Source organism: Pseudoalteromonas sp. S8-8, from assembly GCF_000497875.1.
GTDB classification, from domain to species: Bacteria; Pseudomonadota; Gammaproteobacteria; order Enterobacterales; family Alteromonadaceae; genus Pseudoalteromonas; species Pseudoalteromonas arctica.
The window spans coordinates 1-57,671 of the sequence record NZ_AUTR01000033.1; the positions used below are offsets into that span (position 1 = coordinate 1).

A 57,671-nucleotide genomic window follows, 5' to 3' on the forward strand; every position below is an offset into this window, starting at 1 on the left:
TGAAAGAGGAGTAAATGAGAAAACACAAGCGATGGTTTATTAGCGGAGCTTTTTCAATTTAGCTTTATTGTTACCTCTAAAAGCGCAGCGTCTTTTAACCTCTTTGTGAACAAATTACTTTTTACGGGCTTTGCCCGTCACGCCAACAAGTTGTGCGTCTACTCGTTAATCTTATTCACGGTGTTAAATTTCGGCTGTAGGCGTGAAGCTTGCTTACGCGAGAAGCAACGCTTCTGTTTATTTAATTTATTTGCTAGCAAAGCCACTAAAAGATCTATTTCACAAAGAGAAGTGAAAGAGGAGTAAATGAGAAAACACAAGCGATGGTTTATTAGCGGAGCTTTTTCAATTTAGCTTTATTGTTACCTCTAAAAGCGCAGCGTCTTTTAACCTCTTTGTGAACAAATTACTTTTTACGGGCTTTGCCCGTCACGCCAACAAGTTGTGCGTCTACTCGTTAATCTTATTCACGGTGTTAAATTTCGGCTGTAGGCGTGAAGCTTGCTTACGCGAGAAGCAACGCTTCTGTTTATTTAATTTATTTGCTAGCAAAGCCACTAAAAGATCTATTTCACAAAGAGAAGTGAAAGAGGAGTAAATGAGAAAACACAAGCGATGGTTTATTAGCGGAGCTTTTTCAATTTAGCTTTATTGTTAACTCTAAAAGCGCAGCGTCTCTTAATCTCTTTGTGAATAAATCGCTTATTATGGGCGTGAAGAAACTTTAATAATTATTCAAAGTATGTAAACAAAAAAGCCCCGCTATTTATTAAATAGCGGGGCTTTTAAATAAGTGTTAGTAATTAATCAACACTCAATGTTTTAGTCATTGCAGAACTTGCACGACCAGCAGGTTTGATAGAACCCGCACGTAAACCACTGTCTGGTACTAGTTCACGTTTATCGTGAGCCATTGCTACAGATGTATGTTTTACTTCGCTATCAGCTACAGGAGTAGGCTGTGCCATTGGCGCACTTGCAGACCCTTGAGTAACCGCTGTTTTAACATGCGGTGCTTTAGTCACAACAGGAGTTTCAGTTTTTGCTGGAGCTTCAGTTACGACTGGCGTTTCAACTTTAGCTGGCTCTTCAGTTACTACTGGCGTTTCAACTTTAGCTGGCTCTTCAGTTGCTACTGGCGCTTCAACTTTAGCTGGCTCTTCAGTTACTACAGGAGTTTCAACTTTAGCTGGCTCTTCAGTTGCTACTGGAGTTTCAACTTTAGCTGGCTCTTCAGTTGCTACTGGAGTTTCAACTTTAGCTGGCTCTTCAGTTGCTACTGGAGTTTCAACTTTAGCTGGCTCTTCAGTTACTACAGGCGCTCCAACTTTAGCTGGCTCTTCTACAGCTTCAACTTTTGCTAAGTCTTCAACTGCAACGGCTTGTTCAATTTGCTGCGCTGCATCCACAGGTGTTTCTTCAGATTTAGCTTTAAGTTCTGCTTCATATTCTGCAGCAGCTTGATCAGCTACTGGAACAAATGCAGGGGCTTCGTCAGATTTAACTTCTGCTTCACCTTCAGGACGTCGACGACGTTGACCTGATGCACGAAGATGACGAGGAGAACGGCGTGAACGCGTACGTGTTTGCTCTTGCTCGTCTTCAGTAGTTGCTGCTTCATCGTTAGAATCAACAACGTCAACTTTCTCTTCTTTAATGTGAGCTGTTTTTTCTGCCGGAGCTTGTGTTTGCTTTTCTACAACAGGTGCTTGCTCTTGAACTTGTGGAGTGTCAGTAACTACCGCTTGTTCAGGTGTTTGCTCTGTTGAGTTAGCTTGCTCAGCGTTTTCATCTTGCAGACGTACTTTTTTACGTATGTTACGACGTTGACGGCGAACTTTAGGCTTTTGCTCTTTAGGCTCTACAGCTTGAGCTGGCTTAGAATCAGTTTCTACTTCTACTTCTGCTTTTACAGGGGCTTCAGTTTTAACTTGATCTTTTTCTTCGCTTTTATGCTCTGGGCGCTTACGAGAGTTAGGGTTACGACGACGCTTATTGCGGTTCTCGTTTCTCTCTTGAGTCTCGGTACTTGTTGCTGCTGAGTCTGTTTTAACTTCCTCTTCAGCTGCAGGGCGCTCATTGCGTGGTTTATTAGTGCGCGGGTTATTATTACGACGACGTTGGTTGTTATTACGACGACGATTATCGTTACCACGGCGAGCGTTATTACGCGCTTCTTGCTGCTCTTTTTCTACAGCTTCTTTTTTCTCTTCTACTGTTTCGCTTGCAAATAACGATTTAAACCATTTAGTGATTGCTTCAAACAAGCCACCTTCAGTTTTAGTCTCTGTTACTACAGGCTGAGCTACTGGTGTAGGCGCTGCTTGTGGAGCCGGTGTAGAAGGCATTACAACACCTTTTAGCATTGGCTCTTCACGTACTGGTGCACTTGGTGATTTTGACATCTCAAATGCTTCAGGTTCTGGCGCAACAACTTGTCCGTAACTTACCGTTTCAAGTGTTTCGTCTTTACGTAAACGCATAACTTCGTAATGTGGTGTTTCCATATGTTGATTAGGAATAATCACTACGTCACATTTGTGATGCTTTTCAATACGGTGAACACTTCGACGTTGCTCATTTAATAAATAAGCAGCAACGGCAACAGGCACTTGTGCATTTACTTGTGCTGTGTTGTCTTTAATTGCTTCTTCTTCAATTAAACGAAGAATAGAAAGCGCAATTGATTCGTTTGAACGAATAGTACCTTGGCCACTACAACGTGGACATGGGCCTTGGCTTGCTTCACCTAATGAAGGACGCAAACGCTGACGCGACATTTCAAGTAAACCAAAGCGTGAGATTTTACCAATTTGAACACGAGCACGATCTGGGCGAGCAGCATCTTTTAAACGATTCTCTACTTCACGTTGATGGCGTGGAGGCGTCATATCGATAAAGTCGATAACAATTAAACCACCTAAGTCACGAAGACGTAATTGACGTGCAATTTCATCGGCCGCTTCTAAGTTAGTATTAAGTGCTGTTTCTTCAATATCGCCGCCTTTAGTTGCTTTAGACGAGTTGATATCGATAGACGTTAGTGCTTCAGTTGGGTCAATTACAATTGAACCACCAGAAGGCAAGCGTACTTCACGCTGGAACGCAGACTCAATTTGGCTTTCAATTTGGTAATGCGTAAATAAAGGAGTGTCACCTTGATAAAGCTTAACACGGCTCATAAAGTCAGGACGAAAACGCTCAATGTGCGCTTTAGCTTCTTCAAAAACACGTGGTTTATCAATTAAAATTTCGCCAATATCACGACGTAAATAATCGCGTATCGCACGGAATATTACATTGCTTTCTTGGTGTATTAAAAATGGCGCTTTAGCACTATCGGCTGCTTGTCTAATTGCTTCCCAATGTACTAATAATGCTTTTAAATCGTAGTTTAATTCTTCAAACGATTTACCAACACCCGCTGTACGAACAATTAAGCCCATACCTTTAGGAAGTTCTAAACGACCCAATGCTTCTTTAAGTTCAGTACGTTCATCACCTTCAATGCGACGAGAAATACCGCCAGCACGAGGGTTGTTAGGCATAAGCACTAAGTAGCTACCAGCAACACTGATAAAAGTAGTTAACGCAGCGCCTTTTTGGCCACGCTCTTCTTTATCAACTTGTACTATAACTTCTTGACCTTCTTTTATTACGTCGCGGATGTTAGGGCGACCATGAAAAGTGTAACCTGCAGGGAAGTAAGTACGGGCAATTTCTTTTAAAGGAAGGAAACCATGGCGGTCAGCACCGTAATCAACAAATGCTGCTTCAAGAGATGGTTCAATGCGAGTGATTTTGCCTTTATAAATATTGGCTTTTTTCTGTTCGTGACCTGGGCTTTCGATATCTAAATCATAAAGGCGCTGGCCATCAACCAGTGCTACGCGCATTTCTTCTTGCTGCGTTGCATTGATTAGCATACGTTTCATATTGTTACTCTACTTATTTATGTCGCTGACATGACGATGTTTTTCTCGCCTGTTCAGTTGTCCCTATTTTTAGAATGTGCAGCCTCACGACTGGGTCTTTAACGGAACGGCTCTGTTTCTCGTATGCAGTATTTTAAATGCTGGCAAACAATAGCAATTATTATCGCTATTAAATTCTTAATGGTGCTAAAACTGTCGGCTTTTCAGCTACGTTTACAAGTTTTACCCAGAAGTCGGCCTGTCATATTAATCTTACTAAATATCATTCATATTAGGCGCGTAGGGCTCATTAAGTTGGTGAGCAATACATACTGATGTATCGCTAATATCCGTTTTAAGAGCAAAAATCGCTGCCGATGTTAATGAACGCTTATTTATTAGATTTTTTTAGTTCTAAATAAGCTGCTATACGGTACTACAATAATTGAGCTAGTGCTGAACGACGTTTTTTACGTCGTCACTATCAGACAAATTATCTGTTCATTGCTTTCTCTAGCACGTTAAAAATCGCTTCATGTTCAAACTTAACCAGCAATATATTACGCGCATTGCCGTTAATTGATCGCACGTGTTAACTGAGGAGGCATAAAAGCTTTGGAAAACTTAACTCGGATCTGTATGATCGGCTACCCAGAATGTGCATCACGAATGTTTTAATGTGTTAAAAAGCACCGTTGTTATTTGCAAATACTAAATATTTGCGCTGCTGATTATCCCACTATTATTACAGTGTTAGCAACTAAATTATTTTACTTAAATTAGTGATTAGGCAATGTCAGAAAAAAACGACTTACAAGTAACTTATGTCACGATCAACGAAGACCATTTAGGTCAGCGTATTGATAACTTTCTTATTACCCATTTAAAAGGGGTGCCTAAAAGCGCTATTTATAAACTTTTGCGCAAAGGTGAGGTACGCGTTAATAAAAAGCGTATTAAGCCTGTATATAAACTACAGCTTGAAGATGTACTTCGTATTGCACCTATCAGAGTTGCTGAGCGTGAAGAATTTGTTCCATCAAAATTAGACAAAGTAACTCGCCTTGAAAACGATATTTTATTTGAAGATAAATACCTTATCGTAATAAATAAACCATCAGGTATGGCTGTTCATGGCGGCAGTGGTTTAAGTTATGGCTTAATTGAAGCTTTGCGAGCACTTCGCCCAGAGGAACGTAGCCTTGAGCTAGTTCATAGGCTTGACCGTGATACATCGGGTTGTTTACTTATAGCGAAGCGTCGTTCGGTGTTAACAGCGTTGCATGAACAACTTCGTGAAAAAACAATGGAAAAAAATTACTGGGCACTTGTAGAAGGGCAGTGGGACTCTAAAACTAAAAACGTTACTGAAGGGCTGCGTAAAAATACACTTAAATCGGGCGAGCGCGTAGTACGCGTAGATAACGCTGAGGGAAAACCTTCACATACTCGTTTTAAAGTACTTGAACGTTTTAACGATTGCTCACTTGTACAAGCATCGCCTGTTACAGGGCGTACGCACCAAATTCGTGTGCATACGCAATGTAAAGGTCACCCAATAGCGTGCGACGATAAATATGGCGATCAGGGTTTTGACGATTCTATGCGTAAAGTTGGGTTAAACCGATTGTTTTTACACGCACATGATTTAAGTTTTTATCACCCTAAAAACGAAACAACCATGCGTATTGAAGCACCGCTGGATAAAACGCTTAAAAATACATTACTAAAATTACGAGATGCAAAACTGTGATTGCAGTGACTCCAATTAAAAAATATAAGCTCGTCATTTTTGATTGGGATGGCACTGTTATGGATTCAGTCACTAAAATAGTTAACTGTATTCGTAGTAGCGCCGAGTCACTTAATTTAGTGCCACCTAGTGACGAAGCCATTAAAAACATTATTGGTATGTCGCTTGAAAAAGCAATTGACGTTTTATTTCCTGATAATGTAGCGCAGCACCAAGCGTTAATTTCAGGTTATAAATATCAATACAGTGTGGATACTACTCCCACGCCTGTATTTGCTAATGTTGTCAGCGTTTTAAATGCCTTAAAAGAGCAGGGCATTGTTTTAGCGGTTGCAACAGGTAAAGGTAGGGGTGGGTTAGAGCGTTTGCTTGATCAAAGCCAACTTAGACATTTTTTTAGTGCAACACGTATTAGGGCCTGTTGACCTTTCAGGATTAAAATTTGCTCAATCTAGGGGCGATTTAATCGCGGCGTGAGGTTTGTAACCTAGTGGGCTAAGTAAAAACCGAGCAACAAAGAGTAAATCGCCCCTAGGCAGAACCCTTCGGGCAGCGCATGTTTGGCATTTATGCTGCGTTATCGCCTATTTATGGGGAATAACCACACTACATAGGCTCTGCCTTGCCTAAATACCAAACAGTCTGCTGCAAATTTAACCTCGAAAGATAAACAGGCCCTAGCGACGACGCACTGTCCAAACCGTCTCCAGATATGTTGTATCAATTACTTGAAGAACTTGGCATAAGCGCTCAAGACGCTGTAATGATTGGTGACACTCAAATAGACATGACAATGGCAAAAGCTGCAGGCATGGATAGAATTGGCGTAACAATGGGTGTACATAACGCACAGCAGCTAAACAAGCTTAGCCCTGTTGCAACGGTAGATAATTATCTGCAATTGCAACAGGTTTTGCTTGGTTAATTTATTTAGCCTGAGCAGTAAGTACATCAATACCAAACTCAGCCAGTAGCTGGCTGAGTTTAATTAATGGTAATCCAATTAAGCTATTAGGATCGTCGCCGCTTAGTTTTTCAAATAAACATATACCCAACCCTTCACTTTTAAAGCTGCCAGCACAGTTATAAGGCTGCTCAGCATCGCAATAAGCGCTAATTTGTGCATCACTGAGTGTTTTAAACGACACATTAAAAGGTTCTACGCAGGTTTTTTTAGTGCCAGTTACGATATCGTAAACACAAAGCCCTGTTAAAAATGTTACAGTATTACCGCTAAATAAATTTAGTTGTTTTACGGCATTTTGTTTATTATGTGGTTTACCTAAAATTTGATTATTAAACACAGCGACTTGGTCTGATCCAATAGCTAACCCTTTGTTAAAGTGTTTATTAGCCGCTGAGGCTTTTAATTCACTTAAGCGCTTAACCAGTTCGGTAGGTGTTTCGCATTCAAGTGCTGATTCGTCAACATCTGGTGAAAACGTATCAAATGGTAAATTAAATTTTTGTAATAAAGACTGCCTAAAAGGCGAGCTTGACGCTAAAATGAGTGGATGCTTCACGGACTGTTTTCCTACGATAATTCAGATTGAGTTAGGATAAATCAGATCCGAGAGTAAAACACGTTAAAAACCAAGTAAAAATGGTTTTTTACTTTGACTAACAAACTAACTATCTATATGATGCAGCCCCTATGCAAAAGGTGAAAATTCCCATCACTCTTCATCCAGGCAAAGCAGCGCAGCACCGTTTAAAGTATGACGGAATTGTACCGCTTGAAAAACTTACTCGTTTAGAGAAAGTTGTGCAGGAAGAAGTAGGTGAAATAGCGGTAAAAATACATTGCAAAAACGATGATCAAGGTTTCGCTGTGATTAGAGGCAATTTGTCCACACACGTTACTGTCATTTGTCAACGTTGTAATGGTGATTTAGGGTTGGATTTGGTTCAAGACTTTGCATATTCACCAGTAGGTGAAGATACAGAGTTAGATATTTTTCCAGAAGACTACGATGAAGTAGCGCTTGATGAAAATGGTGAAGTTAACGTTTTTAATTTAATTGAAGACGAACTAATTTTAGCAATTCCATTAGTGGCTACCCACAACGAAGCTTCATGCAGTTATTCAGCAAAGCCTGCCAGCTTTGGTGTATTAAAGGCGGAAGATGATAAACCTAATCCATTTGATATTTTGAAACAACTTAAGAAAGATTCTTAGGAGAAGACTATGGCTGTACAAAAAAGCAAAAAGTCTCGTGCAAGACGCGGCATGCGCCGTTCACACGATGCGATCAGTGGTCCAACTTTAACTGTAGATCAAACATCTGGTGAGACTCATCGTCGTCACCATGTGACTGCAGATGGTTACTACAAAGGCGTTCAAGTAATTTCTAAATAAGAGATTACTTATATGCTGAAAGATCTAACCATAGCGTTAGATATGATGGGGGGCGATTACGGCCCCCGTTCATCTATTCCTGCTGCCGTTTGTGCAGTAAATGCTCATGCCAATTTAACTCTCATTTTATGTGGCAATGAACATGTTATATCTAAAGAACTCGAATCCCTCGATTCTCTACCTCATCCTAGACTCATAATTCGTCACTGTAGTGAAATAGTCACCAATGCCTGTGAACCTGCAATTGCTGTGCGTTCAAAAAAAGATTCATCTATGCGTGTTGCCCTAGATTTAGTTAAATCGGGCGAGGCTCAAGCATGTGTTAGCTCAGGTAATACCGGCGCTCTATTTTTTATGGCTCACTATGTATTAAAAATGCTGCCAGGTGTTAAACGTGCCGCACTCATTTCATCTGTTCCTACAGAGCTTAAAAACCCAGTATATTTACTCGACTTAGGTGCTAATGTGCATTGTGATGCGCAAATGCTCTATCAGTTTGGCATTATGGGCTCTATTGTTGCTGGACAAGCACTTGGTTTGGATAATCCTCGCGTTAGTCTATTAAATATTGGCGCTGAGGACATTAAAGGCCACGACGACATTAAACAAGCTGCACAATTAATGCAGCAAAGCCCACATATAAATTATATTGGTTACAGCGAAGGAAGTGATATTTTTTCGGGTAAGGCTGATGTCATAGTATGCGAAGGATTTGTGGGTAACGTGGCACTTAAAACATGTGAAGGCATTGCCAAGCTTATTATGAATAAGTTTACAACCGCGCTCGAAAAGCACCTTTTATATAAATGTATGGCGTTTATATTGCGCCCAATAATAAAAAAACTCTATAAAAGGGTGAACCCCGACCAGTATAACGGTGCTTCTCTGGTAGGATTGCGCGGTATTGTCGTTAAAAGTCATGGAAATGCGTCAGCTAAAGCATTTCAAGCAGCAATTGATGAAGCGGTAAAAGAGGTTGAACGTCAACTTCCTGATAAAATAGCCGCTATTTTCGAAAAAACACATTCTAAAGACACGGCGGTTAATCAATAATTGATGTGCCGTGTATTTCATTATTTATTTGTTTAATTAAAAAGAGCAAAGTATGGCACAAAAAATTGCACTTCTATTCCCAGGTCAAGGCTCGCAAAGCGTTGGTATGTTACAAGAACTACTAGAGAGTTCTGACATTGTTAAAGCAACATTTGCAGAAGCGTCAAATGCACTGGGTTACGACTTAGCAGAGCTAGTTCTTAATGGCCCAGAAGAAAAATTAAATCAAACCCACCGCACACAACCTGCATTACTAACTGCAAGTGTTGCTATTTACCGTGATTGGTTAGCAGCTAACCCTGATGCAGACGTTATTATGGCGGGTCACAGCTTAGGTGAATACTCAGCGTTAGTATGTAGCGATGTATTAAGTTTGAGCGAAGCCGTAAAGCTTGTTGAAAACCGTGGTTTATACATGCAAGAAGCCGTGCCAGCAGGCGTAGGTTCAATGGCTGCTATTATTGGCTTAGGCGATGAAGAAATTAAAGCGGCTTGTGCTGCCTCAGCGCAAGGTGAGGTTGTATCTCCAGTTAACTACAACTCTCCTGGTCAAGTTGTTATCGCAGGCCATAAAGCGGCAGTAGATAGAGCATCGCAAGCATGTAAAGATGCCGGTGCTAAACGTGCATTACCACTTTCTGTTAGCGTACCTTCACATTGTGAGTTAATGAAGCCAGCAGCTGACAAGCTAGCAGCAGACTTAGCCGCTTTAACATTTAATACACCTAAGTGTGATGTAATTAATAATGTTGATGTAAAAGCTGAAACGTCAGCTGATGCAATTAAAGACGCACTAGTACGTCAGCTATACAGCCCAGTTCGCTGGACAGAAACAGTACAAGCCTTGGTTGCGCAAGATGTAACACAAAGCTACGAATTTGGTCCTGGTAAAGTATTAACAGGACTTGCTAAACGAATTGATAAAGCAATGATCTGTGGCTCAGTAAACGACGCCGCTTCAATTGATGCAGCTAAATAAGAGTATATAAAATGTCTAATTTATTTTCATTAGAGGGCAAAATTGTCCTAATTACTGGCGCCAGCCGTGGTATTGGTAAAGCAATTGCAACAACATTAGTTGCACAAGGTGCAAAAGTTGCAGGTACTGCGACAAGTGAGTCAGGCGCTGCTAAAATCAGTGAATACCTAGGTGACAATGGTAAAGGTTATGCATTAAACGTAACCGATCCTGCATCTATTGAAGCAACACTTGCTGCAATAAAAGCTGATTTAGGCGATATTGACGTACTTGTAAATAACGCAGGTATTACACGCGATAACTTATTAATGCGTATGAAAGAAACTGAGTGGGACGATATTATCGACACTAATTTAAGCTCAGTTTTCCGTTTATCTAAAGCGGTACTTCGTCCAATGATGAAGAAAAAGAAAGGCCGTATTATTAACATTGGCTCAGTAGTGGGTACTATGGGTAATGCAGGTCAAGCTAATTATGCAGCGGCTAAAGCAGGTGTAATTGGTTTTTCTAAGTCACTTGCGCGCGAAGTTGCATCACGTGGTATTACCGTTAACGTAATCGCTCCTGGTTTTATTCAAACAGACATGACTGATAATTTAACTGATGAGCAAAAAGCAGCAACACTTGCAAATGTTCCAGCAGGGCGTTTAGGCCAACCAGACGAAATTGCTGCTGCAGTATGTTATTTAGCATCTGACGCGGCTGCGTATGTATCAGGCGAAACTTTGCATGTAAATGGCGCGATGTACATGGTTTAATCGCCATTGTACCTAGATTACTACTTAATAAAGTTAAGTAAGTTACCTCAAAAACATTGAATTATTTGTGAACTTGCTTTAAACATACTTGAAATCGCTGCGAAAATAAGCGATAAAAGACAAAACACACACTCAGAGGTTTGACCAGATAATTATTTATGGTCAAATCATTGAATCAGAGAATTATGCGGCGTAAACTACGCCGCAATCTGAAAATAACGCATTGGCGTTTTTAATAAAGGAAAGAAGAATGAGCGATATCCAAGAACGCGTAAAGAAAATTATCATTGAACAACTAGGTGTTAAAGAAGAAGAAGTTAAAAATGAATCTTCTTTCGTAGATGACCTAGGTGCAGATTCTCTTGATACTGTTGAACTAGTAATGGCTCTTGAAGAAGAGTTTGATACTGAGATCCCAGATGAAGAAGCTGAGAAGATCACTACAGTACAAACTGCTATCGATTACGTTACAGCACACGCTGAGTAATTAATCGCACGTTAAAGGCAGCATCCGCTGCCTTTAATTTTTTATATCCAAACCACCTCAAAGTTCGTGATTCAAAACTTAAATCTCTATGCTCAATTTTAGCTAAAAATTAATTTTGATTGTGTTATGCGTTTTTAATCTATTTTGGGACTAGCACTTTGAGGTAGCTTGGGTATGATCATCCCCTTGTAAAATATCCCTTATTGGAGGCAAACCGTGGCTAAACGTCGAGTCGTCGTAACTGGCTTAGGAATGTTGACGCCGCTAGGTAATGATGTTCAATCAACCTGGCAAGGCTTATTAGATGGTAAAAGTGGCATTCAAACAATAACGCACTTTGATACATCAAAATTTGGTACTAAATTCGCTGGTTTAATAAATGATTTTGATGCAACTGCATACATGTCAGCGAAAGATACTAAAAAAATGGACTTGTTTATTCAGTACGGCATTGCAGCGGGTGTTCAAGCCTTTAAAGATTCAGGCCTTGAAATCACTGAGCAAAACGCAGCACGCATTGGTGTAGCTGTAGGCTCAGGTATTGGTGGGCTTACGTTAATTGAAGAAAACCACATTAAGCTATTAAATAGTGGTCCGCGCAAGTTGTCGCCATTTTATGTGCCGTCTACCATTATTAATATGATCTCAGGTCATTTATCAATGATGCATGGACTTCGTGGTCCAAATATTTCAATTGTAACTGCCTGTACTACTGGTTTGCATAATATTGGCCATGCAGCGCGCATGATTGCCTACGGTGATGCAGATGCAATGGTTGCTGGCGGTGCAGAAAAAGCGTGTACCCCAATTGGTATGGGTGGCTTTAATGCCGCACGTGCACTTTCAACACGTAACGACGATCCACAAGCGGCTTCTCGCCCTTGGGATAAAGACCGCGATGGCTTTGTGCTTTCTGACGGCGCTGGTGTTGTTGTAGTTGAAGAGTACGAACATGCTAAAGCACGTGGCGCTAAAATTTATGCTGAGCTAGTAGGCTTTGGTATGAGCGGCGACGCGTATCACATGACGTCACCACCAGAAGATGGTGCGGGTGCTGCCCTTGCAATGCAAAACGCACTAAACGATGCGCAAGTAAACGCTGAGCAAATTGGTTACATTAACGCACACGGCACATCTACAAATGCAGGCGATAAAGCAGAAACTGCCGCTGTTAAGTCAATTTTTGGTAATGCAGCTAAAGATGTAATGGTAGGCTCGTCTAAATCGATGATGGGTCACTTGTTAGGTGCTGCAGGTTCGGTTGAATCGATTATTTCGATTTTATCGCTGACAGATCAAAAAGTGTCGCCAACTATCAACCTTGATAACCCAGACGAAGGGTGCGACTTAGATTATATTGCACACACTGCACGTGATGCAAAGTTAGACTTTGCACTGTGTAACTCGTTCGGTTTTGGTGGTACTAATGGCTCGTTGCTATTTAAAAAGGTATAATCTTTTTTAACAACGAATCAAATTATAAGAGCTCAGTTGTTTAACTGGGCTTTTTTTATATGCCAAACAAAATGCAAACAATAATAGCAGCAGATCAAAACAGCACTTTAAGCACGCGTGACAGGGGCTTAAATTATGGTGATGGCTTTTTTACAACCGCTAAGGTTGTTGATGGGCAAGTACAGTATTGGGCTCATCATAAAGCGCGTTTGATTGAATGCGCACAGCGTTTGGGTTTTCCTGAGTTAGACTTTAATAGCCTTGAAAATCAAATTGCTTTGCATATAAACGCTGCACCACTAAACGTGCTTAAAATACTTGTAACGCGAGGCGAAGGCGGACGTGGTTATGGGCTGCCAAGTGAGTGTAATGTCACTATTTTATTGAGTGTGTTGGACTACCCTAGTAATTACGAAGCGCTTACTAAAAAAGGTGTAAATCTCGAAATAAGCCCGATTAAATTAGCAGCACAGCCATATTTAGCGGGCCTTAAAACATTAAACCGACTTGAACAAGTGCTAATTAAAAAAGCGATGCAAACGCAAAACTGCGACGATGTGTTAGTGCTTGATTACAATAACAATGTAATTGAAGCTTCTGCAGCTAATATTTTTGCGATTAAAAATAAGCGTGTGTTTACGCCATTGCTTGATGAGTGCGGAATAAAGGGCGTTTATCTACAATCGTTATGTGATAAATTGCCTGTTGAATTTAAACGCGTGAAAGTAGAAGATTTAATCCAAGCAGACGCCGTATTTGTGTGTAATAGCTTAATGGGAGCAGTACCTGTTAAAAGTATTGAGCAACAGATATTTAATACAGACGACAGCCACGCATTACTAACTAAATTATTAGCCAAGGAGGCTGAGTGTTAAAAGTTATTTTATCGGTACTTTTTTTAGCTGTTATAACCACTGCTATTGGTTACCAGCAATTACAAGCAACAATAAATAGCCCGCTAAAAGTAACTGAAAACACACAATTTGAAGTTAAGCATGGCACTGGCTTTAATAAGTTATGTCAACAGTGGCAAGCTAATAACTGGGTGGAAGGCTGCTGGCGTTATCAAGTAATTGCCAAATTAGATCCCACACTTACCGACTTAAAAGCGGGCCTTTACGAGCTAACAGCCGATAGCGTTATCAACAACGTAAAAAAAATTAATCAAGGCCAGCAAATCAACTTTAGTTTTACCATAATTGAAGGGCAAAACTTACGTGAAGTACTAAGTGCTATTAAAAAAGCCGATAATTTACAAAACGATTTAAAAAGTGATGAGCTAAGTACACAAATACTGGACAATAATACGCACTTAGAAGGCTGGTTATTTCCCGACACTTACCATTATCATAATAACGATACTGCAAGTAGTGTATTAAAACGTGCAGCGCAAAAAATGCAGCAAACGTTAGACGATGCATGGCAGCAACGCGCTGTTAATCTACCTTACAAAACAGCATACGAAGCACTTATAATGGCTTCAATTATTGAAAAAGAAACAGGCCTTGCCAGCGAGCGTCCGTTAATTGCATCAGCGTTTGTTAATCGATTAAACACCAATATGCGCCTGCAAACCGATCCAACCGTAATATATGGGCTAGGTGCTGATTTTGATGGCGATATTAAACGCAAAGATTTACGCGATTATACGCCTTACAATACGTACCGTATTAATGGTTTACCACCAACACCGATTGCAATGCCATCAAAAGCCGCTATTTTAGCTGCAGTTAATCCGCCACAAAGTGAATACGTTTACTTTGTATCAAAAGGCGATGGTAGCCACCAATTTTCAACCACGTTAAAGCAGCATAACGCGGCAGTTAAAACGTATATATTAAATAAAAAGAATTAATATTTTATGAAATCAAAATTTATAGTAATAGAAGGGCTAGAAGGCGCAGGTAAATCAACCGCGATTTCGTTATGCCAAGACTTTTTAAACAAACAAAAAATAGACTTCATTAACGTCCGCGAACCTGGCGGCACGCCATTGGCTGAATCGCTTCGTACGCTTGTAAAAGCAGAGCACGAAGAAGAAATTGCCTTTGAAACCGAGTTGCTTATTATGTACGCAGCACGCTCGCAGTTAATGCACAATGTTATTACCCCAGCGCTTGATAAAGGCCAGTGGGTACTTGCCGATCGTCATGATTTATCGTCTCAGGCGTATCAAGGTGGCGGGCGTGGTATTAGCTCAAATACATTAGCTTCACTTTCGTCAATGGTATTAAAGGGCTTAAAGCCTGATTTAACTATTTACCTTGATATTGATCCAGTGATAGGCCTTGAACGTGCAAAAGGACGTGGTGAGCTTGACCGTATTGAACAAGAAGCCATTGAGTTTTTTCAGCGTACACGTATGCGTTATGTTGAACTTGCTAATGACGACAACACAATTAAAACGGTCGATGCAAACCAAAGTATTGATAAAGTACATCGCGATATAACCAATGTACTGCATTCATTTTTTGAAGGCCTAAAATAATATGCCATTGCCGTGGCTACATGATACCCAAGCACGTTTAGCGCAAAGTTATCGTGCAGAGCGTTTTCATCATGCGCAATTATTTTGTGGGCCTGTTGGCGTAGGTAAGTTTGAGTTAAGTGATGAGCTTGGTAATGCTTTGTTATGCCAAAATATAGCTAAGCAGGTAGCTGCGCAAAACAGTATGCTAAAACCTTGCGGACACTGTAAAAGCTGCTTACTTACTCTTGCGGGTACTCATCCCGACAAGCGCTTAACGCAAGTTGATGGGCAAAGCATAGGCGTAGATGATATACGCGGCATTAGTGATTTTATGAACCACTCAGCAGCGCAAAATGGCAATAAAGTCGCGATAATCGAAAATTGCGAAAAAATGACCACAGCAGCAGCTAACGCATTATTAAAAACACTTGAAGAGCCAACTAATAGCCGCTTTTTAATATTAACTACAAGTCAACCAGCACAGCTCCCTGCAACTATTTTAAGTCGATGCGCTAAAAGTGACGTAAAAATAACAAATACAGCACTTGCTCAGCAATGGCTAGAAACATTAGATATTCCTAACTATAGTTGGCTAGCACTTTTTTATAACCAACCGCTGCAAGTAAAGCATTGGCAACAGCAAGACCAGCTAAAAAATATTGATACACTTTATAAGTTTGCAACTGAGTTTAAACAAAGCCATAATTTCAAAGCGTTAGTCGATATAATAAATAAACAGCCTGAACTTGTTCGCATATTTACTTTGTTTTTAAGCGTGCAACTAAAGCAGCAATTACTGCAAGGTATGAGTTTTGACGCTTATCAAAGTGCGCAAAATGCATTAGGCGAGTTTTTACAAAATAACACACAAGTACTTGGCCTTAATTTACCGCTTGCTGTATCACGATTAGCATACACATTGCGAAATTCTTAAAAGGATTAATCATGCAAGAACTACTAGTAGACATAGACGATTTAGACGAGTTATACCGTTGTTATATGCCTTACTTAAAAAAAGGTGGCTTATTTGTACGCACTAATATGCGTTACGAAGCAGGGCATTCATTAGCGCTTAGAGTTACCTTGCCCGATGCCTTAGAAGATGATGTAGTAACAGGTAAAGTGTCGTGGATCACGCCACAAGGGGCACAAAGCTCTAACCCTCCAGGTATTGGTATTAGCTTTTTAGACGATAAAACAAACCTAAACGCTAAAATCGAAAAGCTACTTGGGACTATGTTAAACTCAGGCGATCAAACATATACCATGTAGTTATAGGGTCGGTTTTTCATTGAGATTAACGCCGCCCTATATTGGGTTCTTTTAATTTCTAACATAATAAATTAAACGAACAAATTTAAACCCTGAACATAATACAGGCCTTATAGTGATTGTAGATTCTCATTGCCATTTAGATCGTCTTGATTTTGATAAATTAGACTTAAACCTTGACCAAGTTCTTGATAAAGCGCGTGAAAAGCAAATAGAGCACTTTTTATGTGTAAGCGTAACGCTTGATCAGTTTCCAAGCATGCTCGATAAAATTAAGCACTACGACGATGTTTCAGCCTCATGCGGTGTACATCCACTTGATCAAAAAGACGCCCTTAATAAACAGCAACTAATCGACTTAGCCTCACACGAAAAAGTCGTCGCTATTGGCGAAACGGGCCTTGATTACTACTATTCAAAAGATACTCACGCAGTGCAGCAAGCAAGTTTTGTTGGACATATTGAAGTAGCTAACGAATTACAAAAACCGTTAATTATTCATACTCGTGATGCTCGCGCCGACACCATTAATTTAATGCGTGAGCACAAGGCCGAAAACTGCGGTGGTGTACTACATTGTTTTACTGAAGACTGGGATATGGCTAAAAAAGCGATAGACATGGGTTTTTATATTTCTATTTCGGGCATTGTGACCTTTAAAAATGCTATTGAGCTAAAAGAAGTAGTAAAACAAATACCGCTAGATAGATTACTAATAGAAACCGACTCGCCTTATTTAGCACCGGTACCGTATCGTGGGCAAACAAATCAGCCAGCGTACGTAGAAGATGTTGCTTATTACATTAGCGAGCTTAAAGGCATTAGCTTTAATGAACTGGCTAAAGCCACTACCGAGAACTTTTATTCTTTATTTAAATTAGCAGCTAAAGGCTAAATACATGATTTCTCACACGGCAAACCTTCCTATTTTACTAATGGGGCCAATGGTGCGCCGTGCAGATCAAACTGGAGTCTGCATTCAGTTTGCTACCTCCAAGCCTGCAAATTGCCAAATTACACTTATAAATCATGAATGTTATAGCGATCAACACACTGTTTCTTTAGGCGAACATTTATACCTGCATTTCGTCATTATAAAGCCAATAGACAACAAACTCCCTGTCGATAGCTTATTAAGCTATAAGCTTGTAATTGACGATACAGCAATGGATTTATCGCCTTGGTGCTATAGCAATCAAACAACGCCTGCATTTGTAATCCCTAATAAACTCAGCGATATTTTGCATGGCTCGTGCCGTAATGCACATCATCCAGCAAAAGACAGCTTAGTGTCTGCAAGTCACTGGCAAAATACTCAGCGCGGTAATAATAACCAAGGCGCACAGTTATTATTACTGAGCGGTGATCAGGTTTATGCCGATGATGTAGCAGGGCCCATGTTATTAGCTATTCATCAGTTAATTAAAGCGTTAGGTATCTATAAAGAGCAACCACTTGCCATTGAGCTACCCGCCAACATAAATGAGCAACTTTATAATCGCCATTTGTTCTTACCAAAAACGCCGTGGCAAAAACGCTCAAAGTTAGGTATAGGTTATTGGCTAAAAAAAGACGAACCTCACTTTTCAAGTGTTAAAGCGTATAACCACCTCATCCATTTTGAAGAATATATAGCACTTTATTTATTAAATTTTAGTGCTGCTGCTTGGCAATGCGTCGATATACAAAAAACAACGTATTTAGGTCAAAGCGAGCAAAACAAAACTATTTTTAACGCTGAAAAAACAGCATTGATTGATTATGCAAAAGGCTTAAGTGAAGTAGAGCGGTTGTTTGCCAATGTATCGACGCTAATGATGTTTGACGATCACGATGTAACCGATGATTGGAACCTCACCGCTGGGTGGGAGCAAGCTATAAATGAAAACCCAAGTAGTAAACGAATCATTAATAACGGTTTAATTAGTTATTGGCTTTTTCAGGGAATGGGGAACGATGCACTAAATAAAACAGGCGAGCTACTGACACCTTTTAAGCAAAGCCGTACTGCTAATAATTTATGGCAGTTTAAAGCATTTGATAAACCATTAAACGACTTTAGCTTTTGGCATTACGAACTTACTACAATACCCAAAGTAGTGGTGCTTGATACGCGCACGCATCGCTGGCGAAATGAGCAAAACTTTAATGAGCCGTCAGGTCTACTTGATTGGGAACGCCTCACAGAGCTTGAGGAAAGCCTATTAAGCCACGACCAAGTTATTATTGTATCGCCAGCTCCTGTATTTGGTGTTAAATCAATAGAAGCCATTCAAGCCATGTTTAACATATGTGGCCAACCACTCATGGTAGACGTAGAAAACTGGATGGCGCACGAAGGTTCAGCCAAAAAGCTACTCGATACTTTTAGACGAACCGACACCCCAAACGAAACCCTTATTTTATCGGGAGACGTGCATTACTCATTTTGCTTTTCGGTGCAAAAGCGTTTTGGCGATCATCCCAATCGAATTTGGCAACTTACCGCCAGCGGTATTAAAAACGAGTTTCCGCGTAAGTTAATAAACATACTCGATAAACTAGATTCAATTCTATACGGCCCAAAAAGTCCCTTAAACTTTTTTACCAAACGCTGGCATATGGAAGTAGATAAGCATCAAACCATAGGTGAAGGGCAAAAATACTTAGTAAGCGACTCAGCTATTAGTTTAATAATACTAGAACAAGGAAATTTAGCCCGCTACCAGCTTATACACGGCGATGGTCATTTAACTGAGTTTGATTTAGAAGAACAGTAATTTTTAATCAATAATTAAAGGCCTATTTGCACAAAGAGAAGCGAAAGAGGAGTTAATGAGAAGACACAATGCCAATCAGAATACAGTTTAGGTGTTTATTTTCTTCTCTAAAAGCGCATCGCCTCATAACCTCTTTGTGAATAAATTACTAATTACGGAGTAAGGTTGTTAAGAAAGCAACGCTTAATTTATTTAAAAACCAGCTAAAAACCTATTTGCACAAAGAGAAGCGAAAGAGGAGTAAATGAGAAGACATAATGCCAATCAGGATATATTATCGGTTTTATTTCTTCTCTAAAAGCGCAGCGCCTCATACCCTCTTAGTGAATAAATTACTTACACGGGGTAAGGTTGTTACGAAAGCAACGCTTAATTTATTTAAAAATCAGCTAAAAATCTATTTGCACAAAGAGAAGCGAAAGAGGAGTAAATGAGAAGACACAATGCCAATCAGAATACAGTTTCGGTGTTTATTTTCTTCTCTAAAAGCGCAGCGCCTCATAATCTCTTTGTGAATAAATCGCTTAAAAATTTAATGTACAGTTACTTATAGCCCTTTGGATAACGACTTAAAACCTAAGTAAATAATTTTTATGAATTAAAGCGCTTTATGCCATCGACTAGCTTTAGAACATTGAAGTTTATTAGTAAACCAGTACTTATTTCTGAAAGTTTCATATAAGTTATTAATTGTGCAGAGTGAATTGGAAGAAGCTTATCAACCGCCTTTAGTTCAATTATTAATTTATTAGGCAATAAAATATCTAACCGGTAACCTGTATTTATATATTGATCTTTATAATATATCGGTAGCTCAACTTGGTTTTTAGCAGATAAGCCAATTTTACTTAATTCATATATTAAGCAAGCTTCGTAACTTGATTCTAATAAGCCAGGCCCTAAATTCCTGTGTACTTCTATAGCGCAACCTATTACCGTTTTTGTTAATGTATCAGTATCCATAGGTATCCTTTTGCTTAATCTACAAGCATTTAATTAACTAAGAAACAGTTTTAAAATAAGAATTAAGTGTAGTACAAATAAAATAGCAAAATTGAAGACTATATGAAGCAATCTATTAAGTTGTCACTCGTTTGTTGATCTATTTACTAATAAAATCAATCAAAGGTCTATTTGCACAAAGAGGGGGTAGATGAAAAGGCATAATACCAGCAAAACTGCATTTTGTGTTCATTCCCTTCTCTAAAAGCGCAGCGCCTCTTAACCTCTTAGTGCATAAATTACTTATTACAGGCTTTGCTTGTCACGCTAACAAGTTAACCGTAAATTGAACCTCGGCGGTAGAAGCAGAGCTTGCTCGCGTGAGAAGCGCAGCCTCTAATCACTATATTAGGTAATTACTTAGCTTTGTATTTAACCATGCTCTTTTCGGCTTCGTTTAGACGCGGGTAATTTACTACTTAATATTGCCAAGCATAAAATAGTCATAAACAACATAGAGTTTGCACCCGCTTGTAAAGAGTAATCTACCAACGAATGCAGCAGCATATCTATAATTGCAATGGCACAACCAAAAGCAACGCCCTGAAACAACGCTGTTTTACGCTTTCTAATAGTCGCTATACATAACCATAAACAATAAAGTATAAGTGAGCCCAGTGTCGCTGTAGTGGGTATACCCAGCTCTACTGCAAACTGTATGTAATCGTTATGAGCATTATCGTAATAACCCGAATAAGGCTCAGACTGATACGCCGGAAACGCAGTATAAAATGTACCACCACCAGAGCCCAACAAAGGTTTATCTAAAATGAGCTGTATTGAATCACGTACAACCTCGTCGCGGGTTTCTGATGAAATACTGGTTTCGCTAATACGCTGTTTAACTTTTTCTACATCAAATATAGCGCCAATAATAATTAAATCGATTATAAAAAAACTAACTATAAGTAGCTTAAACGCTTTAGGTTTTTGCCTGTAAATAAAAAACGCGAGTAAGCTAACAACCATTAATGCAATAAAAAATGCAGAGTTACCCATACGGCTACGCGTTAAAATTAACGCAACAATAATAATAATTAACGAAATACGTAAAATTATTTTTGAGCTTAAAAGTATTTCTGTCCACGCACGAAGCGTTTGTTTTAATGTTTGTTTGTAATCGCTAGTAGAGCGTTTTAGCTCACTAACTAAAACACCAATACCCAAACATAAACATAAAGCTAAAAAATTTGCTAAAAAGTTAGAATAAGTAAACGTACCAATAGCACGTTCGGTATGTTTATAGCCAAATAACGGGCTAATTATATCTGGCGATAAATTTAAATAAGTGGCATACAAAGCCTGAAACACACCGGCACTTATAATTGCATATATTAAATTTTTAATACGCTTTTCAGTATTACAATAAATAAATAATAGCCAGCAAAATAAAATCATAAAACTTGTTTTAATAAGCATTTGTTTAGTTTGAAACGGGTCAACACTTACGGTAAATATTTGTACTGCGCATACGCCCGCCACTATACTGAGTACAGTAAATAAGGGCCAAGAATATAAAGGTGGGTATAAAGGCTGATCGTTATTAATACTGCTGTAAACTAAATGGATGAAAAAGGTAGCACTAATTAAGATCCCCATTGCTAAAATTGCCCAAGGGCGGTAACTCCCTAATGGTAAGGGCAGCAAAAATAAAATAGCGCATAGTAAAAAAAATATAAAACGATTCACAGGATTCTCAAACAAGGAGCTAAAAGGTAGGAGCTTAAAGTAATGGGTCTAAAATAAAAACGCAGCCCAAAGGCCGCGTTATTATTATTTAGATAACTGTTAGTTGCCGACTTCAGATATACCTGCATCGCCACCAGTACCGCCAGCACCTTGCGGTAGTGGGATTGTTGGTAGGTTTACAATTACAGGGCCAGTTGGTGCTGTAGGCTCAGTTGGGCCAGCTGCAGTGGCCTCCGAAGCTATTGTGGCATCAACTCCAGCAGTAATCGCGGCAAGCGTTACTGCATCGCTATCAACACCTGCAGTTACTAACGCAGCTAAAAAGTCTGAAATAAATGGACTATCTACGCCAATTGCGGCAATTACTGCATTCATTATTATATCAAGTTGTTCAGGCGAGCAAGTTCCATTAGCTATTGGGGAGTCTAAATCCAATGGAGCAGTGTTCTGACATAGTTGTTCAATAGCAGCAACTAATTTTTTTTGTAGTTCTTCAGAAGGTATATCTGCAGATGCATTATTTAAAATATTAATTAACGTATTAAGGTTATCAGTCTGTACTATTACATCATTGTCTGATTGTGCATAAACTGGAAACGTTGCAAATGCAGATACGCTAACAAATAAACTAGCAAATAAAAGTGATTTCATCTTGTGTCCCTTTAAGAAATTATCTAATTACAAAATTTTAGCGTATCGGTGCAAAAAGTAAACTCTTTATTTACGCCATTATTATTAGTTTTTAGTATTTTAGAGGGGGGCATTATTAAATTGCCCTGTACGCCATCGCAACCTAAACCTTCAAGTACCTTTAAAGTTTCAGGTTTTTCAATTAAACAAGCTAAAACTTTAATACCAAAGCCATGACAAATATTATTAACTGTTTGAATAAAAAATTGGCTTTGGGTGTTATCTAACAAATCTTGAATATAGCTACCATCTATTTTTATATATTCTATATCTAACCCTTGCAAGTATCTAAACGAGGTTAAACTAGTGCCAAAGTGTTCAACACACACACTTATGCCAATATCTTTTATTGTATCTATATGTAAAGAGGCAACATGCACGTTATAAAGTAAGCTAATTTCATGCAATTCAAAAACCAAGTTTGTTTTAATAATTGGTTTAGTGTGAGCATAAAGAGTAAGCCATTCAATAAAGTCAGTTGAATACAACGAAGCTTTACTAATATTTAACGCAAATGTATCGTCTGGGTGTTGCTCTTTAACATTTACAAAGTTACGAATTATTTTTTTGTCTAACTCTTCGGTTAAGTTAAGCTTTTCGGCCATAGCAAATAAATGGCCATTATTAACCTTTTCGCCTTCATGTGTAAAATGAGCAAACACCTCAAAGTAGCACTGCTTGTTTTCTGATTTAGTGCGTTTAACTGGCTGCACCGAAAAACTAACTTCACCAGTAGCAATAATTGATTTAATAAGCGAACGCCACTCTTTAACACTAAACAAAGTATCTTTATCTACTTTATTTACAGCCGAATCGCCAATAGTACAGCCAGTATCAAGCGCTGAAAGTACACTCCCAATAGACGAGCCTTTATCAACAATTACTAACGCTAAGTTAGCAAAACCATTTACGTGTAAGCTATTTTTTTGTTTACTAAAAGCATCATTTATATCGAGGCGTGTTCTATTTAAAAATTGCATATCGAATGGTGCTAAAGCAATAAAAGTACTACCGTTAAGTCTAAATATTTTAGAATTAGTTAAAGCACCAATTACATTTTGCAAAGTAACGCTTACATCATGTACGTGCTCGTCACCATCTTGGTAACTTACAGTTTGGTTAATATTAGCAAGTGAGGGGAGAGTAATCATCATTGCAGTGATTGGAGTGTCGCTAGTAATGGTGTCAACCACTGAATTAAAGTGGTTCTCAAACGAACGGCGGTTACCCAGCCCTGTGAGTGAGTCTACATATACTTCATCGGTAAGTGCTTGTGTTTGCTTTGTTAAAGAGTCAAAGGTGCTTTGTAGGTTCATTACCATATTATTTATGGCTTTAGTTACAGTACGCAGCTCGCGCGCAACAGGTATTTCGTCGTTTAATGTAAAGCGTTTACGCGTTACCAGGTGAGCTTGGTTCTCTACTGCTTTTAAAGGTTTGAATACAGCACGTAATATCAAATATGCTACAGCAAGCGACGCTACTAATAATAATAAAGAACCATAAAAGCTGCGTTTAGTATGTTCCCATAGCGTTAAATACGATTGCCCAACATGGCTTGTTACTTCAAGCACTCCAGCCATAATCCAGCCATTGTTTAATTCTGATTGCATAGTAGGGGCTTTGAGCTTTACTGCTGTAATAAACCAATTAGGTACAGACTCAACGCGTTTTGGGCTTGTTAGGTTAAATACCACGTTACTATCGGCGTTAGTAAATTTTATTTGTTTGTAATAACCTGAGTCGAAAATAGCGGTTGCCATGGTTTGGGCAATCATTAAGCTATCTTCTTCAAGGTAGGGTGAAATAGAGAGCCCTAAGCTTGTTGCTGTATCTTGCGCGTGGCTACCCATTTGCGTTTGTAAGTATTGGCGAGTGGTATCAACGTCAGTAATTACGCGTACAAAAAACGAAAGTACCGAAATCAATATAATAAGGCCATATACTTGGGTTTTTAAACTCAATCCATTTTTAAAAAGTCGAGACATAACTCGGTGTTCCTTTATCACTTTTGGCGGGCGCAAGCTCACCTTGTTCAATTCGCTCTAGCATAGTGTTCCAGGCAGAAACACCACGGCTATTTTTTACTTTATTGCCTAACCCTTTTGATTTGGCTAACCATAAACCTTGGCCATTAAAACTATATATAGGTGTTAAATCAGGGCGTTTATTAGCGGGCAGTAGTTTAGTATTAAAGTTACCTAAAACAAAGGGGATTTGATTAGGAGTTTCAATATATATTAGCACCATGTGAGGTTGATTAACTGTTTTTTGACGTACATACATTAAACGTACTTTATCTTCGGGAATCCCAAGTGCTATTAACGTAAAGTATTTGGCAATTACGTAATCTTCACAATCACCCATACCCACGCCTAAGCTTTCAAGCGGGGTGGCCCAATAATCTTTTTGGTGCCAAAGCTCATCATCGGTTTTGTATTTAATGTGCTTATTAAAAAAGTCATTCACCAAATGGATTTTTTGCCATTCACTTTTGTCAGCCGATTCATCAATAAAACTTAACCAGTTTTTAATGCGTTTATGGCCCTCATCACCATACTGTTTTTGAGCGCGCGCAATTATATCGCTATTGCGTAAATGCAAAAGCATATCTTGTGCACATACAAACAAAGACACTAATAATAAAATGCAAAACCCTAAACGCACAAATGTTCCTTTAAGTCTGTTTTTCCAAATAACCAAACAAGCTAAGCCTAGTATAGTATTGCTAGCTTTGAAAAGGTAGATCACCAAAAAGTATGAGAGTACTGAAATAGTGTGATGAAATTGAATTTGATGCAACATAAATTTAACAAAAAAACAATCAAAAAGTACTCTTTAATTATTGAGTGCATTATTGTGTTGTGTATAATAGCAATCTCACAAGGCTTGTGAAGCGCTTAAAAGGGATTCAGCTTTAGTTATCCCTTTTTTGCTGTTAGCAAAATAATGAAAGGAATTAAAGTGAAAGTTTTAAAAGCAGTATTACCTGTAGCAGGCCTTGGTACGCGTATGTTACCAGCCACAAAAGCCATCCCTAAAGAAATGCTCCCTCTGGTAGACAAACCTTTAATTCAATATGTAGTTAACGAAGCTGTAGCCGCTGGCATAAAAGAAATAGTATTGGTTACACACGCTTCAAAAAACTCGATAGAAAATCACTTTGATACTAGCTTTGAGCTAGAAGCCACGCTAGAAGCACGTGTAAAACGTAGCCTACTAGAAGAGGTTCGCTCAATAGTGCCAACAGATGTAACGGTAATTTCTGTGCGCCAATCAGCACCACTAGGCTTAGGCCACGCGGTATTAGCAGCGCGTCCAATTGTTGGTAATAACCCATTTGCGATAATGCTACCCGATGTAATTATCGATAAATATAAATCAAATTCAAAAACTGACAATTTAAGCCAAATGATCGACCGATTCGATAAAACAGGCTTCAACCAAGTAATGGTAGAGCCAGTGCCTCAAGAGCAAGTGCATCAATATGGTGTGGTTGATTTAGCCGGTAAAAAAATAAATGCAGGCGAAAATACTGCTATTAAAAACATGGTCGAAAAACCTAATAACGACGAAGCGCCAAGTAATTTAGCTATTACAGGGCGCTATGTTGTATCTACCGCTATTTGGGATTTGCTTGAGTACACCCCACCAGGTGCGGGCGGTGAAATACAGCTTACTGATGCATTATTACAATTACGCCATTTGGAAACTCTAGAAGCATACCATCTAAGAGGTAAGTCACATGATTGTGGTTCTAAGTTAGGTTATATGCTTGCTAATGTCGAATATGCAATGCAATCGAGTCAAATGGGTCAGGAATTTACCCAACAAGTTAAAAAGCTATTTGCTGTAAGCAACTAATAGATTGAATTATTCAAATTAAGGAAAGTAATGGCTATTAAGATATTGAGCATATTTGGTACGCGTCCTGAGGCTATTAAAATGGCACCATTAGTCAAAGCATTGAATTTAACTGATGGTTTCGAGGCTAAAGTATGCGTTACCGCGCAGCATAGAGAAATGCTAGATCAAGTTTTAGACCTGTTCGAAATTGTACCAGAATACGACTTAAACATAATGAAACCAGGCCAAAGCTTATACGATGTAACTACAAACATCCTTTTAGGTTTAAAACCTATTTTAGAAGAGTTTAAGCCAGACCTAATACTTGTTCATGGCGATACAAGTACAACACTTTCAGCAAGCCTGGCTGCTTTTTATCAGCAAATTCCGGTTGGGCATGTAGAAGCTGGCTTACGCACAGGTAATTTAGGGTCTCCTTGGCCAGAAGAAGGTAATCGTAAATTAACAGGTGCAATTACAAAACTTCACTTTGCGCCAACAGATACTTCACAGCAAAACTTACTTAACGAAGGCGTTAATTCTAACGACATAGTTATAACGGGTAACACCGTAATAGATGCACTATTACAAGTTGTTGATAAAGTAAAAACAGATAAAGTATTAATAAGTACACTAAAAGCAAAGTTTCCAGAATTAGACGAAAGTAAAAAGTTAATTTTAGTAACAGGCCACAGACGAGAAAGTTTTGGCGGCGGTTTTGAACGTATTTGCGAAGCACTAGCAGAAATAGCACTTGCACATCCAGAGGCGCAAGTACTTTACCCTATGCATTTAAACCCAAATGTACGCGAACCTGTAAATCGTATTTTAAAAGACGTTAAAAACGTACAGCTTATAGAACCTCAAGACTACTTGCCATTTGTATACCTGATGAGTAAAGCCCACATAATAGTAACCGATTCAGGCGGCGTACAAGAAGAAGCACCAAGCTTAGGTAAACCTGTTTTAGTAATGCGCGATACAACTGAACGTCCAGAAGCAGTTGCTGCAGGTACAGTTAAATTAGTAGGCACCGATAAAAATCGAATTATAGCTGAAGTTAAAAACCTACTAACAAATCAAGCTGATTACCAAACAATGAGCCGAGCACATAATCCATATGGTGATGGGAAAGCGTGTGAGCGTATTATTTCAAAAATTAAACAACACTTTAACGTGCAATAAAAAGTTTTTTAAAGGATTTTGTAATGACAATTAAAACAGTATCAGTAGTAGGTTTAGGCTACATAGGACTACCAACAGCAGCTGTAATAGCCTCAAGAGGGATCAACGTTATTGGTTTAGATGTAAATCAAAAAGCGGTTGATACAATTAACGCTGGTGAAATACATATTGTAGAGCCTGATCTAGATATTATTGTACGTGGTGTTGTTTCTACAGGTAATTTACGGGCTACAACTGTTCCTGAAAAAGCGGATGTATTTATGGTTGCAGTACCAACACCATTTATCCATAGCGAAAGCGGTGATCATAAAGCAGATTTAAGCTACATAGAATCTGCAGCTAAAACTATTGCCCCAGTACTCGAAAAAGGCAATTTAGTCATTTTAGAATCAACCTCACCAGTAGGTGCAACAGAGCAACTAGCACAATGGTTAAGCGAAGCTCGCCCTGATTTATCGTTCCCGCAAGATAAAGGCGATGCAGCCGACATTAACGTCGCACATTGCCCTGAACGCGTATTACCAGGTTATGTACTACAAGAACTGGTATCTAACGACCGTGTTATAGGTGGTATGAGTAAAACGTGTAGCGAAAAAGCAGTAAAATTATATGAAACATTTGTGCGTGGTGAATGCATCGTAACAAACGCACGTACAGCTGAAATGGCAAAACTAACAGAAAACTCATTTCGTGATGTAAACATAGCATTTGCTAATGAATTATCTGTAATTTGTGACAAGCTTAAAATTAACGTATGGGAATTAGTTAAATTAGCTAATCGCCACCCTCGCGTAAATATACTTAACCCAGGCCCGGGCGTTGGTGGACACTGTATTGCTGTTGATCCTTGGTTTATTGTTGCTAGCTGCCCAGACGAAGCAAAAATAATTAAACAAGCGCGTTTAACAAATGATGCAAAACCGCATTACGTAATAAGTAAAATAGCTAAAGCCGCTGACGAATTTAAACGCCCAGTTATAGCGTGTTTAGGGCTTGCATTTAAAGCTGATATTGACGACTTGCGTGAAAGCCCTGCACTACAAATAGTACAAGAGCTAGCCACACAAAACGTAGGTAAAATTTTAGCGGTAGAACCTAATATACAAGAATTACCTGAAAAGCTTTCGTCAAAAGGTGTCGAGCTTACAACATTAGAAACCGCACTAGAGCAAGCTAATATTATAGTAGTGCTAGTAGATCACAAACAATTTAAAGCAGCAGATAAAACAGAATTTGCCTCAAAAGTTGTTATTGATACACGCGGGATAATCTAAGAAGCCAAGATGATTACCTGTAAATTAATTAAAAGTAATTTATGTGGAGATTCTGCATGCAACGTAGATCTTTTGTTAATAAGAAATTTAGTAGTATGTTTTATAAAGAAGAGCTATGCCTAAACAACATGTAGTATTGATTATGCCCCTCTCAACTTATGAGTGGGGTACAGAAAACTGTGGTGGAGTCGATAGTGTTTGCCAAATGTTTGCCGAATATTTGGTTAATCATTCTGACACTAGCTTTAAGTTTACTATCATTGGGCTTGATCCGCAGAGTAAAACATCCTACACAGGTGAAGTTATTAACTTAGCCGATAACGTGGATTTTATTTGGTTGCCAGCATCTAGTAAGCAAACTGGCTTAAAAATTCCAGGTATTCTTTGGCAAAATTGGCATATTCGTAAATTATTAAAATTACTCGAGCCAGATTTAGTTCATACGCATTTTTGGAGTTTATTAATTGGAAGCGGCTTTACAGGTAAAACAGTAGTTACAGTTCATAGTTATAAAAAAATAGCTCGTCGTAATGTTGGTTTTTTTAATAACTTTTTATATGAGAAAGTCATCCCACTAATTTTAAAAACAAGAAAAGACTTTGTAGTTGTCGTAGGTCAGCAGTTAGAGCAAGCACTATTTGCGGATGGCTTCAAACCGAAAATAATCCACAATCCAATTGATAAGGAATATTTTAAAGCTGACTATATAAAGCATCAGCGTAAAGAAATAAAGCTTGTGACCTGTGCATTATTAACACCAAGAAAGAAGATTGAAGATTCTATCGTTTTATTTAATAAATTAGTCAAAAGTGGTTTAGGGTCCTCTCTAACTATTATCGGGCCTGCTTCCGACAGATTATATACTGAGCAGCTTAAAAAACAGGTGACTTCTTTACGCTTACAAGGAAAAGTGAACTTTTTAGGTAAGCTAAACAAAAACCAAATTGTTGAGCAATACCTTGATGCTGATTTAGGTGTTTTTACTTCTAGCGAAGAGACTTTTGGCTTAGCCCCTTTAGAAATGCTAGCCGTTGGTTTGCCTCTAGTTGCTACTGAGGTTGGCATACTTGAAGATGAGAAAGCTTTCTTTGAAAAAATGGGGGTCTTATATTTCTCAGACTCGCTGAGCCCCGACAGAATTAATAATCTTGTTGTAAAGCATAACGTTGACTACTCGAAACGTGCTCTCGAAACTAAATTCAACATTAAATCGATTTTTAGCCAATATAGTAATTTATATGTAAGAATTTTAGATGAAGTACAATAATGCTTAAATCATTACTTAAATATGCGCCAGTACAAATTTTTGCAGCGAGCAGTGTTTTCGCCTTAATTAGCATACATACAAAGTTATTAACGACGACGGAATACGGTATGTTGGCACTAATGCTGCTCACTGTAGAAGTTGTTAGGGCAGTGGCTGCCCAGTGGGTTAATTCTAGTATGCTGCGTTTACTCCCTAGTAAAAAAGAAGAAGAGTATGAGCACTTTGCCGCTATAGCGACTTCAATCATTTTTTGCTGTACGTTACCTGCACTAGCATTAGTCATTTTAGGTTTGTATTTAACCGATTTATTAACGTTTTACACTTTTATAGCTACATTTTTACTATTTTTAACGAAAGCTTTTTATCTGTTCTATTTAGAATTAGCACGAGTTATGGAACGTTTAAATCAATATAGGATGGCTGTACTAACTCAGTCCATAATGTCTATTGTATTTACAGGAGGGTTGTTGTTTTTTTATCCTGATACATTGTCTGCACTGTGTGCCTTATTTTTAAGTTATATTGCTGCTGGTTCAATCGTATTTAAACCTTTAAAGCTTAGTATAAGTAAACTTAGAACTGCTGACGCTCAGGCTATTTTTTCATATGGTTTACCATTAATGGCAAGTGGGTTGGTAGCAGCCATATCAAGTCGGTTAGATCGTTACTTTATTGCAGATCATCTTAACTTAGCACAAACAGGTATTTACGCCGCTATTTCAAATATTTTACTTGGTATTGGTGCACTTATTTTTATGGTTGTAGCTTTACCTAGTTACCCTGAACTAACAAAAAAAATTAATAATAAGGCTGAATTATATAAAGCTCATGGCGAGTACTTAACTTTATTATGTTTAATTGCATTACCAGCATTAGTTGGTTTTTGTCTATTAGCAGAACCGATAATGCAACTATTACTTAGTGAAGAATACTTATCGCAAGGTTCAACAATCATTTATATTTTATGTGCAGGAGTGTTTGTTGTAAATTTAAAAGCACATTATATAGACCATGGTTTACAGTTTTCCTTAAATACCAAGTACCTCCCAAAAATTAGTGTTTTTTCTTTAGTCGTTAACCTTACTTTATTAATTACCTTAATACCTCTTTACGGTTTAATCGGCGCTGCAAGTGCTTTTTTAATCGCGAGTCTGATCTCATTTAGCGTGGCTTTATTTTTATCTATTAAAAAAGGATATAGGTACTCTGTACCACTGCAGGTATATAAAATTATTATTTCAACGATATGCATGGCGATCTTTTTACCTGAGCTTCGTGTCTATAATTTTTTAGTAATGGATATACCGATTTTAAATATTATTTTTGATGTAATTATTGGTATATGTATATTTTCACTTATACTCATGCTGCTTAACTACAAAAAATGCAAAATATGGATGTTAAATAAATGAGTAGCCAAACTATATATAGGGCAATATTTTTTGTTTTTATAGCTTCTTTTATATTAGGCGGGTATTTGTTAGAAAATCTAGGTATAAAATATGTGTCGGAAGGTGGGAATCCTTTAGTTAAAATACATATATCAACATATATTTTAATACTAACCTTCACTTTTTTTACTTTAAGAAAGGGTTTTTTTTCACCTTTAAAAAATCTTAAAGAACTTAGAAGTGCCTGGCTTATAAGTGTATTAAGTATTGTTATGGTTATAATCTATGGTTTATTTAGGTTTGGTACATCAGGTATGGCTTATTTAGTTGACACTATGGCTGCCCCGCTGTTAGCTATTTATTTATTAAGTCAGTTAAGTCATATTTATAAAAATAAGCTATTAAGATTGCTGGCATATCTACTCTTTGTAAATTCATTAATAGCTATTTTAGAATTTATATTAGGTAGTACACTACTATCAGTTGAATTCTCAAATTTTAGCTATTTTAGATCTTCGGCTTTGCTTACTCATCCTCTTAATAATGCTCTAATTACTGCTGCGCTTGCGCCCGTACTGATGCGTCACACTCGTATCCCTTATTTAATTTACTTTACGGTTGTTATTATGGCTCTATTTGCCTTTGGTGGAAGAGGAGCAACTGGAATGTTTCTGTTAGGTATGTTTTTACTTTTAATACCAAAGGTCCCGTCCTTTATTTCAAACGGTATTAAAATCTCTAGGATACGTTTTGCTGTAATTCAGGCTCTCGCTTTTTTTGTATCCATTTTTACAATATTAGTAATCACTTTCACTCCAATTGGATCCCGTATACTTAGTAAGCTTCATATCGATGGCAGTGCTCAGGCTCGGTTTGATGTGTTTATTATCCTTGAGCAATTAAATTTGGCAGAGTGGCTTTTTGGTGCTTCACTTTCAATAATGGAAAATATTAAATTTTATATTGGTATTAATACCATAGAAAATTACATTATTGGTTGGATATTAAGCTTTGGATTAATTGCAACTATTTTACTCCTAATTACTTGTTATAGTACCTCAGTTAAAATAGCACTCAGAGGCAACAGTCAATCAAAAGTGGCACTGTTCGTTTTACTTGGGGCTTCGGTTACCAATAATGCGCTAACAACAAAAACCCCAGTACTTCTATTCTTTATTTCTTGTTTATACTTGATTTATTCCATGGAAAAAAACGATGATAAGAACATAGAAGATGAGTGATTTATGTATTGTATATTGCGTTGCTAGAATTAGTTTTTATAAAGTTATTTATCATCATTTAAGAATAAGTCGAGGTTAGTTGTGGGTGCAATAATTTTAGGGTCGGGGCCTCAAGCTCTTTATGTTCTCAGGCTGTTAGTAAGAGAAGGTAAAAACGTAATGTTAATTTCTTTGGATGAGAAAATTGCTTTTCATTCGAAGTTCGGTAAAAAGCTATGTATAAAAGAGCCCCTTGAGCTAGTAAAAAAGCTCAAGTCGATTAGTTGTGAGTTTAGCGAAATTCACATCTGCGGTGGTAAAGAGTTACAAGCTATTGTTGATAATGGGCAAGAGTTAGTTCCATTATATGATATTTATCCTAAGCCACTTGATTTAATAACGGTATTTTCAAAAAAAGATACAACGTACAATTTTTTTGAAGAAATAAGCATCAAATATCCAAAGAGTTATGAGCCTACTTCTCTATATGACAGTGGGAAGTTACCAAATGCAATATTAGTTAAGTGGAATCAGGACATCCTTCATATCACTAGTGATGCAAATTTTAAAACAAAAATTTTTGATAGATTCAGTGATTTTGAAAAATTTTATAGAAGTGTAAGTAAAGAAACTCTTAGTTATTTGATTTTTCAAGACTATATTAGTGGTGAAGAAGACTCTAATATTTCATTACAGCTTTCCACCTCAAAAGATCAGGTTGCATATCTTCTAACTAGAAAATGTAGAATATCAAAAAATGGTTTTGGTTCCTATGCGGAAGAATTTGAACCAGGTTCTAAATTTACCGACAATATATTTAACCCAATAATTGAGCTTCTAAAAAAATTCAATTATGTCGGTTTAATCGAAATAGAGTTTAAAGAATGTGATCAAACAGGAACATACTTTTTGATTGAAGCAAATTCAAGGCCATGCGGCTTAATGAGTGCTTTAGGTAGCAAATATACTAACCCAGTAAAGTTACTATACGGGCAAGCAGAGGAAGGTGAGCGTTTAAATACAATTATAAAATGGTCATCGCTCTTAAGAGACATTCAATCATGTATGATCTTATTCACTAAAAGTAAATCATTTAAAAAGTATTTTAAGGATAACTTGTCAATTTTTAGATCAAATAGTACCGACATATTCGATTTGAAAGATTTAAAACCATTTTTTATGCAGGTAAAAAAATGATTATTAGAGCTTTGAAACGATGTAAGAGTGATGGTTTTTATAATGTTGTTATATTATTTTTGAAAAAGGTAACAGGCTTTTTTTATAGAAAAACAAGTACATTAGGTTTTGAATTAAATATCAGAGAATTTGAAATTGAAAAATTTGAAACCGTGGATATAAACGAAATAGACAAACCAATTGACATCTTACATTTATCAAAGACTGATATTACAAATGCTTTAGTAAATGAAAGTGAGTGTTTCATCGCAAAAATGAACGATGAAATTGCAGGCTTTACTTTTTTAACTTTTGGTAGAAAGGAAATAGCTGGTTTTGGAGAAGTTTTACTTAGTGCTAATAACTCTGCTTGGATTGGTCCTGTTTTTGTTGATAAAAAATACAGAGGCAAAGGCATAAATAAAGCAATGATATTTTTTGCAATTGTTAAATGTAAAACAAAGGGAGTTTCTAAAATTGTTACTTCTATAAATGCACAGAATTCATCATCAATAGCCTCTTTTACTAAAACGGGGTTTAAACAGGTATCAGAGGTTAAAACTTTAATGATACTTGGTAAAAGATTTGAGCTTTCAAGGGAAATTAATGACTAATATTGTAACAATTGACTACGAGTTATTTGGAAGTGGCAAGGGATGTGTATTTAAGCATCTAGTTAATCCTACTTATAAAATGCTGGAGGCATTCGATAAGCAGGGGACTAAGGCTACTTTTTTTATTGAAATACTAGAAGTTGAAAAAATTATAGGATTAAAAGAATTATTTCCAGAATATAGTAAGGAATATCTAGGTGCAGTTGCAATTGAAAAGCAAATTTCTGAACTAATAAAGTATGGTCATGATATTCAGCTCCACTTACATCCGCAATGGTACAATGCAGAGTACTTTAATGGTGAGTGGAAATTAAATCATCAATGGTGGAGCTTTTCTGACCTACCTGAACGTTCAAGGGCTGATTCTCCAGGGAAATATGAACTTTTAGCTTTAGGTAAAAAAATGCTAGAAAAGCGTGTTAGGTACGTTGACCCAAGCTATTCTTGCACAATATTCCGTGCCGGTGGTTACAATGTTGGCAATTCACACGAAAGTGTAAATGCATTATTAGAGAATAATATCTATTGCGATTCCTCTGTTTGTCCTGGTTTTTTTTCTAATAGCCTCTCAAATTATGATTTTACAATGGCACCTAGTGACCTGCCTTATTGGTATTGCGATGAATCAATAGTTGTACCTAGTAATAAAGGCTCAAGGAAGAGATTGCTAGAGCTACCATTACTGACAATCAGTGTAAATAAACTACAAAGATTCAGCATTGCTAGGGTATTTTCTACTATAAAAAACCGCCACTATAAAGGTGTACCATACTGTCATAATAGAGAAGATAAGGGTGCGAAAAACATTTTACAGCTTAAAAATAGTAATTTTGATATGTGTTTATCTAGTTCAATGGAACTTTCTCGTTTCAAAATCGAAATTAAACAAAGACGTATCAAAGACTCTAATTACCCGTTAGTACTCATTGCCCATCCTAAGGATTTGAACTTCTTTAGCCCCTTATCTAAAGTACTTTCGCAATTTAATAGTTTTATGACGCTTAAAGAATACACTGAAAAAATGGACTTAGTGGAATGTTAAACAGCAAAATATATAAAATGACACCAATATTTATCCAAAATTGTATTTTAACAATACGTGGATTTATTCGTGTTAAATTAAAGAAAAATACCTTTTCAGAAGAGACTCTATGCATTATTCATGAAAATGAACGATCAGCTGATAAATTACAATCTTATTCCGGTGCGATGCTTAAATCTTGCATTGATAATGCTCTAAATAATGTTGATTTTTATAAAGAACATCTATCATCAGAGAAATGTATTAATAGCTTTCCTATTATAGATAAAAGCGTTGTTCGGAGTAACCCCAGTGCTTTTATCTCTGATGTCAAACCTAAAGTAGTGATTAGTGGTGCCACTAGTGGAACAACAGGAAGTCCTCTGACTATATATCAAGATTTAATGGCAGTGAATAGAGAACAAGCTTTTTTTGATCGCCAGCGCGAATGGGCCGGTTATAAAAAAGGAGATAAAAGAGCATGGATCCGTGGTGACATGGTTGTACCTTTTACCCAAAAGAAAGCGCCTTTTTGGCGTTATTCTTATTTTGAAGATATGATTTTGTTATCCTCATTCCACATTTCCGCAAATACAATACCTGGTTATATAAATGCCATGTTCGATTTTGGTGTTGATATTATACAAGCTTATCCATCATCCATAACTGCCTTAGCAAGATATTTAGAGTTAGTCGATAGCTATTATCCCGGTAAAATAAAATCTATATTAACTTCCTCTGAGTCTTTGTCTGATGAAGATCGTCTATTAATCGAAACTAGATTTCAATGTAAAGTATTCGATTGGTATGGTTTATTTGAACGAGTAGCTGCGATCGGACAGTGTGAGAATGGAAGTTATCACCTTTTGACCGATTATTCCCATGTAGAATTAATACCTGTTGATGAATCAGGACGTCACGAAATTGTTGGTACTAATTTTAATAACCATTACTTTCCATTGATAAGATATAGAACAGGTGATCATGTTTATTTATCTGATGAAGAGTCATGTCCTTGTGGCAGAGTATTCCCTATTATAGAAAAAATTGAAGGAAGAATAGGAGATTTTTTAATAGGCGAAGATGGCCAAAAAATTCACATCTTAAATCACATACCCAAAGGTGTAGTTGGATTGCTCGGATGTCAATTTCACCAGGAGTCGCTTGGGACTGTCCATGTCCTTGTTATGGTAGATGAAATGATTTTTGGTGAAAATGAACGTATTATATTGATTGAAAATACTAAAGAACGCTTGGGACAAACCATAGATGTAACTATTGAAGTAGTTAAAAGTATTCAGCGAACAAAAAGTGGCAAAATGCGACAAGCTATTTGTAATATTAGGGATAAAAGTGAAGAAAAAAATTAATCTAATGATCGGGCCAAAACGTGAAGGTCAAGGTGGTATTTCAACTGTTATTAACAGCTATTGTGAAATGGGTTTTATAGATGAAAATAATATTAAATTAGTTTCAGTAAATAAACCAGGTGTTAGCAATTTTTTGATGAAGCTGTTTTTTGCTTTATCCATTACAAAAATTATTTTTTTACTACTATTTTTTAAGGTTGAAATCGCCCATATGCATATGGCTTCTAGAGGGAGCTATAGTCGAAAGTCTTTTCTAATAAGGTTGTTAAAGTATTTTCGTGTAAAGGTGATATTGCATTTACATGGTGCTGAATTTAGAGATTTTTATTCAAGCGAGTGCTCACAAGATAAACAGCAACATATCAGAAATACATTTATGATGGTAGATAAAGTACTTGTATTATCGAGCCAATGGTTAAAATGGGCAGCTGAAACGTTTCCATCTACTCAGCATTTTCAAGTTTTATATAACTCTGTAATTCCCATTTCAAATGATGGTTGTGATTCTCAGTGTGGGAAAGTAGTTTTTCTTGGTCGTATTGGTGAGCGAAAAGGGACTGGAGATTTGATCCGAGCATTTCAAAAAGTGAAAATTTCATGCCCTAATGCTCAGTTAGAGTTAGCAGGTGATGGCGATATTGAAAAATTTACTGAGTTAGCTTCTGAGCTTGAAGTTTTAGACTCAATTAAGTTTTTGGGTTGGGTTAGTGGAAATAAAAAATTATCTGTTTTAAAAACTGCTGATATATATTGCTTACCAAGCTATAACGAAGGTTTCCCGATGGGGGTTATTGAAGCTATGTCTGCCGGTGTTTGTGTAGTTTCGACATATGCGGGAGGTATACCAGATGCTATTGAATCGGGTAAAGATGGTTTATTAGTAAATGCGGGTGATATTGAAGCCTTAGCGCAGGCGATAATTAATTTGATACAGGATCGAGAACTAAATAGAAAATTAGTTGAAGTTGGGAAGATAAAATTTGAAGAACATTTTTCTCAGCAGGCTATCCTTCCTCAACTACAGTTAATTTATAATATTTTACAAAATAAAGTAGGGCTGTTTTAATTATGGCAAAGCTGTTATGCAGTTCGACTTAAATTAATATGCCTTACTAGAGTGTGTTGATCTTTTCGGTATGAAAAACAAACAGCATTAGGATAAGGTATAATTGAATTCGCTAAAAAATGTTACACCGAATCCTCATGCCAAGATTGATGTTAACAGACGCGACATGGAATATCTTATCAAAAGTAATGTACTTAAGTGGTCGAATTTATAATAAGCCTGAGCATAGAGAAACGCTCGAAGGCATATTGTATAAGATGCGTATCGGTATTCCTCGGCGAGATTTACCGTCTTATTTAGGCTCGTGGAGTGCTATCTATAGACGATTTAATTTATGGTCCAAAAAAGATATTTTGAATGAATTAATTCGTGTGTTATCCCACTATGCTTATATGGATTGGATCTTTATTGATGGCAGTATTGTTAGGGTTCATCAGCATAGTTGCGGTGCAAGAGCCGCTGATAATGAGTCAATCGGTAAGAGTAGGGGGCAATTCTACTAAAATTCATCCTGCAGTAGATAGCGGAGGATTGCCTGTTTATTATGAATTATCCTATGGAAATATGAATGATATCGTCCATGCAGATTCACTCGTAGCCAATTGCTCAACGAGTAATGTGGTTGTCGCAGATAAAGGCTACGATAGTGAAAATTTAAGAGATTTTATTCGTGATAATAGCGCTACACCCGTTATTCCACGGAAGGATAACAGTTTAGTGGGTAATGAATATATTGACTGGTGTATGTACAAATATAGGCATTTAGTTGAGAATGCCTTTGGTAGGATCAAACAATATAGAAGGATAGCCACAAGATATGAGAAGCTTGAACGAAACTATCATTCCATGCTCGCTTTAGCACTCACTATGATGTGGCTACCAATGTGGACTGATTGATATGTGTACTACAAAGATCAACAGCCCTAGTATGAATTTGATAAGTACAATTCGATTACTGTCTCTGTATAAGGAAAAATAGAGTTACTATTATATTCAGACGTGGTTTATAAAGCCTAAAAAATTATCTTATAAATACTACTTGCTTTTTAAAGCTTTACTGAGTTTTCAAATTACAGGAACTAATATGAGATGGGATTCAATAATAAAGCATAAGATTTTAGAAAAATTACGAAGTATTTATACTTTATGGTTTAAACAAAATTTTAAAGCTAATATGCTAAGGTATAAACAATCTACTACAAAGAAAGACAAAGCTGTTATAAGGTTCGAAATAAAATCTTTGAAAAAGTACTGGGGATGTTTTCCTTTGCAATATTTTAATCATGACTTTTACTCAACTAATTGCTCGCTTACCCTACATGAAATGAAAAAATTTATACCTAGTTATTATTTTTATAAGGTTATATTTCCGCAGTATGATGACTCTAAAGCATTACTTAATATTGTAGAAGATAAAATAGTAATGGATGTGTTGTTTGATGGAATGAACTTCCCAACGGCAAATGTCATAGCTAAGAAAAAGACTCACTACATTTTTAATTCAAAAGGTATTGTACTAAATAACGATAGTTTTGAAGAGTTATTAAGCTCCTCCCATAGTGCTAAGCTATTTATTAAACCTGCAAATGGGCGCGGGGGTAGCGGAATTTTAATTGCTAAAAAGCAAGACGATGTTTATAAAATTAAAGGCTCTGATTTAGAGTTAAACTTTGATTATGTGAGTAAGTTGAAAGGTGATTTTGTTATAGAAGAAGCTATTTCACAGCATTTGGATATCGAAGCCGTCTATGCTCACAGTGTAAATACACTTAGAGTTATTACAAAAAGAAATACTCAAGGGCAAGTAGAGATAATAGCTACAACGCTTAGGATGGGGTCGAAGGGGAGCGAAATAGACAATACATCTGCAGGAGGCCTTGTTATAGGTATTGATTTATTAACCGGTCACGCTTTTAGAGATTATGCGACACAAGAATATGGTTTAGAGCGTTTTTATGAACATCCAGACTCCGGTTTTAAATTTAAAAATTTAAAAATTCCTAATTGGTTAAATATTCAGAATGAAATATTAGAACTTGCTAATGAAAATATAATTTTGAATTTAACTGGCTGGGATATTGCTTTAACATCTACTGGAATTATAGTTATCGAGATAAATACATTGTTTGGTATTAATGGTTTACAGTCTGCACTAGGAGGCCTCGAAGCTAAGTTTAAAGAAAATTATAAGGTAAAACTATAAAGGAATATAAAATTGAAGAATAAAATTTTAGTTATAAGTGTTTCGAACAAGGGCGTTGGAGGTATTTCTAGCGTTGTTAGTACATTCAAGGAAAGTGACTATTTAAATGAAAAATTCAATATAAAATACTTTTCTACTCGAGAATCGGGTAGTAAATTGGTTCAATTAATAAGCTCACTTTTTTCATGTTTAAAATTTCCGTTTATAATTTTATTAAATGATTTTCAGGTTGCACATATTCATGGAGGTAGCGTTATTCGGAAAAGCTACTATGCATTGTGGCTTAAAGTATTCGGGATTCCCATGATTTACCAAAATCATGCGGCAGTACTTGATTTATATTATAAAAAAAGTAAGGGGATAAAACGTAAATATATAGACTATATTTTTGGTCTTTATGACCTTCGATTATGTTTAGGTAGTTATTGGAAGCAAACATTAGATCAGGTAATGGAGAAAAAGTGGGACGTACTATATAACCCTGTACCTGAGCTTAAAATTAAGAAAAATGGTCATGAAACATGTAACTTCATATTTATGGGAGAGCTTTCTGATCGTAAAGGAATCAAAGACTTGATAGTTGCATTTTCAACAGTTAAATATAGAAATGCGCGGCTTATGATAGCAGGAAATGGCGATATGGATTCCTTAAAAAGACTCAGTGAAGAATTGAATGTCACTGACAAAGTGACATTTTTAGGTTGGCTTGATAAAGAGCAAAAAATTGCCTTGTTAGCCCAGACTGATGTTGTAGTACTCCCGAGTTATGCTGAAGGCTTACCAATGAGCATTCTTGAAGCTATGTCGGTAGGCTTACCTGTTATAACAACTCCTGTTGGTGCAGTAGAAGATGCAATTACACATAATGTTCATGGCTTATTGGTGAAGCCTGGCAACATCGAACAGATTTCTGATGCGTTGAGTGATCTGGCGCAGAACTCAGATAAGCGGACTAAATTTGGCGAAGCAGCTAAGATTAAGTTTTTAGAGTGTTTTAAAGATGATGTGGTTGCACAAAGTTTATCGAATTACTATCAGCAATTAATTTTGAAGGCCGAGAAATGAGCAGTCGGGTCGATTTAATAACAAAAAAAATGTTTCTTATCGCTAAAAGCAATGACTATGCAGGGCAAGATCCATTTGATGGGCTCAATAGTAAGCTATTTGAGTTATTCCCTTATTTTAAAAAGGGGCTTGTAGGCCTAGCTTGGATTCAGTTACACAAACGCTCTGCAGTAAATTTAAGACCATTATGTGGGGTACAAAAAAAACGTAATCCTAAAGGAATTGGCTTATTTATTTTAGGTTTACTGGAAGACTATAAAGCCACCTATGATCAAGTGTACTTAGACGAAGCTATAAAATTAGCTGATTGGTTGCTCACCCAACAAAGCGATAAATCTATATGGCAGCATAGTTGTTGGGGATATCATTTTGACTGGAATGCACGCGCTTTTTTTGTGCCAAAGGGTAAGCCCAACGTTATTACTACTATTTATGTGGCACAAGCTTTATACGCATTAAGTGAAGTGACCGGCGGAAATAAATATAGAGAACCAGCGCTTGATAGTGCTCATTTTATTGTTAAAATTTTATACAAAGAAAGTGATGATAAACAGTTTTTTGGCTACATACCAGGTGAAAATACATTTGTACATAACGCAAGTCTATGGGGTGCTGCGTGGGTAGCAAAAGTGGCTACACTTACAAGCAATGAACATTATAAGCAGCTTGCTTTAAATGCTGCTCGTCAGTCAGCAAAAGATCAGGGAGCTGATGGCTCTTGGGTTTATGGCGCTCGCCATCATCATCAATTTATAGACGGTTTTCACACCGGCTACAATTTAGAAGCATTACGCTTATTAAGTGATGCTCTAAATACAGATGAATTTGAAGAGCCTATTAAGCTAGGATTGCAATATTATAAAGAGCACCTATTCGAAAAAGACGGTACCGCTAAATATTATAATAACAACCGTTATCCATTAGACATGCATAGTGTGTCGCAAGCTATTTTTACGTTATTAAAAGTAGGTAAAACAGTCGATGACTTTGCTATGGCTGAAAAAATAATAAATCGATCTATTGAAACACTGTATTTATCAAAAGAGCAGCGCTTTATTTATCAAAAAAATAAGCTTTTTACTAATAAAATAAACTACGTACGTTGGACCCAAGCGTGGGTTTATTATTCATTTGCTTACTTTCATAGTCAAAAACATAGTCAAAAAATTAGTTAACAAAGTAGAAGCTGAACCACTTTTAAAACGGATATAAAAATGAAACGAATTGAATTTCTAAAAACGCCTATGGATATAGCAACAATGGAAGAAACAGTTTCTTTTATTGAAAATAGAATTGAGCAAAAGCAATTTTTGCAGCATGTTGTGGTTAATGTAGCCAAAATAGTTAATATGCAAAAAGATCTTGTTTTAGCTGATTCAGTTAAAGCGTGCGATTTAATAAATATTGATGGTATGGGTGTTGTATTTGGCGCACGTTTTTTAGGGCACAATGTACCAGAGCGTGTTGCTGGTGTTGATTTATTCCATGAGCTGTTAGCCATGAGTGCAAAGCGAGACTTCCCTGTTTTTTTACTCGGCGCTACCGAAGAGGTTGTAAGCAAAACAGTAGAAAAAGTAAAAGCACAAAACCCTAATTTAAACATCGCTGGATTCCATGATGGTTATTTCTTTGGAAATAAAGAGGGGGATAATGAGGAAGCTGTTGTTAATAAAATACGTGAATCAGGTGCAAAGTTATTATTTGTTGCAATTACCTCGCCTAAAAAAGAAAATTTTATTAATAAATGGCAAAACAAACTTGGTGTCGATTTTGTTATGGGGGTAGGCGGTACATTTGATGTGGTTGCCGGTAAAGTAAAACGTGCACCACAGTGGATGCAAAAAGCAGGGCTTGAATGGCTTTATAGAGTAATCCAAGAGCCTGGTAGGATGTGGAAGCGCTATTTAGAAACAAACTCAAGGTTTTTAATACTTTTATTAAGAGATAAATTTAAAGTTAAAAAAGGAAGTTAATATGTTAAATGTCATTAATAAAAGTAGGGTGGCCTACCTCTATAACGAATTTGTAGTGAAAATGCTTCGCGATAAGGAAAGAAAGCCATTATTACAACAAGTTAAAGAGCTGTACTTGTTAGCGTGGGCGATACAATATTGGCCTCATAATTATTTTAAATATGATGGATACAAAAAAGGCAAAAGCTTAGACGAAGTTAAGTTATATTCAACCGGGTTACTTTTTGCTGACTTTAGACGAGAACACTTGAATGATTGCAGGTATACAGTATTTGCCGATGATAAGTTTTTATTTCATAAGTTGATGGCTGATTCTAATATACGAACGGCCAAGTTAATAAATGTAATTTCCCATAACACATATAGAAATGAGTCAATAGACCTAAATGCTGAGAATGTTTTGGACTCCATTGTTGCGCGCGCGATTGTTATTAAACCTGTAATTGACTCATCTCAAGGCGCTGGTGTTAATGTAATTAATATTAATACCAATGCTTTAAAAAAATTTGAAATTTCGGGCGTTACTTATACCTCAGCAGAGTTATTAGAAAAAATATTCTCTGAATCGGCTTGCAGTTATTTAATTGAAGAAAAGATACAACAGCATTCATTTAATCAACGCCTTCATCCTGAGTCAGTAAATACAATAAGAGTGGATTCATTACTTTCAAAAACAGGTGAAGCGATTATCAATTCAGCCTATTTGCGCATTGGCAGGAATGGCCGTAAGGTCGATAATTGGTCTGGGAAATCTGGGGGGATAGGCGTTAATATTAATATTGAAACTGGAAAATTAAGTTCACTAGGTATCGACTATTGCAAGAATCTATATTCAGAGCCCCCAAATACAGGCGTTGCTTTTTCTGGTCTAACGGTTCCATATTGGGATGAAATTATTAATATTGTTAAAAAAGCAGCTTTACAGTTTCCAAACCTTAAATCATTGGGTTGGGATATTGCTTTGTCTGAAAATGGCCCTCTAATATTAGAGGTAAATGCCGATTACGATATTTTAGCTCAACAGACTTGCACGCAGGCTTTTGGTCAAAATACTGCATTTTATTCTGAGCTGATTAATTACAGTAAAAATACTAAATACCAAAAGCATTTTGCAATTAGTCGCTAATAATAGTAATACGATAAATTAATCTTAAATAGGATTTTATTTATAAAAAACATAGAACAATAGAGTTATATTTAAACATATACACTTAAATTTTATCTCTGAGGTATGTTGAGTGTTGCATCTAAACTAAAGTTATACTGTAAAAGGGCTAGGAATTATTTTTTATCTTGGCTCTACCTTGAATTTTCATCTTTATTGCATTTAGTATTTTCAATCTTCCTTCGCGCATATATTATTTGTTACCTTATTTGTTACCTTATTTGTTACCTTATTTGTTACCTTATTTGTTACCTTATTTGTTACCTTATTTGTTACCTTATTTGAGTTATTTACTTGCTCTAGAGGTGGTAATTTAGTCAGTTAATGTGGCAGGTATAGACATCAGCATCAAAAATAAAGAGGTAACTGTAATTAAGTGCCTATAACCCTTTATTGCTATTTAAATTTCTTCTTGATATTTCATAAAGTAATTTGATTTAGTTTATAAGGGGCTGTGAGAGTGTTTTTCCGCTTATTTAAGTAACTTGAATTAAACATTAGCTAATTCTTTAGTGCTTTATTTTGTGCTCTTTCCCCTCATTGCTCATTGACTATTGCTTTTCTTGTCGTTTAATCCTGTTGCTTGAGTGGGAAAGTAATCCTTTTGTAGTATTTTGTTTGTTTTAATCTTGTTTGTATATATAATCCCCTGAATTAGTTTTAGGAACAGTAATCATTAATAAAGGTTACTTTAAATTTGATGCATGATAATGCACTTTTTATTTTCGAGGGAAGAAATGATTAAATCATTAAATAAATATAAGAAATTAAGCGCAATTATTGCACTTACTTTAGCTAGCTCGCAAACATTAGCAGCAGACTTAGGTGTTGCAAATAACTTTTCTGCATTTGTATTTGACGAGTTTAAGTCTCATGTAGGCCGTGCTGATGGCGCTATTGCTGCTGGCGATATTAATTTAAAAGGTGTGTACAGTGTTGGCTATAATCGCCCATCGAGCCCTAATGAATATTACTTAATCAGCGAAACAGGCATTGAATTTGAGCGTGGTCGACAGTTTGTTGGTAGCATGTTTGCCGGTGGTGGTATTGACACCCATTGGAGTGTGCGCTGGGGCATGGAGCAAGGCTCGAGCATTAAAAGCCACCAAGATGAGTCTGCATTCCCGTTTAGCTTTGATGAGCAAGAAGAATACTATAAAAATTTAAGCTCAAAACTCAATCAGCTTGACGAAACAGGTATAGCTAAGTGGAAGTGGGGTGGGCTTTACCTAAAAGGTGATAGTACATCTGAAACTCAAGTATTTAATGTAGATGCTGAGCTATTTGCAAAAGCCCATACATTTAAGGTTCGTGGTATACCTAAAGGCGCTACTGTTATTTTTAATATAACAGGCGATCAAAATGTAAATGTAAATGTAAGAAGTAAAAGCTTTGCAAGGTTAAAAAAGCATGCTTCTACAACTGTATTCAATTTTGTTGATGCTCAAAATCTTAATATTAAAGGTAGCCGCTGGGAAGGCGTTATTTTAGCTCCTTATGCTGATATTAAAGCCTCTTTTGGTATTGCTGAAATGCCTGTGATAGGCCAGAGTTTTCGTGGTTCAATGGCGTTGTTAGGGGGCGAGTTTAAAGGTGTTCTACCACCTGTTGCTAAACCAATAGCACCGTTTGCAATGGAGTCTAAATGGCAATGGAGTTCTAGTGAGTTCTTATCTGAGTCTATCCAAGTGATTTCTACTCCTGTAGTGGCGCAATTAAATGATGACAATAATGATAATATAATCGACAGCAATGATATTGCTGACATTATTATAGTTTCTTTTTCTGGTTACGATCTTTCAAATGGTACTTTAAGAGCTCTCAGTGGCTTAGATGGTAAAGAGTTGTGGGCTTACGATAATGGAGGAGTTGCTGCTGACGCAAGGTATTCACCTGCTGTTGCTGATTTAGACGGTGATGGTCTGCTTGAAATAGTAGTTTCAAGTAGGTTCGATGATTTTATATCTGTTGTTGATAACAATGGGTTGATAAAAAAGAAGATCGAAAAAGCTAGCAGTAATTGGGATACTATAGGTGCAGCTGCTATTGCTGATATTAATAATGATGGTTTTCCAGAGTTTTCACTTGGAGATGCTGTTTATAATTATGATACTGGTTCTTCGTTTACTTCTAATTGGTCACCTTCGTCTATCTTTTTTGATTTCAACAGCGATGGTGCTCAAGAAGTATTAACTAGTGGATTACTTTATGATAATAACAATGCTACTTTATGGTCTTACTTAGATGAAGATCAAGTATGGTTTTCTGCAGTGGCAGATATTGATAACGATGAAAAACCAGAGATTATTTTGTCTATACCTGCAACAGCTGCGCTTTCAAACAAAAGCAAAGTAGTTGCTCTTGAAGATAACGGTAACGTTAAGTGGGAAATAAGTAACTCTGCAAACAGCGGTGGTGGTGTTCAAGCTATATCTAACTTTTTAGATAGTGGCGGTTTAGGTATTGTATTTGCAGGTTATAAAACTATTGACATGTATAATGCAGAGGGTGAGCTAGTTTGGTCGGTTGCTAATGATGATGAAGGAAGTGGCAAAATAGGTGTTAGTGCTTATGACTTTAATGGCGATGGTATTGATGAAGTAATAGTTCAAGAACACCTGACTGTTAGAGTTTTAAATGGCCGAAATGGTGACGTTTTATCATCTATAAATAATTCAACAGGCTCGTTATGGGAGTATCCAGTTGTGGTCGATTTAGAAGGTGATAATAACGCTGAAATGGTTGTTGTTTCTAATAACTTTAATTCTCGCTGGTCAATTAACAACGGTGTAACTGTATATGGCGCTGCTGATAGTAGTAAACCATGGAAAAATGCGACTAGAATATGGAATCAGCATTCTTACCATCAAACTAATATATCTCAAGATGGTCAAATTCCTAAAGTCGAAAAACCTAGTTGGTTAAATAATAATACATATCGCTCAAGTACAATTAAGTAAATATTTACTTTTTATTTAAAAAGCCAATTAAGTTTTAATTGGCTTTTTTTATTGTTTATATTATTAACATTTTGTATTTCAAAAATAAGTAGGATTTACGTTTGTCGAAATTAAAAGCAGATCCAGCTATACGCAGTTTACTAAATCGTATGCCTAGTAATGTGCAAGATAGCTTTACTGAAGAGCAGCTAGCTCATTTAAAAGTGGCTATAGGTGCAAGGCAGTGGGGTAAGCATGCTGTGGATTGCAGAGGTGTAATTAAGTTTTTTAAATACAGATACTATTTTGTTTTACTGGCTGGTCGTAACAGAAGAGAACTTAGTAAAAAAGAGCAAAAAATAGCAGCTATATCGCAGGCAATCACTATATCTATGTTTAGTTTTTTTGTTATTACAATTTTGCTGCTTATTATTTATTTAGTTAAGTCGGCTTTAGGTATTGATATATTTAGTAATTACTCTTTTGGGGTATGGGCTTGGTTTAAAGATTTGTTTAAATAAAAATAAGATGCTTCTGTTTGGAGGTGGTTTATAAATGTTTATGTAAGTTTATATTTGTTTTGTTTTGTGTAAGTTCCTCGCTACTTAAAGACATTTTACATAATATTACTATATATAAAGTCATCCTTAATGTTGAATACTTTAGTATGATACTGTAACATTTGCCGCACAGTTTTGTGGAGCTTATTTCACTTTTAAGATATCTATAGGGATACATAGTATGACATCTTCAAGGACGTTTAAGCCTAATGGCTCGTCTGATGCAAATTTTTATCGATTATTCGATATTTTTGCATTGTTTTTAGCCTTTCAGTGCTCGGCTTTGTTCTATAGCTTTGAGCTCACTCCTATTTATATGGTTTCGGTTTTAACCGTTGCTTTAAGCTTTTTATACTGTGCTGAAATATTCTCCGCTTATCGCTCTTGGCGTGCTGGTAAATTTAGAACTATGGTGCTTTGTGCTTGGGGCTCCTTATTTGCTGCATTTTCTGTTTTATTAGTTATATCGTTTGCATTTAAGTTTACTGAGTCGCTTTCGCGTATTGGTCTGGGTTTGTGGTTTTTGTTAAGCGTAACTTTTTTATATGCTTGGCGCCTTGCTGCATACTTATTTAAAAGAAGTAGACGTAAACTAGGGTTAAATTTACGCAATGTTGCCATTGTTGGGGCTACCGAGTCAGCAGTACATTTATATAACGAGATTACTAAAAATGACGAACTTGGCTTTAAGTTTTTAGGTTTTTATGATGACAGGCAACCAGAGCGACTTTTTGAAAACTCAACAAAACATGATGTTGCAGGACGTATTCAAGATGCTGTTAATGCAGCGCGTAATGGTGAAATAGGTGTGTTGTATATTGCATTGCCAATGAAGGCTGATAAACGCATTGCCGATATTTTATTACAGTTAGGTGATACAACGGTTGATGTGCATATAATTCCTGACTTTTTAATATCTAACTTAATACATGCTCGTATTGAGCATGTGGGGGATGTTGACACATTAAGTGTGTTTGAATCACCGTTTATAGGTGCTCGTGAATTTATAAAGCGTACTGAAGATATAATTGTTGCCTCTATTATTTTAATGCTGATTTCTCCAGTACTTGTTGCAATTGCGTTTGCTGTTAAATTCACCTCAAAAGGCCCTGTGATTTTTAAGCAAGACCGGTACGGGCTTGATGGACGTAAAATTAAAGTATGGAAGTTTCGTTCAATGAGTGTTACAGAAAACAGTGCAGTGGTAACGCAAGCCACAAAAAATGATGTGCGTATTACACCTTTAGGTGGCTTTTTACGCCGCACAAGCCTTGACGAGTTACCGCAATTTATAAATGTTTTAAAAGGCGATATGTCGATAGTTGGGCCAAGGCCTCATGCGGTTGCCCATAATGAGGAATACCGTAAAAAAGTAGAGTTTTATATGTTTAGGCATAAAGCAAAGCCAGGTATAACAGGCTGGGCTCAAATTAACGGATGGCGCGGCGAAACTGATACGCTGAACAAAATGGAAAAACGTGTTGAATTTGACTTACATTATATTAAGCACTGGTCGTTATGGTTTGATATAAAAATTATTTTTATGACAATTTTTAAAGGATTTAAGAATGCGAATGCATACTAAAACACTTGCACCTATATTTGCTTTGTTAAGTGTAGGGGTCGCAGCACCTGCGGCTGCTAATTTAAAACCAGGTAGTTTTATAACTAAAGATGGCGCCGAAATTACGCCAACGTTACAAACGGGTATAAGCAGTAATAATAACTTTTTTAGTACGCCAGAAAATGAAGAGTCACGTACAATTTGGACCATTACCCCTAATATAAAGGCAGCTATTGAAGACGGCCCCGATAGTTACAACCTTGATTTAGGCACAAGTAGCTCTTTGCATAATAAGGAGAGCGTTGATAATTTTACCCAAGTAAATATTGGTGTTGGTGTACATAAAGAGTTTACCAGCCAGCATCGCCTAGATGTTAATGGTAAAGCCGACTGGCTTTATGAGCCGCGTGGCAGTGGTTTAACTGAGGGCCTTGGGGATGCAGTAAATGAGCTTGTAAAATACCAGCAGCAAAATATTACAGCACGCTATGAATATGGTGCGCAAAGCTCAAAAGCACAAGTTGCTTTAAACGCGGGTTTTTATAGTAAAAAATATCAAAATTTTAGAGCCGTGTCACAGTTTCGTGATTATGATAAATCGTTAGTTGGTATTACCGGTTATTACAATACTCAAGCTGCCACACGTACATTTTTAGAAGTTAAGCAAGAAAATTACCGTTACGATTTTTTAGCAAGTAGCGGCATATCACGTGACTCAGACGACGTAAAGGTGCTGCTTGGTATGGAGTGGGAAGCAACCGCGCTTACCTCAGGCTCATTTAAATTGGGTTATCAAAATAAAGATTTTAGTGCCAATGAACGTGAGAGTTTTAGCGGTTTAAGTTGGGAAGCTGGGGTTAACTGGCAGCCACTTAGTTATTCTACAGTGCAATTAACAACAAGTCGCTCAGCTAAAGATCCGCTAGTACAAGGCGATTATATTAAAGAAAGTTTTTACGGTATTAATTGGACACATAGCTGGAGCGATTATTTAAGTTCGCTTGTAGGAGTTACTTATATTGACGAGCAATACACAGGTGATATTGGCCGAAAAGATAAAACTAAAAGTGCACGCTTAGGTTTAAATTATATTGCGAGTAGATTTGGTATGGTTTCTACTTATGTCGATTTTATTGATAAAAATTCTACACAAAATGCAATTGAGTTCGATCGAGTAGTTGTAGGTGTTAATTTTACGTTTGCTTTAAAGGCTAACTAATGAAGTTTATTTTTAGTTTAACACTACTAATATTTAGTAGTGTTAGCTTTGCGCAAACAGCGCAAAGTTATGTAATTGGTGCTGGTGATAAGGTAGAAATAAAAGTATTTGGCCAACCCGATTTAGAGGTTACTGCACTTTTAGGTAATAGTGGGGAAGTTAATTATCCTTTTTTAGGTAAAGTTAAATTAGCTGGTCTTAACACTTCTGAAGTTGAACAAGTTATAACACAAGGTTTAAAACCTGATTATTTAGTAAATCCAAATATATATGTGCAGGTAATTGAATACCGACCTTTTTATATTCATGGTGAAGTTAAAGAGCCAGGCGCTTATCCTTATCAACCCGCAATGACAGTTAATCAAGCGATTGCGCTTGCCGGTGGTTTAACTGAGCGCGCCTCTATTGATAAAATATACATATTTAAAGAGCAAACTAAACAGCAGCAACAAAAAGGTAGTTTAAATAGCCAAATTGCAGCGGGCGATACCATAAAAATTGAACAACGGTTGTTTTAAGCAGTTTACAGGGCAGTATTTAATGAACCAAACAAATGAAAACCTAAGTAATAATGAAGAAATTATTGATTTAGGATCTTACCTTAATGTAATTAAACTCGCTAAATGGCGTATTTTAGGGTTTGCTATTGTAGTTACTTTGTTAACTATTATGGTGGCTTTGACCTTAGTGCCAAAATACATTGCAACTGCTACTTTACTTATAGAAGCTGAGCAAACTAAGGCAGTAAGCTTTGAAGAGATATACGGTCTTGATTCGACAAAAAAAGAATATTATCTGACGCAGTTTGAGGTGATTAAATCGGACAGTATTGCCCGCGAAGTAATCACTAAGCTTAATTTAAAAGCGCATACAGACTTTATAGCTAAGCCGTCTGCGTTGGGTGAACTTAAAACAGCGATAAAAGAGCAACTCCCTTTTTTAAATAAAAAGGAAGAAACGGTATATGATGCACAAGAACAAGCAGAACGAGAAATGCTTGGTTTATTAGCTGTATTTAAGTCACGTCTTTCAGTCTCGCCTATTATTAAAACTCAACTCGTTAGAGTTAGCTTTGAATCGAGCGATCCTAAACTAGCAGCGCTTGTAGCGAATACCGTTGGTGAAGTTTATATAGATAGCCAAATGCGTGCAAAAATGGGGATTACTCAACAAGCCTCTAACTGGTTAAATACGCGTTTATCGCAATTACGAATTCAACTCGATGACTCAGAAGTGCGCTTACAAAACTACAGAGAGAAGCAAAAACTAGTTGATATTGAAGGTATAGCTGGGCTCGCCACACAAGAGCTTGAGCAAATATCACAACAGTTAATTGTAGCGCGCAATGAAAAAAATAATCTTGAGAGTATAAATCGCGTAATAACTGAGTACGGCAATAATAACTTGGAGTTATTAGGGAGTATGCCTGAAATTACATCCCACAAAGTAATACAGGACGTAAAGCGCGAAGTTATATTAGTAGAGCGTAAACTCAGTGATTTAGGCGAAGTGTACGGCCCTAAACATCCGCGTATGATCTCAGCTAAAGCAGAGTTAGCAACGGTAAAAAATAATTTAAACAAACAAATTAAAGGCCTTATTACGGGTATTGAAAAAGAGCTAAACCGGATAACACGTACCGTTAGCGCGCTTGAACGTGATTTAGTTAAAATTCGTGCCGAATATCAAGATATTACCCGCAAAGAAACTCAATACAACCAATTAAAACGTGAAGTAGAAACAAATCGCAGTATATTTAACACGTTTTTATCTCGCTCAAAAGAAACAGAAGTAACGAGTGATTTTAGCTCTGCTGCTGCACGTTTTACTGATAGAGCTTATGCCCCAAATGATCCAGCAAAACCAAATAAAAAATTAATTGTTATTTTAGCTTTTGTGGCAAGTTTTGGTTTTGCAGTAGTCATGAGCTTTATATTTGACGCGCTTAACGATACCGTTAAAACTAAAAGTGATGTCGAAAGTAAGTTAGCACAGCGTATGCTTGGGCTTTTACCGCATGTACAAACACCCAAAAATAGCGTGTTTCCGATACATGCTTATCTGGATGATAACTATAGGCGTTTTGCAGAGTCGGTACGAACGTTCAGAACTAGTTTGCTATTAACTCAGTTAGAGCGCGATCATAAAGTAATAGCCGTAACATCAAGTGCTCCGGGTGAGGGTAAAACAACGACCTCAGCTAATTTAGCTATGTCGCTTGCTCAAATGGGTAAAGTATTGCTAATTGACGCCGATTTGCGCAAACCAAGTATAGCTAAGCGCTTCGATATACCGGTATTTCATCCGGGGTTAAGTAATTTAATCGTAGGTACTGAGCAGTTAAGTGAGTGTGTTCATGTAGATGGGCAGTCGGGTGTTGCTATTATGCCAAGCGGGCAGATCCCAGGTAATCCATTAGAGCTTTTATCTAACACGCGCTTTAGTGAAGTACTCGATATATTAAAAACTAAGTATGACCATATAATTATAGATACACCACCAACACAGGCTGTGAGTGACGCTTTAGTTATTGCACAGAGTGTAGACTCGGTAATTTATGTTGTTAAGTCGGATATTACACGAATTAAACCGATTAAAGCGGGTATTGAACGTCTGTTTGAATCTAAAGCTCATGTTGCAGGTATTGTGCTTAACCAAGTAGATATGAGTAAAAGTAAAGACGAGCATAGCCATGGTTATTACGACTATTATGATTACTCGCAAAAACCTGAACAACCTAATGCATAGTTAAATGCAAATCTATGATTGATATTCATTCTCATATTTTGCCAGGAATAGATGATGGCGCTAAAGATTTAAGTGATTCTTTAGCGCTATTGAATATTGCACAAAATGATGGAATAACCCATATGGTTGCCACGCCACATATACATATTGGGCGATTTAATAACTCGGCCTCGCAATTGTATAGCGAACTTGCTAATTTAAAAGCACAGGCATTAGTAAATAATATTGGTATTAAACTAGCTGTGGCCGCTGAAGTTAGGCTTGATGTAGAGCTAATGAGTTTAGTGCTTAGTAATAAACTCCCGTTTATTGGTACACTTAATTCAGTAAATTATTTATTATTAGAACTCCCGCACTCGCATGTACCGCAAGGTTACGATAAGTTTATAAATTGGCTAGCTAAACAAAATATAAAGGTGATTATTCCTCACCCTGAGCGTAATCGCGATATTCAAGCAAATCCTTTTTATATTGAGCGTTTAAAGCAATTAGGATGTGAGTTTCAATTAACGGCTTCAAGCATTGAAGGTGCATGGGGCGAAACTGCAAAAAATATTAGTATAGATATGCTAGAAAAGGGTTTAGTAACTTATGTTGCATCTGATGCTCATTCAGTTAAGCGTAGGCCTCCTATTTTAAGTAAAGCTAAAAAAATAGTCGAGGAGTTGATAGGTCAAAATGATGCACATCATTTGTTTTTTACTAATCCTAAGCGTTTAACTGAGTCGTTGTTTAATGAGTAATTTAAATACAAACCGCCTCACACAAATTGCTATACTTGCAGTTATTACATTAGCTATAGGTTATCAAAGCTTACAAAGTATGCGTGCAAATACATGGTATTTTAATGCCCTCAATATTTTAAAGCAGCCTGAAAGGACAATTACTCCTGAAGAGCTAGAGCTTGTAGATAGGGCAATTACATTTGCAACAAGCCAGGACCCTTCACAGCCACATTACTGGCAACTTAGTGCATATATAAAAATGCTAAACCTAGCTGTGAATAGCGAGCAAAATAACAATAAGCTTTTGGTTTATCAACAAGCAGAGAAAGATCTATTAAAGTCATTAGGGTTAAGGCAAACATGGTCAGAAACGTGGATTGCACTAGCACAAGTAGTTAGTTATCAAGAAGGGCCTACAGAACGAGTATATGAGTATATTCAGCAGGCTAAAAAATTTGGGCCGTACAAGTTTGATGTGCAGCTTGGTATTATTCAAATAGCTCTAATGAACTGGCAGAAACTATCTCCAAAGTATAAAGCATTGTATGTTGCTGAACTAAATTTAGCCGTTAAATATGGTTATAAATTTTATCAAGTTTTTGATGTGGCTAAGCAAGTTGATGCTTTGCCAATTCTTTGTTTATCTTTACAATTTGGTAAGGCGTTTGAAAAAGTAAGAAGTAGTACTGTTTACAGAAGAAACTGCAAATAAAAACGCCCAAAGGCTTGTAAAAACCTCTGGGCTATAAAGTGACTCTAAATTGAGCCTAGCGTTAACTAAAAACTTTCTGGTTCGTTAGGGAGAAGAAGAAAGTACTTAAAACTATAGTAAAGCTACTCAATAAAGCATAACTAATTTTGCCACCTAGTTACATTTGATAACAAAGGATTAGATTAATTATGCGTAATTTGTACTTTAGTTTAACCCCAGCTTATTAACTGCGTATTTTGCACTAGATCGCGTGGTAGTGAGTTTTTGATCTTATTTTTTTGCCATTTACCCAGCCCGATAGGGCAACCACACAGCGTTAAAACTACTTCACCTATTGTTTGAGTTGCTTCAGCTAAGCGTATATCTTTACCTTGAAAATAATCATTGGCTTGCTCGTTATTTAGCGCGTAAATATTCGTTTTGCACTTGTTACCAAACACTGTAGCAAATTCGTGCGTTAGTCTTACGCCGTTTTTATGGATGATGCCAATTTGAATACCTAAACGTGCGTACTTAATTTTATTTTGCACGGCTTCAAACCCTTGTGGAAATAACCACAGTTCTTTATCACGCTGCATTAAATTACCTGGCAAGGTGGTTATCCCAAAATGTTTTTTAAGCGATTGCATAAACGCGGCACTTTGCTTTTTATCAAACTCGTTGAACGGAAACGCGCCTTTTTTAACAGTTTGATTTGAGTTATCGCAACTTGCGTACTTTTTAAATTTAGCAATAAAAAAGCCTTCGCTATCGAATGTTTGCGGCCATACATGTAAATAGCCTTCACTTGTTGTTGCTTTACTTGCACCTTCAAATAAATCACTGAGTGACTCAGGCGCTATATAGTCGCTAAATTCACTGAGTAAATAATCGCACACATGTTGGTTTTCGAGTGGGGTAAGTGTGCAGGTTGAATACACTAAGGTGCCACCTGGCTTTAATGCGTAAAATGCACTTTTAATTAAGTCTTTTTGTACTTGGGCTATTTGTATGTTTGATTCTATGGACCAATTTTTTAGTGCGTCGGCGTCTTTACGTACCGTGCCTTCGCCAGAGCATGGCGCGTCTAATAATATGCTATCAAAGCATTCAAACATGTAGTTGCCAAATATAACGCCATCAAAGTGCGAGAGCGCACAGTTACCAACCCCCATGCGTTTTAATGTAGCGCTGAGTACCTTTAAACGAGATGACGAAAGCTCATTTGCAACAAGCACGCCTTGGTTATCCATAAGAGCTGCTAGCTGCGATGTTTTAGAACCTGGCGCTGATGCCATATCAAGTATGGTGTTATTTTGAGAGTCTGCGAGTTCAATACTTTGCTTTAATGCGATAGGGGGCAGCATTGAACTTGCCTCTTGTACGTACATAGCCCCGCTTAGATGTAAGTCGGTATTACCAAGGGCTAGGTTTTGCTCTTCATCTTCGGGACGTTCTAACCAAAAACCTTCACTGCACCAAGGTATGGGGGTTAGCAGCCAATTTTTTTCAGTTGCACGTTCTACAAATTTTTCAATGCTAATTTTTAATGTATTAACGCGGATAGATTTTCTGAGGGGCCTGCGACACGCATTTAAAAAGTCATCTAAGTTTAGATGCGCTGGTAAATAGGTTTTTACGTCGTCAATAAAGTGCTCAGGAATAAAAGTGTTGGCGTTCACGCGTTAGCTCATACTATAAAAATAAAGCGCGATAATAGCATTTATGCGAGGTGTTTTCAGCGCTAAAAAGCGTAACATCTGATTTATTACGCTGTCGACACTTCACTGTTTTAGTCCATTGTAAAACCATTTTTATGCGACTTTAGGTTAATAGTGTCGACAATAGGTGTGTTTTTTAGCCATTTTGATAGGTTTAAGGGTTGACATGATTTTTTAATAAGCCCATAGTAACCACATTAATTGTCGACAATCTAAAAAATAACTTATGACACACACATTTTTAAACGAAGCGCCTATAACTACCGCATCAGATCAAGTATTTGTAGATATGCGCCGTGAGATTGTTGAAGGCAGCATAGTTCAAGGCAGTAAAATATCAGAGCCTGAGCTTGCCAAACGTTATGGTGTAAGCCGTGCAACGCTTAGAGAGGCGTTAAATCGCCTAGAAAGTTGCTACCTTGTTGAGCGTAAAGCTAACGTAGGTTGCCGAGTAGTTGCCCTTACCGCTGAACGCTTGATTGAAGTTTACCAAGTTCGTAGTTCGCTTGAAGGCTTGGCATGTAGGCTTGCTGCCGACAATATGGAACCCGAGGAAGTAAAAGGCTTAAAGCAATTACTTAATCAGCACCTACAAACACAACGTGTTAAAGAGGGCGAATCTTATTATCAAGAAGCCGGCGATTTAGATTTTCATTACCGTATTATTCAAGGCAGTAAAAACGCGCATTTAATTCATTTACTGTGTAATGAGCTCTATCAACTAATACGCATGTACCGTGTACAAATGGGCATGGTGGGGCCGCGTGTATCAAAAGCGTTTGATGAGCATTTAGCGATTATTAACGCCATTGAAAACCACGACGGCGAACTGGCTGAAATGCTTATGAAGCGCCACATAAGCGCATCGCAAGCAAATATTCAAACCAAATTTGATTTATTAACGGCTAAAAGTTAAGTAGAGCAGTTAAACAGTCACAATTACAGATTAAAACTATAAGTTACTCCACGTAGCAACCGTTCAAAGTGAGGAGAAAGTAATGTCAGCAGGATTAAAATTTAAACACGCT

General features: G+C 37.1%; 50 protein-coding genes and 2 pseudogenes (1 of these 52 running past the window's edge). 44 read left to right on the forward strand and 8 right to left on the reverse strand.

The annotated features are described in order from the left end of the window. Positions 1-803: 803 nt before the first annotated feature. Positions 804-3,935 (reverse strand): ribonuclease E, encoded by a 3,132-nt coding sequence (rne, locus tag L659_RS0109395; protein ID WP_024590363.1) that lies wholly within the window; start codon positions 3,933-3,935, stop codon positions 804-806. 772 nt (positions 3,936-4,707) lie between these two features. Between rne and rluC the strand changes: the two genes are divergently transcribed. The 3 genes and pseudogenes from rluC to L659_RS0109410 form a co-directional block, all read left to right on the forward strand. After that, positions 4,708-5,667 (forward strand): 23S rRNA pseudouridine(955/2504/2580) synthase RluC, encoded by a 960-nt coding sequence (rluC, locus tag L659_RS0109400; RefSeq protein ID WP_024590364.1) that lies wholly within the window; start codon positions 4,708-4,710, stop codon positions 5,665-5,667. Further along, positions 5,664-6,077, forward strand: a pseudogene (locus L659_RS0109405) (HAD hydrolase-like protein); the annotation flags it as partial. The gene rluC and the pseudogene L659_RS0109405, both read left to right, overlap by 4 nt. Before the next feature lie 260 nt (positions 6,078-6,337). After that, positions 6,338-6,592: pseudogene (locus tag L659_RS0109410) on the forward strand (HAD family hydrolase); the annotation flags it as partial. Between the two features lies 1 nt (position 6,593). Here the strand turns inward: L659_RS0109410 and L659_RS0109415 are convergent. Then, positions 6,594-7,190 (reverse strand): Maf family protein, encoded by a 597-nt coding sequence (locus L659_RS0109415; RefSeq protein ID WP_024590365.1) that lies wholly within the window; start codon positions 7,188-7,190, stop codon positions 6,594-6,596. Positions 7,191-7,321: 131 nt separating this feature from the next. On the opposite strand from L659_RS0109415, the gene yceD reads away from it, so the two are divergent. The 14 genes from yceD to L659_RS0109485 all read left to right on the forward strand — a co-directional run bounded on the left by yceD (position 7,322) and on the right by L659_RS0109485 (position 19,259). After that, the gene (yceD, locus tag L659_RS0109420) at positions 7,322-7,846 is read left to right on the forward strand and encodes a 23S rRNA accumulation protein YceD (RefSeq protein WP_007585727.1); all 525 of its coding nucleotides are present in this window, start codon (positions 7,322-7,324) and stop codon (positions 7,844-7,846) included. A 9-nt stretch (positions 7,847-7,855) separates the two neighbouring features. After that, entirely contained in the window at positions 7,856-8,026 is a 171-nt protein-coding gene (gene rpmF / locus L659_RS0109425; RefSeq protein ID WP_002962381.1) for a 50S ribosomal protein L32, read from the forward strand. Between the two features lie 12 nt (positions 8,027-8,038). Continuing rightward, entirely contained in the window at positions 8,039-9,079 is a 1,041-nt protein-coding gene (plsX, locus tag L659_RS0109430; RefSeq protein WP_007585728.1) for a phosphate acyltransferase PlsX, read from the forward strand. Positions 9,080-9,131: 52 nt separating this feature from the next. Beyond that, complete coding sequence (gene fabD, locus L659_RS0109435) at positions 9,132-10,058, forward strand: ACP S-malonyltransferase (RefSeq protein ID WP_024590366.1); 927 nt, start codon at positions 9,132-9,134, stop codon at positions 10,056-10,058. Between the two features lie 11 nt (positions 10,059-10,069). After that, positions 10,070-10,816 (forward strand): 3-oxoacyl-ACP reductase FabG, encoded by a 747-nt coding sequence (gene fabG, locus L659_RS0109440; RefSeq protein ID WP_007585730.1) that lies wholly within the window; start codon positions 10,070-10,072, stop codon positions 10,814-10,816. Between the two features lie 250 nt (positions 10,817-11,066). After that, complete coding sequence (gene acpP / locus L659_RS0109445) at positions 11,067-11,303, forward strand: acyl carrier protein (RefSeq protein WP_002962377.1); 237 nt, start codon at positions 11,067-11,069, stop codon at positions 11,301-11,303. 216 nt (positions 11,304-11,519) lie between these two features. Further along, positions 11,520-12,758: a beta-ketoacyl-ACP synthase II gene (gene fabF / locus L659_RS0109450; RefSeq protein ID WP_007585731.1), complete on the forward strand. Its 1,239-nt coding sequence runs from the start codon at positions 11,520-11,522 to the stop codon at positions 12,756-12,758. Between the two features lie 59 nt (positions 12,759-12,817). Beyond that, entirely contained in the window at positions 12,818-13,633 is an 816-nt protein-coding gene (gene pabC / locus L659_RS0109455; RefSeq protein ID WP_024590367.1) for an aminodeoxychorismate lyase, read from the forward strand. After that, positions 13,627-14,613 carry an endolytic transglycosylase MltG gene (gene mltG, locus L659_RS0109460; protein WP_024590368.1) on the forward strand — a complete coding sequence of 329 codons (987 nt, stop codon included), beginning with the start codon at positions 13,627-13,629 and terminating at the stop codon, positions 14,611-14,613. Before pabC ends, mltG begins: the two co-directional genes overlap by 7 nt. Positions 14,614-14,619: 6 nt before the next feature. Beyond that, complete coding sequence (tmk, locus tag L659_RS0109465) at positions 14,620-15,246, forward strand: dTMP kinase (protein ID WP_007585737.1); 627 nt, start codon at positions 14,620-14,622, stop codon at positions 15,244-15,246. Between the two features lies 1 nt (position 15,247). After that, positions 15,248-16,162 (forward strand): DNA polymerase III subunit, encoded by a 915-nt coding sequence (locus L659_RS0109470; protein WP_024590369.1) that lies wholly within the window; start codon positions 15,248-15,250, stop codon positions 16,160-16,162. Between the two features lie 11 nt (positions 16,163-16,173). Beyond that, complete coding sequence (locus L659_RS0109475) at positions 16,174-16,500, forward strand: PilZ domain-containing protein (protein WP_002962367.1); 327 nt, start codon at positions 16,174-16,176, stop codon at positions 16,498-16,500. Positions 16,501-16,615: 115 nt separating this feature from the next. Further along, positions 16,616-17,395 (forward strand): TatD family hydrolase, encoded by a 780-nt coding sequence (locus tag L659_RS0109480; protein ID WP_024590370.1) that lies wholly within the window; start codon positions 16,616-16,618, stop codon positions 17,393-17,395. A 4-nt stretch (positions 17,396-17,399) separates the two neighbouring features. Next, on the forward strand, positions 17,400-19,259 hold the full coding sequence (locus tag L659_RS0109485) for an alkaline phosphatase D family protein (protein WP_024590371.1): 1,860 nt from the start codon (positions 17,400-17,402) through the stop codon (positions 19,257-19,259). A gap of 591 nt (positions 19,260-19,850) precedes the next feature. Here L659_RS0109485 and L659_RS0109490 read toward each other — a convergent pair. The 5 genes from L659_RS0109490 to L659_RS0109510 form a co-directional block, all read right to left on the reverse strand. Continuing rightward, on the reverse strand, positions 19,851-20,222 hold the full coding sequence (locus L659_RS0109490) for a GxxExxY protein (RefSeq protein WP_024590372.1): 372 nt from the start codon (positions 20,220-20,222) through the stop codon (positions 19,851-19,853). Between the two features lie 411 nt (positions 20,223-20,633). Beyond that, positions 20,634-21,950 (reverse strand): O-antigen ligase family protein, encoded by a 1,317-nt coding sequence (locus tag L659_RS0109495; protein WP_024590373.1) that lies wholly within the window; start codon positions 21,948-21,950, stop codon positions 20,634-20,636. A 99-nt stretch (positions 21,951-22,049) separates the two neighbouring features. Continuing rightward, positions 22,050-22,601 (reverse strand): hypothetical protein, encoded by a 552-nt coding sequence (locus tag L659_RS0109500; RefSeq protein WP_024590374.1) that lies wholly within the window; start codon positions 22,599-22,601, stop codon positions 22,050-22,052. A gap of 23 nt (positions 22,602-22,624) precedes the next feature. Continuing rightward, positions 22,625-24,628: a bifunctional diguanylate cyclase/phosphodiesterase gene (locus tag L659_RS0109505; protein WP_024590375.1), complete on the reverse strand. Its 2,004-nt coding sequence runs from the start codon at positions 24,626-24,628 to the stop codon at positions 22,625-22,627. After that, positions 24,612-25,307 (reverse strand): transglutaminase-like cysteine peptidase, encoded by a 696-nt coding sequence (locus L659_RS0109510; protein WP_024590376.1) that lies wholly within the window; start codon positions 25,305-25,307, stop codon positions 24,612-24,614. The genes L659_RS0109505 and L659_RS0109510 overlap by 17 nt, the downstream gene beginning before the upstream one ends. 297 nt (positions 25,308-25,604) lie before the next feature. On the opposite strand from L659_RS0109510, the gene galU reads away from it, so the two are divergent. From galU to L659_RS0109635, 25 genes are all read left to right on the forward strand, one after another. Further along, the gene (gene galU, locus L659_RS0109515; protein WP_024590377.1) at positions 25,605-26,504 is read left to right on the forward strand and encodes a UTP--glucose-1-phosphate uridylyltransferase GalU; all 900 of its coding nucleotides are present in this window, start codon (positions 25,605-25,607) and stop codon (positions 26,502-26,504) included. 30 nt (positions 26,505-26,534) lie between these two features. Beyond that, the gene (gene wecB / locus L659_RS0109520; RefSeq protein ID WP_024590378.1) at positions 26,535-27,671 is read left to right on the forward strand and encodes a non-hydrolyzing UDP-N-acetylglucosamine 2-epimerase; all 1,137 of its coding nucleotides are present in this window, start codon (positions 26,535-26,537) and stop codon (positions 27,669-27,671) included. 23 nt (positions 27,672-27,694) lie between these two features. Further along, complete coding sequence (gene wecC / locus L659_RS0109525) at positions 27,695-28,945, forward strand: UDP-N-acetyl-D-mannosamine dehydrogenase (protein WP_024590379.1); 1,251 nt, start codon at positions 27,695-27,697, stop codon at positions 28,943-28,945. Between the two features lie 115 nt (positions 28,946-29,060). Further along, positions 29,061-30,212 carry a VpsD family glycosyltransferase gene (locus L659_RS0109530; RefSeq protein ID WP_024590380.1) on the forward strand — a complete coding sequence of 384 codons (1,152 nt, stop codon included), beginning with the start codon at positions 29,061-29,063 and terminating at the stop codon, positions 30,210-30,212. After that, entirely contained in the window at positions 30,212-31,624 is a 1,413-nt protein-coding gene (locus L659_RS0109535; protein WP_024590381.1) for a lipopolysaccharide biosynthesis protein, read from the forward strand. Before L659_RS0109530 ends, L659_RS0109535 begins: the two co-directional genes overlap by 1 nt. After that, the gene (locus tag L659_RS0109540) at positions 31,621-32,844 is read left to right on the forward strand and encodes a VpsF family polysaccharide biosynthesis protein (RefSeq protein WP_024590382.1); all 1,224 of its coding nucleotides are present in this window, start codon (positions 31,621-31,623) and stop codon (positions 32,842-32,844) included. The genes L659_RS0109535 and L659_RS0109540 overlap by 4 nt, the downstream gene beginning before the upstream one ends. Positions 32,845-32,925: 81 nt before the next feature. After that, positions 32,926-34,020, forward strand: coding sequence for a hypothetical protein (locus L659_RS0109545; protein ID WP_024590383.1), 1,095 nt, complete (start codon positions 32,926-32,928; stop codon positions 34,018-34,020). Continuing rightward, positions 34,017-34,613 (forward strand): GNAT family N-acetyltransferase, encoded by a 597-nt coding sequence (locus L659_RS0109550; protein ID WP_024590384.1) that lies wholly within the window; start codon positions 34,017-34,019, stop codon positions 34,611-34,613. Before L659_RS0109545 ends, L659_RS0109550 begins: the two co-directional genes overlap by 4 nt. Continuing rightward, positions 34,606-35,655, forward strand: a complete 1,050-nt coding sequence (locus tag L659_RS0109555; protein ID WP_024590385.1) for a hypothetical protein — start codon at positions 34,606-34,608, stop codon at positions 35,653-35,655. The genes L659_RS0109550 and L659_RS0109555 overlap by 8 nt, the downstream gene beginning before the upstream one ends. Next, entirely contained in the window at positions 35,649-37,004 is a 1,356-nt protein-coding gene (locus L659_RS0109560; protein ID WP_024590386.1) for a phenylacetate--CoA ligase family protein, read from the forward strand. Before L659_RS0109555 ends, L659_RS0109560 begins: the two co-directional genes overlap by 7 nt. Beyond that, positions 36,988-38,070 (forward strand): glycosyltransferase family 4 protein, encoded by a 1,083-nt coding sequence (locus L659_RS0109565; protein ID WP_024590387.1) that lies wholly within the window; start codon positions 36,988-36,990, stop codon positions 38,068-38,070. The genes L659_RS0109560 and L659_RS0109565 overlap by 17 nt, the downstream gene beginning before the upstream one ends. Positions 38,071-38,207: 137 nt before the next feature. Then, a protein-coding gene (locus tag L659_RS01000000122975; RefSeq protein ID WP_155945819.1) for an IS5 family transposase occupies positions 38,208-38,967 on the forward strand; the annotation gives its coding sequence in 2 pieces (ribosomal slippage) (positions 38,208-38,557 and positions 38,556-38,967; 762 coding nt in all). Positions 38,968-39,154: 187 nt separating this feature from the next. Next, a complete protein-coding gene (locus L659_RS0109575) occupies positions 39,155-40,273 on the forward strand; it encodes a sugar-transfer associated ATP-grasp domain-containing protein (protein ID WP_024590388.1) in 1,119 nt (372 codons plus the stop codon). 12 nt (positions 40,274-40,285) lie between these two features. Beyond that, complete coding sequence (locus L659_RS0109580) at positions 40,286-41,338, forward strand: glycosyltransferase family 4 protein (protein ID WP_024590389.1); 1,053 nt, start codon at positions 40,286-40,288, stop codon at positions 41,336-41,338. Continuing rightward, complete coding sequence (locus tag L659_RS0109585) at positions 41,335-42,513, forward strand: hypothetical protein (protein WP_024590390.1); 1,179 nt, start codon at positions 41,335-41,337, stop codon at positions 42,511-42,513. The genes L659_RS0109580 and L659_RS0109585 overlap by 4 nt, the downstream gene beginning before the upstream one ends. A gap of 39 nt (positions 42,514-42,552) precedes the next feature. Further along, positions 42,553-43,311, forward strand: coding sequence for a WecB/TagA/CpsF family glycosyltransferase (locus L659_RS0109590; RefSeq protein WP_024590391.1), 759 nt, complete (start codon positions 42,553-42,555; stop codon positions 43,309-43,311). 1 nt (position 43,312) lies between these two features. Continuing rightward, on the forward strand, positions 43,313-44,437 hold the full coding sequence (locus tag L659_RS0109595) for a sugar-transfer associated ATP-grasp domain-containing protein (protein WP_024590392.1): 1,125 nt from the start codon (positions 43,313-43,315) through the stop codon (positions 44,435-44,437). A gap of 776 nt (positions 44,438-45,213) precedes the next feature. After that, entirely contained in the window at positions 45,214-47,436 is a 2,223-nt protein-coding gene (locus L659_RS0109600; RefSeq protein ID WP_024590393.1) for a choice-of-anchor A family protein, read from the forward strand. 101 nt (positions 47,437-47,537) lie between these two features. Further along, positions 47,538-47,936, forward strand: a complete 399-nt coding sequence (locus L659_RS0109605) for a hypothetical protein (protein WP_024590394.1) — start codon at positions 47,538-47,540, stop codon at positions 47,934-47,936. Positions 47,937-48,156: 220 nt separating this feature from the next. Further along, positions 48,157-49,560: an undecaprenyl-phosphate glucose phosphotransferase gene (locus L659_RS0109610; RefSeq protein WP_024590395.1), complete on the forward strand. Its 1,404-nt coding sequence runs from the start codon at positions 48,157-48,159 to the stop codon at positions 49,558-49,560. Continuing rightward, positions 49,544-50,758: an outer membrane beta-barrel protein gene (locus L659_RS0109615; protein WP_024590396.1), complete on the forward strand. Its 1,215-nt coding sequence runs from the start codon at positions 49,544-49,546 to the stop codon at positions 50,756-50,758. The genes L659_RS0109610 and L659_RS0109615 overlap by 17 nt, the downstream gene beginning before the upstream one ends. Continuing rightward, positions 50,758-51,276 (forward strand): polysaccharide biosynthesis/export family protein, encoded by a 519-nt coding sequence (locus L659_RS0109620; RefSeq protein ID WP_010554202.1) that lies wholly within the window; start codon positions 50,758-50,760, stop codon positions 51,274-51,276. Before L659_RS0109615 ends, L659_RS0109620 begins: the two co-directional genes overlap by 1 nt. Before the next feature lie 22 nt (positions 51,277-51,298). Then, positions 51,299-53,506, forward strand: a complete 2,208-nt coding sequence (locus L659_RS0109625) for a GumC family protein (RefSeq protein WP_024590397.1) — start codon at positions 51,299-51,301, stop codon at positions 53,504-53,506. A 14-nt stretch (positions 53,507-53,520) separates the two neighbouring features. After that, entirely contained in the window at positions 53,521-54,249 is a 729-nt protein-coding gene (locus L659_RS0109630) for a tyrosine-protein phosphatase (protein ID WP_024590398.1), read from the forward strand. Beyond that, positions 54,242-54,943 carry a VpsP family polysaccharide biosynthesis protein gene (locus L659_RS0109635; RefSeq protein WP_024590399.1) on the forward strand — a complete coding sequence of 234 codons (702 nt, stop codon included), beginning with the start codon at positions 54,242-54,244 and terminating at the stop codon, positions 54,941-54,943. The genes L659_RS0109630 and L659_RS0109635 overlap by 8 nt, the downstream gene beginning before the upstream one ends. Before the next feature lie 209 nt (positions 54,944-55,152). On the opposite strand, the gene rsmF is transcribed toward L659_RS0109635, so the two are convergent. Next, positions 55,153-56,604 carry a 16S rRNA (cytosine(1407)-C(5))-methyltransferase RsmF gene (rsmF, locus tag L659_RS0109640; protein ID WP_024590400.1) on the reverse strand — a complete coding sequence of 484 codons (1,452 nt, stop codon included), beginning with the start codon at positions 56,602-56,604 and terminating at the stop codon, positions 55,153-55,155. A gap of 265 nt (positions 56,605-56,869) precedes the next feature. Between rsmF and L659_RS0109645 the strand changes: the two genes are divergently transcribed. Together L659_RS0109645 and prpB are read left to right on the forward strand one after the other, a co-directional pair. Beyond that, positions 56,870-57,559, forward strand: coding sequence for a GntR family transcriptional regulator (locus tag L659_RS0109645; protein ID WP_024590401.1), 690 nt, complete (start codon positions 56,870-56,872; stop codon positions 57,557-57,559). A gap of 82 nt (positions 57,560-57,641) precedes the next feature. After that, on the forward strand, positions 57,642-57,671 hold the 5' end (the start) of the coding sequence (prpB, locus tag L659_RS0109650; RefSeq protein ID WP_024590402.1) for a methylisocitrate lyase. 849 nt of this gene lie beyond the right edge of the window; 30 of the gene's 879 nt are visible here — the first part of the coding sequence; the start codon lies at positions 57,642-57,644; the stop codon falls past the right edge of the window.

Bases quoted from the DNA above. Each gene is read 5' to 3' on its own strand.
- rne (WP_024590363.1), bottom strand. From the start codon at position 3,935: ATGAAACGTATGCTAATCAATGCAACGCAGCAAGAAGAAATGCGCGTA.
- rluC (WP_024590364.1), top strand. From the start codon at position 4,708: ATGTCAGAAAAAAACGACTTACAAGTAACTTATGTCACGATCAACGAA.
- yceD (WP_007585727.1), top strand. From the start codon at position 7,322: ATGCAAAAGGTGAAAATTCCCATCACTCTTCATCCAGGCAAAGCAGCG.
- rpmF (WP_002962381.1), top strand. From the start codon at position 7,856: ATGGCTGTACAAAAAAGCAAAAAGTCTCGTGCAAGACGCGGCATGCGC.
- plsX (WP_007585728.1), top strand. From the start codon at position 8,039: ATGCTGAAAGATCTAACCATAGCGTTAGATATGATGGGGGGCGATTAC.
- fabD (WP_024590366.1), top strand. From the start codon at position 9,132: ATGGCACAAAAAATTGCACTTCTATTCCCAGGTCAAGGCTCGCAAAGC.
- fabG (WP_007585730.1), top strand. From the start codon at position 10,070: ATGTCTAATTTATTTTCATTAGAGGGCAAAATTGTCCTAATTACTGGC.
- acpP (WP_002962377.1), top strand. From the start codon at position 11,067: ATGAGCGATATCCAAGAACGCGTAAAGAAAATTATCATTGAACAACTA.
- pabC (WP_024590367.1), top strand. From the start codon at position 12,818: ATGCCAAACAAAATGCAAACAATAATAGCAGCAGATCAAAACAGCACT.
- tmk (WP_007585737.1), top strand. From the start codon at position 14,620: ATGAAATCAAAATTTATAGTAATAGAAGGGCTAGAAGGCGCAGGTAAA.
- L659_RS0109470 (WP_024590369.1), top strand. From the start codon at position 15,248: ATGCCATTGCCGTGGCTACATGATACCCAAGCACGTTTAGCGCAAAGT.
- L659_RS0109475 (WP_002962367.1), top strand. From the start codon at position 16,174: ATGCAAGAACTACTAGTAGACATAGACGATTTAGACGAGTTATACCGT.
- L659_RS0109485 (WP_024590371.1), top strand. From the start codon at position 17,400: ATGATTTCTCACACGGCAAACCTTCCTATTTTACTAATGGGGCCAATG.
- L659_RS0109490 (WP_024590372.1), bottom strand. From the start codon at position 20,222: ATGGATACTGATACATTAACAAAAACGGTAATAGGTTGCGCTATAGAA.
- L659_RS0109500 (WP_024590374.1), bottom strand. From the start codon at position 22,601: ATGAAATCACTTTTATTTGCTAGTTTATTTGTTAGCGTATCTGCATTT.
- L659_RS0109505 (WP_024590375.1), bottom strand. From the start codon at position 24,628: ATGTCTCGACTTTTTAAAAATGGATTGAGTTTAAAAACCCAAGTATAT.
- wecB (WP_024590378.1), top strand. From the start codon at position 26,535: ATGGCTATTAAGATATTGAGCATATTTGGTACGCGTCCTGAGGCTATT.
- wecC (WP_024590379.1), top strand. From the start codon at position 27,695: ATGACAATTAAAACAGTATCAGTAGTAGGTTTAGGCTACATAGGACTA.
- L659_RS0109530 (WP_024590380.1), top strand. From the start codon at position 29,061: ATGCCTAAACAACATGTAGTATTGATTATGCCCCTCTCAACTTATGAG.
- L659_RS0109535 (WP_024590381.1), top strand. From the start codon at position 30,212: ATGCTTAAATCATTACTTAAATATGCGCCAGTACAAATTTTTGCAGCG.
- L659_RS0109540 (WP_024590382.1), top strand. From the start codon at position 31,621: ATGAGTAGCCAAACTATATATAGGGCAATATTTTTTGTTTTTATAGCT.
- L659_RS0109550 (WP_024590384.1), top strand. From the start codon at position 34,017: ATGATTATTAGAGCTTTGAAACGATGTAAGAGTGATGGTTTTTATAAT.
- L659_RS0109555 (WP_024590385.1), top strand. From the start codon at position 34,606: ATGACTAATATTGTAACAATTGACTACGAGTTATTTGGAAGTGGCAAG.
- L659_RS0109560 (WP_024590386.1), top strand. From the start codon at position 35,649: ATGTTAAACAGCAAAATATATAAAATGACACCAATATTTATCCAAAAT.
- L659_RS0109575 (WP_024590388.1), top strand. From the start codon at position 39,155: ATGAGATGGGATTCAATAATAAAGCATAAGATTTTAGAAAAATTACGA.
- L659_RS0109585 (WP_024590390.1), top strand. From the start codon at position 41,335: ATGAGCAGTCGGGTCGATTTAATAACAAAAAAAATGTTTCTTATCGCT.
- L659_RS0109590 (WP_024590391.1), top strand. From the start codon at position 42,553: ATGAAACGAATTGAATTTCTAAAAACGCCTATGGATATAGCAACAATG.
- L659_RS0109595 (WP_024590392.1), top strand. From the start codon at position 43,313: ATGTTAAATGTCATTAATAAAAGTAGGGTGGCCTACCTCTATAACGAA.
- L659_RS0109600 (WP_024590393.1), top strand. From the start codon at position 45,214: ATGATTAAATCATTAAATAAATATAAGAAATTAAGCGCAATTATTGCA.
- L659_RS0109610 (WP_024590395.1), top strand. From the start codon at position 48,157: ATGACATCTTCAAGGACGTTTAAGCCTAATGGCTCGTCTGATGCAAAT.
- L659_RS0109615 (WP_024590396.1), top strand. From the start codon at position 49,544: ATGCGAATGCATACTAAAACACTTGCACCTATATTTGCTTTGTTAAGT.
- L659_RS0109620 (WP_010554202.1), top strand. From the start codon at position 50,758: ATGAAGTTTATTTTTAGTTTAACACTACTAATATTTAGTAGTGTTAGC.
- L659_RS0109625 (WP_024590397.1), top strand. From the start codon at position 51,299: ATGAACCAAACAAATGAAAACCTAAGTAATAATGAAGAAATTATTGAT.
- L659_RS0109630 (WP_024590398.1), top strand. From the start codon at position 53,521: ATGATTGATATTCATTCTCATATTTTGCCAGGAATAGATGATGGCGCT.
- L659_RS0109635 (WP_024590399.1), top strand. From the start codon at position 54,242: ATGAGTAATTTAAATACAAACCGCCTCACACAAATTGCTATACTTGCA.
- L659_RS0109645 (WP_024590401.1), top strand. From the start codon at position 56,870: ATGACACACACATTTTTAAACGAAGCGCCTATAACTACCGCATCAGAT.